General features: G+C 73.4%; 51 protein-coding genes and 1 tRNA gene (1 of these 52 cut by a window edge). 26 read left to right on the top strand and 26 right to left on the bottom strand.

The genetic code is table 11. From position 1 onward, the window contains the following. The 6 genes from tmk to ACFV4P_RS17360 all read left to right on the top strand — a co-directional run. Positions 1 to 1,390: the 3' end of a dTMP kinase gene (tmk, locus tag ACFV4P_RS17385; protein ID WP_380471916.1), read on the top strand. 1,730 nt of this gene lie to the left of the window's left edge; 1,390 of the gene's 3,120 nt are visible here — the last part of the coding sequence; its start codon lies off the left edge, out of view; it ends in the stop codon at positions 1,388 to 1,390. Between the two features lie 151 nt (positions 1,391 to 1,541). Next, complete coding sequence (locus ACFV4P_RS17380; protein WP_380471914.1) at positions 1,542 to 2,747, top strand: DNA polymerase III subunit delta'; 1,206 nt, start codon at positions 1,542 to 1,544, stop codon at positions 2,745 to 2,747. Positions 2,748 to 2,915: 168 nt separating this feature from the next. Then, positions 2,916 to 4,025, top strand: coding sequence for a hypothetical protein (locus tag ACFV4P_RS17375; protein ID WP_380471912.1), 1,110 nt, complete (start codon positions 2,916 to 2,918; stop codon positions 4,023 to 4,025). A 183-nt stretch (positions 4,026 to 4,208) separates the two neighbouring features. Then, positions 4,209 to 5,807, top strand: a complete 1,599-nt coding sequence (locus tag ACFV4P_RS17370) for an alpha/beta hydrolase (protein ID WP_380471911.1) — start codon at positions 4,209 to 4,211, stop codon at positions 5,805 to 5,807. Between the two features lie 183 nt (positions 5,808 to 5,990). After that, entirely contained in the window at positions 5,991 to 6,641 is a 651-nt protein-coding gene (gene leuE, locus ACFV4P_RS17365; RefSeq protein WP_073807503.1) for a leucine efflux protein LeuE, read from the top strand. A 97-nt stretch (positions 6,642 to 6,738) separates the two neighbouring features. Continuing rightward, positions 6,739 to 6,812 (top strand) — tRNA-Thr (locus ACFV4P_RS17360). Between the two features lie 158 nt (positions 6,813 to 6,970). Here the strand turns inward: ACFV4P_RS17360 and ACFV4P_RS17355 are convergent. Both ACFV4P_RS17355 and ACFV4P_RS17350 read right to left on the bottom strand, forming a co-directional pair. Next, positions 6,971 to 7,576 carry a PASTA domain-containing protein gene (locus tag ACFV4P_RS17355; protein WP_380471909.1) on the bottom strand — a complete coding sequence of 202 codons (606 nt, stop codon included), beginning with the start codon at positions 7,574 to 7,576 and terminating at the stop codon, positions 6,971 to 6,973. Beyond that, complete coding sequence (locus ACFV4P_RS17350) at positions 7,576 to 8,169, bottom strand: SigE family RNA polymerase sigma factor (protein WP_380471907.1); 594 nt, start codon at positions 8,167 to 8,169, stop codon at positions 7,576 to 7,578. Before ACFV4P_RS17350 ends, ACFV4P_RS17355 begins: the two co-directional genes overlap by 1 nt. Positions 8,170 to 8,433: 264 nt before the next feature. On the opposite strand from ACFV4P_RS17350, the gene ACFV4P_RS17345 reads away from it, so the two are divergent. The 6 genes from ACFV4P_RS17345 (at position 8,434) to ACFV4P_RS17320 (ending at position 15,480) form a co-directional block, all read left to right on the top strand. Next, positions 8,434 to 9,696, top strand: coding sequence for an ATP-grasp domain-containing protein (locus tag ACFV4P_RS17345; protein WP_380471905.1), 1,263 nt, complete (start codon positions 8,434 to 8,436; stop codon positions 9,694 to 9,696). After that, positions 9,693 to 10,700, top strand: coding sequence for a TauD/TfdA family dioxygenase (locus ACFV4P_RS17340; protein ID WP_380471903.1), 1,008 nt, complete (start codon positions 9,693 to 9,695; stop codon positions 10,698 to 10,700). Before ACFV4P_RS17345 ends, ACFV4P_RS17340 begins: the two co-directional genes overlap by 4 nt. An 89-nt stretch (positions 10,701 to 10,789) precedes the next feature. Next, positions 10,790 to 12,043: an ATP-grasp domain-containing protein gene (locus ACFV4P_RS17335; protein WP_380471901.1), complete on the top strand. Its 1,254-nt coding sequence runs from the start codon at positions 10,790 to 10,792 to the stop codon at positions 12,041 to 12,043. Positions 12,044 to 12,086: 43 nt separating this feature from the next. Next, on the top strand, positions 12,087 to 12,848 hold the full coding sequence (locus ACFV4P_RS17330) for an SDR family oxidoreductase (RefSeq protein WP_380471899.1): 762 nt from the start codon (positions 12,087 to 12,089) through the stop codon (positions 12,846 to 12,848). Further along, entirely contained in the window at positions 12,845 to 14,209 is a 1,365-nt protein-coding gene (locus ACFV4P_RS17325; protein ID WP_380471897.1) for a hypothetical protein, read from the top strand. Before ACFV4P_RS17330 ends, ACFV4P_RS17325 begins: the two co-directional genes overlap by 4 nt. Beyond that, positions 14,209 to 15,480, top strand: a complete 1,272-nt coding sequence (locus tag ACFV4P_RS17320) for an MFS transporter (protein WP_380471895.1) — start codon at positions 14,209 to 14,211, stop codon at positions 15,478 to 15,480. Before ACFV4P_RS17325 ends, ACFV4P_RS17320 begins: the two co-directional genes overlap by 1 nt. A 33-nt stretch (positions 15,481 to 15,513) precedes the next feature. Here the strand turns inward: ACFV4P_RS17320 and ACFV4P_RS17315 are convergent, their stop codons facing one another. The 12 genes from ACFV4P_RS17315 to ACFV4P_RS17260 all read right to left on the bottom strand — a co-directional run bounded on the left by ACFV4P_RS17315 (position 15,514) and on the right by ACFV4P_RS17260 (position 30,516). Continuing rightward, on the bottom strand, positions 15,514 to 16,416 hold the full coding sequence (locus ACFV4P_RS17315; protein WP_380471893.1) for a LysR family transcriptional regulator: 903 nt from the start codon (positions 16,414 to 16,416) through the stop codon (positions 15,514 to 15,516). A 136-nt stretch (positions 16,417 to 16,552) separates the two neighbouring features. Further along, positions 16,553 to 17,356, bottom strand: a complete 804-nt coding sequence (locus ACFV4P_RS17310) for an aldo/keto reductase (RefSeq protein WP_380472062.1) — start codon at positions 17,354 to 17,356, stop codon at positions 16,553 to 16,555. 54 nt (positions 17,357 to 17,410) lie between these two features. Further along, the gene (locus ACFV4P_RS17305; RefSeq protein WP_380471891.1) at positions 17,411 to 18,460 is read right to left on the bottom strand and encodes a quinone oxidoreductase family protein; all 1,050 of its coding nucleotides are present in this window, start codon (positions 18,458 to 18,460) and stop codon (positions 17,411 to 17,413) included. Further along, positions 18,453 to 19,448, bottom strand: a complete 996-nt coding sequence (locus ACFV4P_RS17300; RefSeq protein WP_380471889.1) for a branched-chain amino acid transaminase — start codon at positions 19,446 to 19,448, stop codon at positions 18,453 to 18,455. Before ACFV4P_RS17300 ends, ACFV4P_RS17305 begins: the two co-directional genes overlap by 8 nt. Beyond that, a complete protein-coding gene (locus ACFV4P_RS17295; protein WP_380471887.1) occupies positions 19,423 to 20,109 on the bottom strand; it encodes an HAD family hydrolase in 687 nt (228 codons plus the stop codon). The genes ACFV4P_RS17300 and ACFV4P_RS17295 overlap by 26 nt, the downstream gene beginning before the upstream one ends. Beyond that, positions 20,106 to 21,446 (bottom strand): D-arabinono-1,4-lactone oxidase, encoded by a 1,341-nt coding sequence (locus ACFV4P_RS17290; RefSeq protein ID WP_380471885.1) that lies wholly within the window; start codon positions 21,444 to 21,446, stop codon positions 20,106 to 20,108. Before ACFV4P_RS17290 ends, ACFV4P_RS17295 begins: the two co-directional genes overlap by 4 nt. Beyond that, the gene (locus tag ACFV4P_RS17285; protein WP_380471883.1) at positions 21,443 to 22,375 is read right to left on the bottom strand and encodes an SDR family oxidoreductase; all 933 of its coding nucleotides are present in this window, start codon (positions 22,373 to 22,375) and stop codon (positions 21,443 to 21,445) included. The genes ACFV4P_RS17290 and ACFV4P_RS17285 overlap by 4 nt, the downstream gene beginning before the upstream one ends. Continuing rightward, the gene (locus ACFV4P_RS17280) at positions 22,375 to 23,049 is read right to left on the bottom strand and encodes an RraA family protein (protein ID WP_073807533.1); all 675 of its coding nucleotides are present in this window, start codon (positions 23,047 to 23,049) and stop codon (positions 22,375 to 22,377) included. The genes ACFV4P_RS17285 and ACFV4P_RS17280 overlap by 1 nt, the downstream gene beginning before the upstream one ends. Beyond that, a complete protein-coding gene (locus tag ACFV4P_RS17275; RefSeq protein ID WP_380471881.1) occupies positions 23,049 to 25,043 on the bottom strand; it encodes a transketolase C-terminal domain-containing protein in 1,995 nt (664 codons plus the stop codon). The genes ACFV4P_RS17280 and ACFV4P_RS17275 overlap by 1 nt, the downstream gene beginning before the upstream one ends. A 22-nt stretch (positions 25,044 to 25,065) precedes the next feature. Continuing rightward, on the bottom strand, positions 25,066 to 25,863 hold the full coding sequence (locus ACFV4P_RS17270) for an SDR family oxidoreductase (protein WP_380471879.1): 798 nt from the start codon (positions 25,861 to 25,863) through the stop codon (positions 25,066 to 25,068). Continuing rightward, positions 25,853 to 26,953: an N-acetylneuraminate synthase family protein gene (locus tag ACFV4P_RS17265; RefSeq protein WP_380471877.1), complete on the bottom strand. Its 1,101-nt coding sequence runs from the start codon at positions 26,951 to 26,953 to the stop codon at positions 25,853 to 25,855. Before ACFV4P_RS17265 ends, ACFV4P_RS17270 begins: the two co-directional genes overlap by 11 nt. Positions 26,954 to 27,483: 530 nt before the next feature. After that, a complete protein-coding gene (locus tag ACFV4P_RS17260; protein WP_380471875.1) occupies positions 27,484 to 30,516 on the bottom strand; it encodes a BTAD domain-containing putative transcriptional regulator in 3,033 nt (1,010 codons plus the stop codon). A gap of 875 nt (positions 30,517 to 31,391) precedes the next feature. Between ACFV4P_RS17260 and ACFV4P_RS17255 the strand changes: the two genes are divergently transcribed. Together ACFV4P_RS17255 and ACFV4P_RS17250 are read left to right on the top strand one after the other, a co-directional pair. Then, positions 31,392 to 32,249 (top strand): helix-turn-helix transcriptional regulator, encoded by an 858-nt coding sequence (locus ACFV4P_RS17255; RefSeq protein WP_380471873.1) that lies wholly within the window; start codon positions 31,392 to 31,394, stop codon positions 32,247 to 32,249. A 215-nt stretch (positions 32,250 to 32,464) separates the two neighbouring features. Continuing rightward, complete coding sequence (locus tag ACFV4P_RS17250) at positions 32,465 to 32,830, top strand: nuclear transport factor 2 family protein (RefSeq protein WP_380471871.1); 366 nt, start codon at positions 32,465 to 32,467, stop codon at positions 32,828 to 32,830. Positions 32,831 to 32,910: 80 nt separating this feature from the next. On the opposite strand, the gene ACFV4P_RS17245 is transcribed toward ACFV4P_RS17250, so the two are convergent. Then, positions 32,911 to 33,513, bottom strand: coding sequence for a superoxide dismutase (locus ACFV4P_RS17245; protein ID WP_380471869.1), 603 nt, complete (start codon positions 33,511 to 33,513; stop codon positions 32,911 to 32,913). Between the two features lie 199 nt (positions 33,514 to 33,712). Further along, complete coding sequence (locus ACFV4P_RS17240; protein ID WP_380471867.1) at positions 33,713 to 34,768, bottom strand: ABC transporter substrate-binding protein; 1,056 nt, start codon at positions 34,766 to 34,768, stop codon at positions 33,713 to 33,715. A gap of 158 nt (positions 34,769 to 34,926) precedes the next feature. On the opposite strand from ACFV4P_RS17240, the gene ACFV4P_RS17235 reads away from it, so the two are divergent. From ACFV4P_RS17235 to ACFV4P_RS17225, 3 genes are all read left to right on the top strand, one after another. Beyond that, the gene (locus ACFV4P_RS17235; protein ID WP_380471865.1) at positions 34,927 to 35,958 is read left to right on the top strand and encodes a FecCD family ABC transporter permease; all 1,032 of its coding nucleotides are present in this window, start codon (positions 34,927 to 34,929) and stop codon (positions 35,956 to 35,958) included. 76 nt (positions 35,959 to 36,034) lie between these two features. Beyond that, on the top strand, positions 36,035 to 37,060 hold the full coding sequence (locus tag ACFV4P_RS17230; protein ID WP_380471863.1) for a FecCD family ABC transporter permease: 1,026 nt from the start codon (positions 36,035 to 36,037) through the stop codon (positions 37,058 to 37,060). Positions 37,061 to 37,171: 111 nt separating this feature from the next. Continuing rightward, a complete protein-coding gene (locus ACFV4P_RS17225) occupies positions 37,172 to 37,984 on the top strand; it encodes an ABC transporter ATP-binding protein (RefSeq protein WP_380471861.1) in 813 nt (270 codons plus the stop codon). 4 nt (positions 37,985 to 37,988) lie between these two features. Here ACFV4P_RS17225 and ACFV4P_RS17220 read toward each other — a convergent pair whose 3' ends face one another. Next, positions 37,989 to 39,533, bottom strand: a complete 1,545-nt coding sequence (locus tag ACFV4P_RS17220; protein ID WP_380471859.1) for an ATP-dependent DNA ligase — start codon at positions 39,531 to 39,533, stop codon at positions 37,989 to 37,991. 109 nt (positions 39,534 to 39,642) lie between these two features. Between ACFV4P_RS17220 and ACFV4P_RS17215 the strand changes: the two genes are divergently transcribed. Continuing rightward, positions 39,643 to 39,870, top strand: a complete 228-nt coding sequence (locus ACFV4P_RS17215) for a hypothetical protein (RefSeq protein ID WP_380471857.1) — start codon at positions 39,643 to 39,645, stop codon at positions 39,868 to 39,870. Positions 39,871 to 39,905: 35 nt separating this feature from the next. Here the strand turns inward: ACFV4P_RS17215 and ACFV4P_RS17210 are convergent, their stop codons facing one another. After that, the gene (locus ACFV4P_RS17210; protein WP_380471856.1) at positions 39,906 to 42,467 is read right to left on the bottom strand and encodes a YbhN family protein; all 2,562 of its coding nucleotides are present in this window, start codon (positions 42,465 to 42,467) and stop codon (positions 39,906 to 39,908) included. 118 nt (positions 42,468 to 42,585) lie between these two features. Here ACFV4P_RS17210 and ACFV4P_RS17205 point away from each other — a divergent pair, with 118 nt between their 5' ends. Both ACFV4P_RS17205 and ACFV4P_RS17200 read left to right on the top strand, forming a co-directional pair. Further along, positions 42,586 to 42,861 carry a hypothetical protein gene (locus tag ACFV4P_RS17205; protein WP_380471854.1) on the top strand — a complete coding sequence of 92 codons (276 nt, stop codon included), beginning with the start codon at positions 42,586 to 42,588 and terminating at the stop codon, positions 42,859 to 42,861. A 60-nt stretch (positions 42,862 to 42,921) separates the two neighbouring features. Beyond that, positions 42,922 to 43,416: an NUDIX domain-containing protein gene (locus ACFV4P_RS17200; RefSeq protein WP_380471852.1), complete on the top strand. Its 495-nt coding sequence runs from the start codon at positions 42,922 to 42,924 to the stop codon at positions 43,414 to 43,416. Between the two features lie 17 nt (positions 43,417 to 43,433). On the opposite strand, the gene ACFV4P_RS17195 is transcribed toward ACFV4P_RS17200, so the two are convergent. The 3 genes from ACFV4P_RS17195 to ACFV4P_RS17185 are packed head-to-tail and all read right to left on the bottom strand — an operon-like array spanning position 43,434 to position 45,671. Then, a complete protein-coding gene (locus tag ACFV4P_RS17195) occupies positions 43,434 to 44,129 on the bottom strand; it encodes a class I SAM-dependent DNA methyltransferase (RefSeq protein ID WP_380471850.1) in 696 nt (231 codons plus the stop codon). A 53-nt stretch (positions 44,130 to 44,182) separates the two neighbouring features. Further along, entirely contained in the window at positions 44,183 to 44,923 is a 741-nt protein-coding gene (locus ACFV4P_RS17190) for a tyrosine-protein phosphatase (RefSeq protein WP_380471848.1), read from the bottom strand. Positions 44,924 to 44,981: 58 nt separating this feature from the next. Beyond that, entirely contained in the window at positions 44,982 to 45,671 is a 690-nt protein-coding gene (locus ACFV4P_RS17185; RefSeq protein WP_380471847.1) for a hypothetical protein, read from the bottom strand. A gap of 310 nt (positions 45,672 to 45,981) precedes the next feature. Between ACFV4P_RS17185 and ACFV4P_RS17180 the strand changes: the two genes are divergently transcribed. From ACFV4P_RS17180 to ACFV4P_RS17165, 4 genes are all read left to right on the top strand, one after another. Further along, positions 45,982 to 46,716 (top strand): RNA polymerase sigma factor, encoded by a 735-nt coding sequence (locus tag ACFV4P_RS17180; protein WP_380471845.1) that lies wholly within the window; start codon positions 45,982 to 45,984, stop codon positions 46,714 to 46,716. Further along, positions 46,713 to 47,612, top strand: a complete 900-nt coding sequence (locus ACFV4P_RS17175; RefSeq protein ID WP_380471843.1) for a hypothetical protein — start codon at positions 46,713 to 46,715, stop codon at positions 47,610 to 47,612. Before ACFV4P_RS17180 ends, ACFV4P_RS17175 begins: the two co-directional genes overlap by 4 nt. Before the next feature lie 329 nt (positions 47,613 to 47,941). Further along, positions 47,942 to 48,079, top strand: a complete 138-nt coding sequence (locus ACFV4P_RS17170; RefSeq protein ID WP_380471842.1) for a hypothetical protein — start codon at positions 47,942 to 47,944, stop codon at positions 48,077 to 48,079. Between the two features lie 62 nt (positions 48,080 to 48,141). Continuing rightward, positions 48,142 to 49,674, top strand: a complete 1,533-nt coding sequence (locus ACFV4P_RS17165) for a protein kinase (RefSeq protein ID WP_380471840.1) — start codon at positions 48,142 to 48,144, stop codon at positions 49,672 to 49,674. Between the two features lie 25 nt (positions 49,675 to 49,699). Here ACFV4P_RS17165 and ACFV4P_RS17160 read toward each other — a convergent pair whose 3' ends face one another. The 4 genes from ACFV4P_RS17160 to ACFV4P_RS17145 all read right to left on the bottom strand — a co-directional run bounded on the left by ACFV4P_RS17160 (position 49,700) and on the right by ACFV4P_RS17145 (position 53,593). Beyond that, positions 49,700 to 50,203: a potassium channel family protein gene (locus ACFV4P_RS17160; protein WP_380471838.1), complete on the bottom strand. Its 504-nt coding sequence runs from the start codon at positions 50,201 to 50,203 to the stop codon at positions 49,700 to 49,702. Continuing rightward, entirely contained in the window at positions 50,200 to 51,489 is a 1,290-nt protein-coding gene (locus ACFV4P_RS17155) for a hypothetical protein (RefSeq protein ID WP_380471836.1), read from the bottom strand. Before ACFV4P_RS17155 ends, ACFV4P_RS17160 begins: the two co-directional genes overlap by 4 nt. Positions 51,490 to 51,642: 153 nt before the next feature. Continuing rightward, positions 51,643 to 51,921 carry a Sec-independent protein translocase subunit TatA gene (gene tatA, locus ACFV4P_RS17150; protein ID WP_073807568.1) on the bottom strand — a complete coding sequence of 93 codons (279 nt, stop codon included), beginning with the start codon at positions 51,919 to 51,921 and terminating at the stop codon, positions 51,643 to 51,645. 142 nt (positions 51,922 to 52,063) lie between these two features. After that, on the bottom strand, positions 52,064 to 53,593 hold the full coding sequence (locus tag ACFV4P_RS17145) for an MFS transporter (protein WP_380471834.1): 1,530 nt from the start codon (positions 53,591 to 53,593) through the stop codon (positions 52,064 to 52,066). Positions 53,594 to 53,702: 109 nt separating this feature from the next. Between ACFV4P_RS17145 and ACFV4P_RS17140 the strand changes: the two genes are divergently transcribed. After that, entirely contained in the window at positions 53,703 to 54,290 is a 588-nt protein-coding gene (locus tag ACFV4P_RS17140; protein ID WP_380471832.1) for a TetR/AcrR family transcriptional regulator, read from the top strand. Between the two features lie 45 nt (positions 54,291 to 54,335). On the opposite strand, the gene ACFV4P_RS17135 is transcribed toward ACFV4P_RS17140, so the two are convergent. Then, on the bottom strand, positions 54,336 to 54,671 hold the full coding sequence (locus ACFV4P_RS17135; RefSeq protein ID WP_380471830.1) for a cupin: 336 nt from the start codon (positions 54,669 to 54,671) through the stop codon (positions 54,336 to 54,338). 135 nt (positions 54,672 to 54,806) lie between these two features. Here ACFV4P_RS17135 and ACFV4P_RS17130 point away from each other — a divergent pair, with 135 nt between their 5' ends. Next, the gene (locus ACFV4P_RS17130; protein ID WP_073807575.1) at positions 54,807 to 55,064 is read left to right on the top strand and encodes a hypothetical protein; all 258 of its coding nucleotides are present in this window, start codon (positions 54,807 to 54,809) and stop codon (positions 55,062 to 55,064) included. Positions 55,065 to 55,149 lie beyond the last annotated feature (85 nt).

Raw genomic sequence — 55,149 nt, 5'->3', positions numbered from 1 at the left:
CGCCGAGGCGCTGATCTACGCCGCCGACCGCGCCGAGCACGTCGAGAACGTGATCCGGCCCGCCCTGGAGCGCGGAGCCGTCGTCATCACCGACCGCTACATGGACTCCTCCATCGCCTACCAGGGCGCCGGCCGCGACCTGGCGGCCACCGAGGTCGCCCGGATCTCCCGCTGGGCCACCGGCGGACTGGTGCCCGACCTGACCGTCGTCCTCGACGTCGACCCGACCGCCGCGCGGGATCGTTTCACCGAGGCCCTCGACCGGCTGGAGTCCGAGCCCACCGAGTTCCACCAGCGGGTCCGCTCCGGGTTCCTCGCGCTCGCCGCCGCCGACCCCGCCCGCTACCTGGTCGTCGACGGCAGCCAGGCGCCCGCCACCGTCACCACCGCCATCCGGCACCGGCTCGACCGCGAGCTGCCGCTCTCCGACCAGGAGAAGGTCGCCAAGGCCGAGCAGGAACGCAAGGCCCGCGAGGAGGCCGCCAGGCGCGCCGCCGAGGCCGAGGCCGCCCGCAAGGCCGCCGAGGAGGCCGAGCGCAAGCGGATCGCGCTGCTGGAGGAGCTCCGCGCCGAGCAGGCCGAGAAGGACCGCCTGGCCGCCGAGGAAGCCGCCCGCGCCAAGGCCGAGGCCGAGCGCAAGGCCGCCGAGGAAGCCCGGCGCGCCGCCGAGGCGGAAGCCGCCCGCAAGGCCGAGGAGGAGGCGAAGCGGCAGGCCGCCGAGCAGGCCCGCCTCGCCGCCGCGGCCGAGGCCGCCCGCAAGGCTGCCGCCGAGGAGGCCGCCCGCGCCGAGCTCCAGCGCCAGCGCGACCTGCAGCGCGAGGAGCAGCGCCGCCGCGCCGAGGAGGCCCTGCAGCGTGCGGAGGAGGCCCGCAAGGCCGCCGAGGCGAAGGCGGACGAGACCGCGGTGCTGCCCAGGATCGAGGACGCGAAGGCCGCCGAGTCCGAGAGCGAGACCACGCGGGAGCTGCCGAAGCCGGTGCTGGACCAGACCGCCGTGCTGCCCAAGATCGAGGACGCCGAGACCGCGGTGCTGCCCAAGGCCGAGCCGCAGCCCGCGCCGCAGCCCGCGCCCAAGCCTGCGTCCAAGCCCGCGCCCGCGCCCGTGCAGGAGCCGAAGCCGAAGCCGGAGCCGAAGCCGGAGCCGAAGCAGGGCCCCGAGGCCAAGCAGGTGCCGCCCGGGCTGTTCCGCGACGAGGAGGACGACTCCTCCCGCACCCGCGAGCTGCGGCCCCGGCCGGACTGGGCGGAGGAGACCCCGCTCGACGACCTGCCCAGCCTGACCGACAGTCTGCTCGGCTCCCGCGAGGAGTGGGCCCGCTGGGAGGCCGAGGCCCCCGAGCCGGCGCAGGACGAACAGCCGAAGCGGGGCTGGCTCCGCCGCAAGGACTGACGGCAGCAGCGGCATGCAGCAGTGAGGGGCGCGGGGAGCCGCGCGGCGCAGGACCGGCCGCGTCGCTCCCCGCGCCCCTCGGCGTTGGACAGGAGCTGTCCCCGGGCGGCGTTAGGCTCGTCGGGTCGGCGACGACGAGGAGGAGCGCGGCGTGAGTGTGTGGGACGACCTGGTCGGACAGGACCGGGTGGTCGAACAGTTGCAGGCGGCCGCGCGGGCAGCCCGGGCCGCCGTGCTGGCGGGCCGCGGGGAGGCTCCCGAGGGCAACGCCTCGCTGATGACGCACGCCTGGCTGTTCACCGGCCCGCCCGGCGCGGGGCAGGTGACGGCCGCCCGGGCCTTCGCGGCGGCGCTCCAGTGCACCAGCCCGGACCTGGACCTCGGCGGGACGCCCGGCTGCGGCTTCTGCGACGGCTGCCACACCGTGCTCGCCGGCAGCCATGCCGACGTCAAGCAGGTCCGCACCGACGGCCTGTCGATCGGCGTCGGCGACATGCGCGCCCTGGTGCTGCGGGCCTCCAGCTACCCGACCGGCGGCCGCTGGTCGGTGATCCTGGTGGACGCCGCGCACCGCCTCACCGAAGCGGCCGCGAACGCGCTGCTGAAGGGCGTCGAGGAGCCGTCGCCGCGCACCGTGTGGCTGCTGTGCGCGCCCTCGGTGCAGGACGTGCTGCCGACCATCCGTTCGCGCTGCCGGCTGCTGGTGCTGCGCACGCCCCCCGCGGAGGCGGTCGCCGACATGCTGGTCCGGCGCGACGGGGTGGAACCCGAGGCGGCCCGGCTGGCCGCGCTGGCCGGACAGGGCGACATCGACCGCTCCCGGCGGCTCGCGGTGGACGATCAGGCCCGGGCCCGCCGCGCGGAGGTGCTGCGGATCCCGCTGGAGGTCGCGGACCTCGGCGGCTGCCTGGCCGCCGCGCAGCGGCTGGTCGACACCGCGAAGGCGGACGCCGAGGCGCTCGCCGAGACCCAGGACGCCAAGGAGACCGACGACCTGCGGGCCGCGTACGGCGCGTCCGAGGGCAGCCGGGCGCCGCGCGGCATGGCCGGTGCGGTGAAGGAGATGGAGAAGCGGCAGAAGAGCCGGGCCACCCGGACCCGCCGGGAGACGCTGAACGTGGCGCTCGGCGACCTGCTGGGCTTCTACCGGGACGTGCTGGCCGTCCAACTGGGCGCGGGCGGGGCACTCGCCAACGAGGACCAGCGGCCGGCCGTGCAGCGGGTGGCCGGCGAGGGCGCGGCGGAGAACACGCTGCGCCGGATCGAGGCGGTGCTGGCCTGCCGGCGGGCGCTGGACCGGAACGTGGACCCGCTGCTGGCGGTCGAGGCGATGACGGTGGCGCTGCGGGCGGGCTGAGCCGCGGTCGGTCGACCGTCGGTGGACTCCGCTCGTCGTTAGCTCGTTCGAGTGAACGTGGGGAGACGCCCGTACCGCCCGGCGGCCGAGGGGCGTGCGGTCTTGCACCCTGTGCACTGGCCACGCGCTCGCGTTCGGCCGCTCCTTCCCCGAGGTGGTGCGTCCCCCATGGCCCGAACGCTGCTCGTCCTGTTGTTGCTGGTGGTGGCTGTGGTGGCGGGCGTCCGGCTGGCCCGGGCGGCGGTGTCGCGCTGGCGGGACCTGCGGGCCGCGCGGACGTACGGGCTGGCGGTGGAGTCGCATCCGGTGCTGGTCCGGGTCGGGGCGGCGGCGCTGTGCCTGACGTGCGTGGGCGCGCTCGGGGTGGTCGCGCTGATGGGCGAGCGGTCGTCCGGCCGGGTGGCGGTGCGGCACGCGGCGGCGCAGGTCGGCGCGGAGCGGCCCGCCCCCGTCCCTTCGCCGGTTCCCGCGCCGCCGCCGGTGGAGGTGCTGTTCAGCAATGTGAGCCGTCCGGCGGGCGGTGAGCTGCTGCAGGGCGAGGTGCCCGGTCCGGACGGGCGGCTGCGGGCGGTGCGGGTGTGGCTGCCCGCCGAGTACGGGCAGGAGCCGGCGGCCCGGTTCCCGGTGATCGTGGTGCACTCCGGGACGGCCGGGCGGACCGCCGACCAGGACCTGCCGGACGTGTTCGACGGGGTGGCCTCGGCCGTCGGGCTCGGCCGGGCCCGGCCGTTCGTGCTGGTCGCCCCCGAGGCGCCGAGCGGCACCGGCCACCCCTGCGAGCTGGTGGCCGCCGCCCCGCAGGCCGTCGCGGACGACGAGGCGCTGCGCGCGGCCGTCGGCGCGGTCTTCCGCACCCGCCCGGCCGGCCCCGACGGCTGGGCGGTGCTGGGCGTGGACGACGGCGCCCCCTGCGCGGCCGCGGCCGCCCTGGGCCGCCCCGACCTGTACGGGGTGGGCGCGGCGGTGTCCGGCCGGTACGACGGGCCTGCGCTGGCGGCTGCGGCGGGCGATGCGTTTGCGGGGTCTGCCGGGGCTGCGGGAGCTGCGGGGTCTGCCGGGGCTTTTGAGGTGCGGACGAGGCTGCTGCTGGCCGTGGCGAAGCAGGACGCGGACGGGCTGGCCTCCGCCCGGGCGGTGCAGGCGGCGCTGCGGGACGCCGGGGCGCGGGCGCAGGTGCGGATCTCCGACGTCGTCCAGGACTACTCGGCGGACCGGGAGCGGATGCGGCTGCTGCGGGTCGCGGTGCAGTACTTGACGGAGCAGCTGTCGAAGCCGTGAGCGCCCGCCTCGCGGTATGACGATCGGTCCGGTGGTGTGGGCGCGCCGCGATGCCCCCGGGGTGCGGCGGGCGGCCGGGTGGCCCGGGTACGGCCGTCACGGCCGCTAGGCTCGGCCTCCCGGCGACGTCCGGGGTGGTCGGCGTCCGGGCCGGCCCGTTCCCAGGGGAGAGGACCCACGTTCATGAGAGTCGCCCGGCCCCGCCGGCTCCTGTCCGCCGCCGCGCTGGCCGCCGCCGCGTCCCTGCTGCTGGCGGGCTGCACCTCGGGCCACCCGGCGCCCACGGCGGGCGGCTCGCCCGACAGCTCGACGGGCGGCCACGCGCCGGCCCCCACGAACGGCGCCACCCCGCTGGAGCCGCTGCCCACCGACCTCCCGGCCGGCCTCGCCCCGTACTACGCGCAGCAGTTGAGCTGGAAGCCGTGCACCACGGACTTCGAGTGCGCCACCTTCAAGGTGCCGCTGGACTACGCGCACCCCGGCGACGGCCACGACGTGGAACTGTCCGCGATCCGCAAGCCCGCCACCGACAAGACGCACCGGCTGGGCTCGCTGCTGCTCAACCCGGGCGGCCCCGGCGGCTCGGCGATCGAGTACGTGCAGAGCGTCGCGTCGCGCTACGACGGCAACGTGCGGGCCGGCTACGACCTGGTCGGCTTCGACCCGCGCGGCGTCGGCAAGTCCGCGCCGATCACCTGCCTGAGCGGCGACCGGATGGACGCCTACGCGGCCGCCGACATCACGCCCGACAGCCAGTCCGAGATCGACGCGCTGGTCGCCGTCGACAAGGAGTTCGCGGCGGGCTGCTCGGCCCGGGCCGGCGAACTGCTCGGGCACGTCTCCACCGTCGAGGCCGCCCGGGACATGGACATGCTGCGGGCGCTGGTCGGCGACCAGAAGCTCAACTACGTCGGCAAGTCGTACGGCACCTTCCTCGGCGCGACGTACGCCGGGCTGTTCCCGAGCAAGGTCGGCAAGGTCGTGCTGGACGGCGCGATGGACCCCTCGCTGGACGCCGTCACCGGCAACCTCACCCAGGCCGGCGGCTTCGAGACCGCCTGGACGGCGTTCGCGAAGGACTGCGTCAAGCGCGAGGACTGCCCCGTCGGCCACACCGAGCAGGAGGCTGGCGAGAAGCTCACCGCCCTGTTCAAGAAGCTCGACGCGGAGCCGATGCCCACCGGCACCAGCCGCCCGCTCACCGAGGCCCAGGCGCTCACCGGCGTCGCCGAGGCGATGTACACCGAGGCCCTCTGGCCGCACCTGCGCACCGCGCTGGCCGCGGCTCAGTCCGGCAACGGCAGCGGGCTGCTGCAGCTCGCCGACGAGTACTACAGCCGCTCCGAGGACGGCAGCTACGAGAACCTGATGTACGCCAACATGGCCGTCAACTGCCTCGACCTGCCGGCCTCGTTCGCCGACCCGGCGGCGGTCACCGCCGCGCTCCCGGACTTCCAGAAGGCCGCGCCGCACTTCGGCAGCGACATGGCCTGGATGGCGCTCAGCTGCGCGTACTGGCCGGTCAAGGCCAGCGGCGCCCCGCACACCGTCCGCGCGGCCGGCGCCGCCCCGATCGTCGTGGTCGGCACCACCCGCGACCCCGCCACCCCCTACGCCTGGGCCAAGTCCCTGGCCGGGCAGCTGGAGTCCGGACGACTGCTCACCTACGACGGCGACGGGCACACCGCGTACGGGCGGCACAACACCTGCGTCGACGACGCGGTGAACCGGTACCTGCTCGGCGGGGCGGCGCCCGACAACGGCAAGGTCTGCAAGGACTGACGGCGGCTGCTGACGGCGGCTGCTGAGCACGGTCGCTGAGTACGGCCGCTGTCCGGATGGCGGACGGTCATGTCAGGAGTGTTCAGGCACGAAGGGGCTGGCGCTAACATGGCGCAGCCCCTTCGGCGTTCTCGCCTCTCGAACGCTCGATCACTCGGACACTCGGACACCTTGGAGACCGTCGTGCTCGGAGTCCACGACCTGACCACCTACGTCCTCGGCGCGCTGGTCATCGTCCTGCTGCCCGGACCGAACTCCCTCTACGTGCTCTCCGTCGCCGCCCGCAAGGGCGTCCGCACCGGCTACCGCGCCGCCTGCGGCGTCTTCCTCGGCGACCTCACCCTGATCAGCCTCACCTCGCTCGGCGCGGCCTCCCTGCTGCGCGCCAACCCCGCCGTCTTCGCGGTGGTCAAGTTCGGCGGCGCGGCCTACCTGCTGTGGATAGGCCTCGGCATGATCAGGGCCGCCCGGCAGATGTGGCGCGAGCGGGCCGTCGTCGACACCGCCGCCACCGACGCCGTCGAGGCGGACGCCGAGCGGCCGTTCCGCCGCGCGCTGGTCATCAGCCTGCTCAACCCCAAGGCCATTCTCTTCCTCCTCTCCTTCTTCACCCAGTTCGTGGACACCTCCTACGGCGCCCCCGCCCTCTCCTTCGCCCTCCTCGGCGGCGTCCTGCAGACCTTCTCCTTCCTCTACCTCTCCCTGCTGATCTTCGCCGGCACCTCCCTCGCCAACGCCTTCCGCCGCCGCAAGCGCCTCTCCGCCGGCCTCACCTCCTCCGTCGCCGTCCTCTTCGCCGGCTTCGCCGCCAAACTCGCCGTCTCCTCCGCCTGATCACCGGCGCGTACGGACCACCCCCGGAACTGTGTAGACTGGCCCGCGTTGCCGATGCGACCCTGGGCTCACCAGCCCGGTTTCTTCGGGCAACGGTGCCGCCTTAGCTCAGTTGGCCAGAGCAACGCACTCGTAATGCGTAGGTCATGGGTTCGAATCCCATAGGCGGCTCTGTGAAAGCCCCAGGACTCACTCGCCGTGACCTGGGGCTTTTGCCTTTTGCATAAGACCCCGAACGCGTGTCCACTACCGCGGGCGAAGGCCCTACCTCGTGTCCAAGGGTTCTGCCCCGGAGCGGGGCAGAACCCGAAGGTTGATCACAGGAACACTCAGGGCTTCCCCTTCGAGATGAAGAGGGCGATGGGGGAGTCCGGGGCGACGGGGGTGCCGGGTAGGGGGTCGATGTTGATGACGGCTCCGGTCGGGGTGTTCCAGTCGGTGAAGGTTTGGATGTGTCCGATTTTCAGGCCGGCTTCTGTGAGGGTCTTTTCGGCCTGGTCCTGGGGCATGCCGAGCACGGGGGGGACGGTGATGGAGGCGTCGTGCGGGCCCGGTTCGGTGTGGATGCCGGGTGACGGGGTTCCGCTTCCCATCGTGGCGCCGGGGGATGCGGTGCCGGCGGTGGGTGACGGGGTGTTCGGGACGGCGGTCGCGGTGGCGGTCGCGGCGGCGGGGTGGTCGGTCGGGTGGTCGGTGGTGTGCAGGGCGAAGGCCGTGCCGGCGGTGAGCACGATGACGGCGGCCGATGCGGAGAGGGCGGCGAGGCCGCGCCGGCGGCGGGTGCGGGTGCGGTGCAGGATGGCGGTGCCGTCGAAGGCGGGGGGGCGTGCGTCGTTCGCGAAGTCGTCCATGGCCTGGATCAGTGCCTCTCTGAAGTCGGGGCCCGGCACGGTGCTGTGGTGACCGGTCCGGTCGTCGGGCGGGAACGGGGTCATCACGCACCTTCGAGCTGGGGCAGTGGGGCGGTCCGGCGGCCGTCCGGTGTGGGCGGGGGCTGTTCGGGCTGGGGCTGTTCGGGCCGGGGGACTGCGGTGCGCAGTCTGGCCAGCCCGCGGGCGAGTTGCGAGCGTACGGAGCCGGCGGAGATCCGGAGCGTCTCGGCGATCTCGCGGTCTCCCATGTCGTGGAGGTAGTGCAGCACCACGACGGTGCGCATCCCGATCGGCAGGGCGTGCAGTGCCTGCACCAGCTCGTCGCGGAGATCCACCAGCCGGTACGGGTCGCGGGGGTCGGCGCGCTCCACGTCGTGCGAACGCGTGCCCATCCGGCGGAGGTTGCGCCACCGGTCGTTGGCCAGGTTCACCACGATCCGGCGGACGTACGCCTCCGGCGAGTCCGCGACGGCGACCCGGTTCCAGTGGCGGCACGCCTTCTCCAGGGCCTCCTGCAGCAGGTCCTCCGCGCTCTCCTGACTTCCGGTCAGGACATAGGCGGTCCGGAACAGCGCTGCCGAACGCTGCTGGACGAACTCGACGAAGTCGATCCTCCGGGGGTCCTCGCCGCGCCTGTCCAGCCTCACCAGCCGCATGCCGATGCACTCATGTTCCGCTCCTTTGATGTTCCCGCCCCCATGACGGCCCCTCACCGCTCCTTGCTGCACGGGGCCCGCCCGAAGTGACGCACGTCACTGGCTCCGGCGCCCGGGTCGGCGGGAGCGGCGCGTCCACGCCGGGGCCGGTGGGCTGCCGCAAGGATTGCTTAAACCCCGGGTTCAAAACCTTTCGCTACCGCGAGCGAACCGTTCCGGCCACGATCGTGGCGATGGCCGTTTGACGGACGGGGAGCAAAACACGTGAGCATCCTGCTAGTTCACAAGAAGAACCTGAGCCGGCGTCTGCTTCTGGCGAAGGCCCGGGAGTACACGCAGCGGCACGGGGACCGGCTGCTGATGATCATGGCGGACCCGACGTGGGAGGCGGAGTACGTCGACCGGGTCGGCCTTGCGGACACCACGAGCATCGAAGAGACCCTCAAGGCGTGCAAGGCGCTGCTCGCGGACGAGACGGAGCCGGTCACGGCCGTCATCACGCTGAGCGAGTTCTGCGTGCCGACGGCTGCGGCGATCGCCGCGGAGTACGGTCTGCCCTCGGTGAGCGAGCAGACCGCGTACGCGGCGCGCGACAAGTTCGCGATGCGCAGTGCGTTCGCGGCGGCGGGGGACGTGCCGCAGCCGAAGTTCGCGCTGGTCACCGACGCGCGGCAGGCCGTCGAGCAGGCGGAGCAGCTCGGCTACCCGGTGATCATCAAGCCGGTGATCGGCGCGCACAGCATGTTCGTGCAGAAGATCGACAACGAGCAGGAGCTGGTCGAGGCGTTCCCGGAGATCCAGAAGGGCGCCTGGGAGGGCTTCGCGTTCGACCCGCTGTACGACCAGACGTACGAGCGGTACAACGGCGGCATCCTGATCGAGGAGTTCGTCGGCGGCACCGAGATCAGCGTGGAGTCGCTGATCGTCGACGGGGTGACGCACTCCATCGCGATCCACGACAAGCCGCTGCCGCAGGGCACGACCTTCGAGGAGGTCTACGCCTGCACCCCGACCCGGCTGCCCGCCGAGACGGTGGAGAAGATCTACGCCGCGACCGCCGCCTGCCACCGCGCGCTGGGCATCACCACCGGCGCCTCGCACGTCGAGTGGCGGCTGCGCGACGGCAAGGAGCCGGTCATCCTCGAAGCCGGCGCCCGGATGGGCGGCGGCCCGATCTACCGGTCGGTGCTGCTGAGCACGGGCGTCGACATGCTGGAGGCGATGCTCGACCTGTCGACCGGGCGGACGCCCACCATCGACCCCCGGCCGGAGCCGACCCCGATCGGCTTCCGCAACATCTTCCCCGAGAAGCCCGGCACGCTGACCGAGATCGTCGGCGCCGAGGAGACCGAGGCTTCCGACGACGTGCACGACCTGGAGATCCTCCGGGGGATCGGCGACACCCTCGACGTCCCGCCGAACACCTACGAGGGGTACGGCCACGTCATCTTCACCGCGCCGGACATCGAGCGTCTGGACGCGCGGTTCGCAGAACTTCTTCGAACACTGCGGCTGGAGACCCGATGAACGCACTGAGCGGAGCCCTGACAGCGTCGTCGACCATCGGTGACGGCGGTATCGCCCTCACCGACCTCCGCCTCGCGGACAGTGTCCGCGACGCCCTGGCCGAGCGGCTGCACGACGCCCTCGGCGACCCATTCCCGCCGCTCGACACCGATGTCGACGCCGCGATCCTCGCCCGGATCGGCGTGCACGCGCTGCGCCGGACGCTGCCGACCGCCGTGCTGGACGAACTGGCCGGCTTCACCCGCGACAGCAGCGACGTGCTGGTGCTGTCGAACCTGCCGCAGCAGGAGTTCCCGCCGACCCCGGTCAGCGGCTTCGGCGAGGAGACCGAGCTCTCCCTCGTCAACTCGCTGCAGCTCGGCCTGATCTCGCTGCTCGGGCTGACCCCGTACGCGGTCGACTACGAGAACAGCGGCAAGCTCATCCGCAACGTCGTCCCCAACCCCGAGGCGGCCGGCAAGACCAGCTCCTGGGGTGCGGACACCGAGTTCTTCTGGCACACCGACAACCCCCACCTGCCGTTCGGCCAGGCGGGGTTGGACCCGAGGCCGTTCCCGCCGCGGTTCCTCACCTTCTACGCGGTGCGCAACGTCGAGCAGGTGGCCACCGAGTTCGTCGGGGTGGACGTCGCGCTGGAGGGGCTGCCGGAGGACGTCCTGGAGCGGCTGTCCGCCAACGAGTTCCTGGTGGCGGCACCGGACTCCAACGACGTCAAGTCCGACGGGAGGCGGATCGCGCTGGAAGGCACCGCGGTGCTCCAGCGTGCCCCCGAGGGTGTCCTCATGCGCTACGACCGCGGCACCACGCGGGGCATGAACGCCGAGGCCGAGCGGGCCCTGGACATCCTGTCCGAGCAGCTGGCCCGGAAGCCCGCCTTCGCGCCCGTCCTGCAGCCGGGCCAGTTCCTGATCTTCGACAACTACCGGGCGCTGCACCGCCGCAAGGCCTTCGACCCGGCGCCGTCCGAGGTCGCCCGGTGGCTGCGTCGCTGCTACGCCAGCTGACCGCGACGCGGAACACCGCTGACAACCCGGCTCCACCGGCCAGTTCACGGCCGGAGCCGATTCACCGCACAGAACGAGGAGAACATCGGATGTATCGGGTCGCCGTGGTCGGTGGAAAGCCGGCCCCCATCAGCGGTGCGAAGGAACTCGGCATCGACGTCGTGCTGGTCCACGAGGAGGGCAAGTACGACATCGACGAGGCCGGGCCGCACTGCGAGCGGATCGTGCACGCCCCGGTCGACGACCGCGAGGCCATCCTCGCGGTGCTCAAGCCGCTGCACGAGGAACGCCCCTTCGACCTGCTGCTGACCACCACCGAGGACGCCGCTATCCCGGTCGGCTGGGTCAACGAGGCGCTGGGCCTGCCCGGCACCAGCGAGCGCACCTCGCGGATCATCAAGGACAAGGCCCTGACCCGGCAGGCGATGGCCGACGCCGGCCTGACCCCGGTTCAGTTCCGGTCGCTGACCGACGCCGAGGACGCGGCCGACTTCCAGACCGCGGTCGGCGACCGGATCGTGCTCAAGCCGATCGACGGCGTCGCCAGCCTGCACATCCACGTCGCGACCACCCCGGAAGAGGCGTCCGCCGCGTGGAACACGCTGCAGGAGGCCGGCTACCCGCGGGTCATCGCCGAGGAGTACCTCGACGGCCCCGTGGTGAGCGTCGACTCGTTCTCGTACCAGGGCCGCCACATCGTGGTCGGAATGTCCGAATACATCATGAACGAGACCTTCGTCGAGTGGCAGGTCGCGACGGTCAGCGAGACCGCCTGGCCGCACCGCGAGGCGCTGCGCACCGCCACCGCCGAGCTGCTGGACGCGGTCGGCCTGACCGACGGCCCCGCGCACAGCGAGTTCGTGCTGACCCCCAAGGGCCCCCGGGTGCTGGAGACCCACAACCGGCTCGCCGGCTCCGGCGCCCCCGACCTGGTGCGCCGGGCGACCGGCGTGGACCTGGCCCGGATGTTCCTGACCATTCCGCTCGGCATCGACAAGCTCCCCGAGACCCACCCGGAGCCGACCGGCGGCGCGGCGATCCGCTTCTTCGTCTTCCCCGAAGGCGGCCGGATCACCAAGATCACCGGCCTGGACGACCTCGACGTGCCGGTGCTGCGGGTGCCCGCGGGCGAGAAGCCGCCGCACATCATCCCGTACATGTACAAGCTCGCCGGGCACGAGGTCGGCGTCGTGATCTCCAAGGACGTGGGCGACACCGTCAACCCGCTGCGCGCGGTCATGGACTGCGACAGCGGCTACGTGCTGGCCCAGGGCCGCGACATGCAGGACGCGGTCGCCAAGGCCGCGGCGCTGACCGAGCGGATCCAGTTCCACGTCGAGTAGGCCGCCGGGCCGACTGCACACGACCGACCAGAGAGGAAAGACCATGGTGAAGACCGCAGTCGTGACCGGTGCGAGCAGCGGCATCGGAGCGGCCATCACAGCGCGGCTGGCCAAGGACGGCTACCGGGTGCTCGCCGTGGCCCGCCGGGCCGACCGGCTGGCCGAGGTGGCCGAGCGGACCGGGGCCACGCCGTACGTGCTCGACGTCACCGACAGCGAGGCGGTGGCCCGGTTCGCCGCCACCGTCGACCGGTGCGACGTGCTGGTGAACAACGCCGGCGGCGCGTTCGACGCGGCCACCCTCGAAGCCGCCGACCCGGAGGTCTGGCGACACAGCTTCGATGTGAACGTCCTCGGCACGCTGCACGTCACCCGGGCACTGCTGACCGCACTGCTGGCGGCCCGGGGCGCGACTGTGGTCACCATGAACTCGACCGCCGGGACCTCCGTCTACGAAGGCGGCGGCAGCTACACGGCGGCCAAGCACGCGGCGCACGCCCTCACCGGGACGCTGCGCCTGGAACTGGCCGGCAAGCCCGTCCGCGTCGTCGAGATCGCCCCGGGCATGGTGCGGACCGAGGAGTTCGCACTCAACCGGTTCGCCGGCGACGCGGGCAAGGCCGCGGCCGTCTACGCGGACGTCGACCGGCCGCTCACCGCCGAGGACATCGCCGAGTGCGTCGGCTTCACGGTCGGCCTGCCGATCCACGTCAACATCGACCAACTGGTCGTCAGGCCACTGGCCCAGGCCGCGCAGCACAAGCTGCACCGCGGCCCGCTCTTCGAGGGGGAGACTGCGCGATGACCGACGCGATCACCGAGGCGTACAACCAGGAGTGCCTGTCCCCGGACAGCCGGTTGCGCGACGTCACCAGCCGGCTGAAGCTGCCGGCCAAGCTCGCCGCCGCGCACGGCGCCGGCTCGCTGCCGCGCCCGCTGTTCCTCGCCGAGCGGGAGATCCGGGAGTTCACCGACGACCTGAAGGGCTTCTTCGACCTGCTGACGGCGCTGCCGGAGCGGCTGTTCGACGGCAACGTCGACCGGTACGCCGACGCGGTCGGCGTCAGCCCGCGGCGGGCCGCGCTGATGAAGCGGCTCGGCGTCGCTCCGATCCTGCACGGACGTGCCGACCTGCACCACGACGGGACGTCGTTCAAGCTGCTCGAGTTCAACGTGGGCACCCACCTGGGCGGCACCGACCGCGCGGAGGTGCTGCGGCTCCACCTGGAGGACGAGGCGTTCCGCTCCTTCGCCGAGGAGCACCGGCTCGACTACGCGCACACCGGCTCGCAGATCATCGACGTGCTGCGCAAGCTCGGCGAGCAGGTGACCGGCGGATCGGAGCCCGTCATCGCCTTCGTCGAGGCCGACGGGGGCCTGGCGCCCTACATGCACCTGGTGCTCTCGTTCCAGGAGATGGCCGCGCGGCTCGGCATGAAGATCCTGCTCGCCGAGGTCAGCCAGGTCACCAGCAAGGACGACAAGCTCTACCTGGACGACACCCCGATCGACGTCGTCCTGCGCTACTTCTCGACCAACCAGCTGTGCGCGGACGGCCGCGACGGCGCCGAGGCGGAGCCGTTCTTCCGCGCCCACGAGGCCGGCAAGACGCTGCTCTACACGCCGCTGGACGGCCTGCTCTTCGAGCAGAAGACCAGCCTGGCGCTGCTCTCCGACCCCGAGTGGCGCGGCGCGTACACCGCCGAGGAGACCGAGCTGATCGACCGGCTGCTGCCGTGGACCCGGCTGCTCACCGACGGCGAGACCACCGCCGACGGCGAGCGGGTGGACATGCTCGACTACTGCCACGCCAACCGCGCCGACCTGCTCCTGAAGCCCGGCGGCCAGGACGGCGGCCGCGGCATCGTCTCCGGCTGGACCGTCGACGACCGGACCTGGCGCGAGGCGCTGGCGTCCGGCAACGGCAAGGAGTGGCTGGTGCAGCGCCGGGTCGTTCCCCGGAACGAGCCGATGGTGGACCCGGAGACCCTGCAGATCCGCGACTGGCAGGCCACCTGGGGCATGTTCGTCACCCCGCACGGCTACGGCGGCTTCCACATCCGCGCCCTGCCGGCCGACCTCGACGGCATCCTCTGGCTCGGCAACGTGCCGCACGTGCGCAAGACCGGCGTCTTCCACTACGCGGCGCCCGACAAGGAGGCGTGATGACCGCCGACGTGTCGACGGCGGCGCCCGAGGAACGGCAGCGCTCGCTGCTGGCCCGCCACGCCGACTTCCGCCGGCTGTTCACCGCGTACAGCCTGAGCCAGGTGGGCACCCAGGTCAGCTACGTCGCGGTGCCGCTGGTGGCGATCGAGGCACTGCACGCCGGCTCCGCCCAGGTCAGCGCGCTGGCGTTCCTCGGCTCGCTGCCGTTCCTGCTGGTCGGCCTGCAGGCCGGCGCGTGGCTGGAGCGGATGCGGCGGCGGCCGGTCCTGATCGTCACCGACCTGGTGCGCGGCGGGCTGATCGCCTCGGTGCCGATCGCCTGGGCCTTCGACGCGCTGACCAGCGTCCACCTCTACCTGGCGGTGCTGCTGGTCGGCGTCGCGACGGTGTTCTTCGAGGTGGCGTCCGGGGCGTACATCCCGCACCTGGTCGGCCGGGACAACCTGCTGGAGGCGAACGCCAAGCTCGGCGGCATGTTCGCGGGCGCCGAGGTCGCGGGCCGGAGCATCGGCGGTTTCCTCGTGCAGGCGCTCACCGCGCCGTACGCGCTGGTGGTCAACGCCGTCACCTACCTGTGGTCGGCGCTCTGGCTGGGCGTCATCCGCAAGCAGGAACCGCAGGTGGAGAAGACCGGCGCCGCCAAGCCGCTGTGGCCGGACGTCAAGGCCGGCCTCGGGTACGTGTTCGGCAACGGGGTGCTGCGGACGATCTCGCTGGAGACGTCCTGGAGCAACTTCTGCCTGCGCATCGTCATCACGCTGGTGCCGGTGCTGTACGTCTCGGAGCTGCACCGCTCCGCCGCGCTGGTCGGCGCCTTCCTGACCGCGGGCGGCGCCGGGGTGTTCGTCGGCGCGGCGGTCGCCCGCCGGATCGGCAGCAAGGTCGGCTACGGCCGGGCGCTGTGGCTGTCGGGCGCCTGCTGCGGGCCGTTCGCGCTGGTGGTGCCGTTCGCGGTGCACGGCGCGGCGGTGTGGATCGGCATCGCCGCCTGGGGCCTGGCGACGGTCAAGGTCGGCTTCGACAACGTGCTGAAGGGTTCGATCCGTCAGCTCGTCACCGCGGACGACATGATGGCCCGGATGGGCGCGACCTACCGCTTCCTGATCACCGGCGTGCTGGCGATCGGCTCGGGCGCCGCCGGTGTGCTGGCGGGAACGGCCGGGGTGCGGACCGCGGTCCTGGTCGGCGCCGCCGGCCTGGCCGTGAGCTGGCTGATGCTGTTCTTCTCGCCGGTCCGCGCGATCCGGGAGCTGCCCGGCACCGCGTAAGCGCACGTCGCAGGCGACGCCCGGCCGTTCGGGTCAGAGCGTCGCCTGCGCCGTCTTCGACAGTGCGGCGATCGTCGCCCGGATCGCCGGGCGACGGTCGCCGCCGGCCCGCCAGACCGCGTAGACGTGCCGGCTCAGCAGCGGCTGCACCGGGACCACCCGGACGCCCTCCGGGATCGGCTCCCGGCCCAGCCGCGGGATCACCGCGATGCCGAACCCGGCCTGCACGAGCGCCAGTTGGGTGGCGTACTCGCCGGCCGTGTGGACGATCTGCGGCTCGATGCCGTACCCGCGCAGGGTGTAGAGCAGCCACTCGTAGCAGCCGGAGCCGGGCGTCCAGCTGATCCACCGGGCGCCGTGCAGCTCGGCCAGGTCGAGCGTCTCGCGGGACGCCAGCGGGTGGCTCGCCGGGAGCGCGATGTCGGCGACGTCGTCGAGGAGTTCGGTCCGGCTCAGCCCGGGCGGCAGGCTCAGCGGCGCGTTGAACCAGTCCTGCACCACCGCGACGTCCAGGTCGCCGCGGATCACCAGCGGCACCGACACGTCGGGCTCCAGCTCGGAGATCCTCGGGAACAGCGACGGGAACTCGGTCACCAGGCTGGTCAGGGTGCCGGTCAGCAGACCGCGGGCGGCCGTCGGGAAGCCGGCTATCGACACCTGCCCGACCACGGCGCCGCGGTGCCCCTCCAGCTCGGCCTCGGTCTCGTCGACCAGCGCCAGGATCTTGTCCGCCCGGTCGACCAGCAGCTTCGCCGCGTCGGTCAGCAGCACGCCCCGGCTGTGGCGCTCCAACAGCGTCTGCCCGACCTCGCGTTCGAGCTTCGCGAGCCGCTGCGACACCGCCGACGTGGTCAGGTGCAGCACGGCCGCGGCCGAGCTGATCGACCCGCTGGTCGACACCGCGTGCAGGGCCCGGATCCCGTTGAGCTCCAACATGTGCGTGTCCTTCCGCAGGTGGTCGGCGGCGTCGAAGCCGTCGGGTACGAGAAGCAGAACACGGCGGACTCCGGCCGGGCGGCTGTTCGGTGCCGCCGGCCGGAGTCCGCCGTGCGTATGGCCTGGAGCCGGCCGGTCAGCTCGCCGGGTAGGCGGCGTCGAGACGGGCGAACTGCTCGTCCGTCAGCTTGAGTTCGGCGGCCGCGACGTTCTCCCGCAGGTGCCCGGCCGAGCTGGTGCCCGGGATCGGGATCATCACGGGGGAGCGGTGCAGCAGCCAGGCCAGCGAGACCTGGGTGGTGGTGGCGCCGAGCTCGGCGGCCACCCCGGCCAGCACGCCGCGGTCGCGCGAGTGCTCACCGCGGGCGATCGGCAGCCACGGGACGAAGGCGATGCCCTCGCGCTCGCAGTACTCCAGCACGTCCTCGTCGACCCGGTCGCTGAGGCTGTAGCGGTTCTGCACGCTGACCACGTCGATCTCGGTCCGGGCCGCCTCCAGCTCGGCCACCGACACCTGCGACAGGCCGATGTGCCGGATCTTGCCCTCCTTCTGCAGCTGCGCCAGCGCGCCGAACTGCTCGGCGACCGGCACCTTCGGGTCGATCCGGTGCAGCTGGAACAGGTCGAGGGACTCCAGCCGCAGCCGGCGAAGGCTCAACTCGGCCTGCTGGCGCAGGTACTCGGGACGGCCCAGCGGCAGCCACTCGTCCCGCGAGGGACGCGACTGGCCCGCCTTGGTCCCGATGACCAGGCCGGCCGGGTAGGGGTACAGGGCCTCGGCGAGCATCTCCTCGCTGGTGCCGGGGCCGTACGAGTCCGCGGTGTCGATGAAGGTCACGCCGAGCTCGACGGCGAGCCGGGCGAGGTCGAGCGCGGCCGGAACATCGGCGGGCAGGCCCCACACCCCGGGCCCGGTCAGCCGCATCGCGCCGAATCCCATGCGCTGGACGGTCAGATCGCCACCGAGGACGAAGGTCTGGTTCACGGTTTCCTCTCAGTTGCTTGCAAATGCCTGACGCCGGTCGGAGCCGGCGGCAGGGACGAGCACGACCTTTCCGAGCACGCGACGCCCGGCGAGGTCCGCGTGGGCCTGTGCCGCTTCGTGGAGCGGACGGTCGCCCACTGCGTCCAGCCGCAGCATGCCCCGTGCCAGGCCGTCGAACACCGCCCTTGCCCGATCGAGGAGTTCGGACCGGTCGCGGATGTGATGGGTGAGGTCGGGGCGGGTCAGGAAGAGCGATCCGCCCGCCTGCAGCAGCGCCGGATCGACCGGGTCGACCGGGCCGCTCGCCGCGCCGTGCAGCACCAGGGTGCCGCGCGGGCGCAGTGACGCCAGGCTCTGGGCGAAGGTCGCGGCGCCGACCCCGTCGTAGACCGCGGCCACCCCCTCGCCCCCGGTCAGCGCCCGGACCTGCTCGGACAGCGGGACGTCGCCGGCGTCCGGGCCGTAGCGGACCACCTCGGCGGCGCCGGCCTTCCGCGCCAGCTGCTCCTTCTCGGCGGTGGAGACGGTCCCGATCACCCGGCCGCCGAGCAGCGTCACCCACTGCGTCAGCAGCAGCCCCAGGCCGCCCGCCGCGGCCTGGACCAGCACGTTCTGGCCCGGCCGCACCGGGTGGCTGTCGTGCACCAGGTAGTGCGCGGTCATGCCTTGCAGCAGCACCGCCGCCGCCGTCCGGTCGTCGATCGCGTCCGGCACCGGCACCAGCCGCTCGGCCGGGACGACGGCGAACTGCGCGTAGGCGCCGCGCACGTTCGCCCAGGCGACCCGGTCGCCGACCCGGAGGCCGTGCGGGTCCGTGTCGGGCCCGAACGCGCGCACGACGCCCGCGCCCTCCTGCCCGAGCACGGCCGGCATCGGCACCGGGTAGCGGCCCGAACGCAGGTACAGGTCGACGAAGTTGACGCCCGCCGCGGCGACCTCGACCAGCGCCTCGCCAGGGCCGGGCGTCGGCACCGGGAACTGCTCGAAGCGCAGTTGCTCGGGGCCGCCCGGCTCGTGCAGCACCACGGCGTCCATCACGCCCTGCCCGGCCTCAGCCATGAGCCTTGACCGGAACCGGGGTGAGCCAGCCGAGGTGCCGGCCCGAACGGCCGCGCACCAGCGAGAAGTACAGCTCGTACAGGTGCTCGGTGACCGGTCCGGCGACGCCCTTGCCGACCCGCAGGCCGTCCACCGTGGTGATCGGCAGCACCTCCCAGGCCGTGCCCAGGAAGAACAGCTCGTCGGCGAGGTACAGCTCGGTGCGGTCCACCGTGCGCTCCTCGACCTCGTAGCCCTCCTCGGCGAGCAGGGTCAGCGCGGTGGAGCGGGTGACGCTCTCCAGCACCCCGCTGGACAGCGCCGGGGTGACCACCACGCCGTCCCGGACCATCGCGATGCACGCGCCCGGGCCCTCGCTGACCTTGTGCTGGTCGTTGAGCAGGATCGGCCAGTCGTGCCCGTTCTCCCGCGCCTCCATCAGCGCCAGGCGGCCGTTGTGGTAGTTCGAGAACGCCTTGACCCGCGGCGGCGTGATCGCGTCGCTGATCCGCAGCCAGGAGCTGACCCCGGCCCGGCAGCCCTCCCGCTTGAACCCGGACTGGAACGGCCAGCTGTCGATGGCGACCTCGCAGCGCACCCCGGCCGGGACCATCTGCTCCCGGATCACGCCCTCGGGGAACGCCCACGGGCGGATGTAGGTGTCGTCCGAGGCCTTGTTCGCCGTCATCAGCTCGACGATCGCCGCGGTCAACTCGTCCCGCGTCCACGGGATCTCGACCCGGCAGATGCGCGCGGAGGCGTACAGCCGGTCCAGGTGGTCCTCCAACCGGAACAGCAGCAGGTTCTCGCCGTCCTCGGCCAGGTACGCCTTGATGCCCTCGAAGACCGCCGCCACCGAGGCGTGGCCCACGGCGTTGACGTGGATCGTGGCCTCGCCCCATGGCTGCAGCCGGCCGCTGCGCCAGATCCACTCGGCGCTGTCCACGCCGGGAGCGGCCAGGGAACCGAGGTGTGCGGCGGGCTCACGCCGCGGTGCTGCGGAACTCATCGTCGAAGAGCCTTTCGAGGGAGTCGAGGGACAGGGATTCGAGGGTGGGCACCACCGCCGACGCGCCGGCGAACGCGGACGGGTCCGCGGCGGCCGCGGCGCCGGGCACGGCGACGCAGCGCAGCGAGGCCGCGACGGCCGCGGTCACCCCGGGCACCGAGTCCTCGAAGGCCACCGCGGTGTGCGCGCGGACGCCGAGTTCGGCCAGGGCGTGGAGGTAGAGGTCGGGAGCCGGCTTGTTGGGCAGCGGCAGGTCGCCGGTGACGACGGCCCGGAAGTGCTCGCGCACGCCGAGCCGCCGCAGGTGCGCCTCCACCCACGAGCTCGCCGCGCTGGACACCAGCGCGATCCCGAGCCCGCGACCGTCGGCCTCGCCCAGCAGCTCGGCCACCCCGGGCAACAGCGGCTGGGCGTGCGCGAGTTCGGACTTGAGCGCACGCCGGTGATCGAGCTCCTGCGCCGTCATGGCCCGCCCCAGGCGTTCGCCGAGGTCGTCCGCCGCGAGGAGCTCGCCGTCGTGCCGGCCGCGCATCCGGGCCCACAGACCCGCCGGGAGTTCGAGACCGAACTCCCGGTAGGTCTGCTGCCAGGACTCGCGGGCGGCGTTCTCGGTGTCGCAGATCAGGCCGTCGAAGTCGAACAGCAGCGTGTCGAGGGTCATGCCACGACCGCTCGCTCCGGCGCGCCCACCGGGCCGAGCAGGCGCACCGCGTAGTCGCCGGCGAAGACGCCGTCGGGGTCGACGCGGGACCGCTCGCGCTGGAAGTCCGCCCAGCGCGGGTACCGGGGTGCGAGCACCTCGGCGGTCGCGGTGTGCGCCTTGCCCCAGTGCGGCCGTCCGCCGTGGGCGCGCATCACGTGCTCGATCACCCGCAGCAGCTCCACCTGGCCGGGGCTGCGCGACACGGTGAGGTTGACGTAGCCGGTGTCCCGGCCGTACGCGGGGCTGAGCGGCGAGTCGTCGCCGGCGCCCACCCGGACCAGCACCGAGTACGGCGAGTACTGCCCGGCGCGCTTCAGCGCACCCGTCAACTCGCGCAGTGCGTCCGGGGTCCGGTCCAGCGGCAGGGCGTGTTCGAGGGCGATCTGCTTCACCGGCTGCGGGAAGGTGAACACCTGGTCGGAGACGTCCACGTAGTCGGCCGGCCCCGGCAGGGGCCGGGCCAGCGCCCGGCTGAGCACCGGGACGGCCGTCGACGAGCCGCGGCCGGCCACGCCCGTCACGCCGCAGCACAGTTCCTGCACGGTGGTCGTGTAGCGGCGCAGCCGCGCCCGCGGGGTCGGCGGGGCGTCGGTGCGGTTCATCGTCCGGATGCCGACCTCGGGCTTCCACGGCAGCCAGGACATGCTGATGTGCTCGGCGCTCGCGGCCCAGCCGGAGAAGTCCTTCAGCACCGTGTCGAGCGGGGCCGAGCTCTCCCGGACCTCCAGGTTGAACGCCGGCACGCAGCGGAAGGTGATCGAGGAGACCAGGCCGAGCGCGCCGACCGAGGTGCGGGCGGCGTGGAACAGCGCGGGGTCGTGCTCGGCGTCCAGCGCGTGCACGGCGCCGTCGGCGGTGACCAGGCGCAGCGCCGTGACCAGGCCCGACAGCGGGCCGAAGGACAGCCCGGTGCCGTGGTTGCCGGTCGCGAGCGCCCCGCCGACGGTCTGCTCGGCCAGCGTGCCGATGTTCGGCAGGGCCAGGCCGATCCGGCGCAGGGCGGTGGCGAGGTCGCCCAGCCGGGTGCCGGAGCGCACCGTCACCGACGGCGCGGCGCGGTCCACGGACACGATGCCGGTGTGCCGGGTCAGGTCGACCAGCAGGCCGTCGGTGACGGCCAGCTGGTTGAACGAGTGGCCGGTGCCGGCCGCGCGGATGCCGACGCCGAACCGGCGGGCCATCAGCACGGCGTCCACCAGCGCGGCTTCGCCGACCGGGCGCAGGATGCGCTGCGGCGTGCACCGGGCGGTGCCGGACCAGTTGCGCCAGGAGGTGCGCGAGGCCGAGGCGCTCATGCGTTCCCCTTTCCGTCGGTCGTCGCCGTGCCGATGCCGAGCGTGCGCAGGTAGGTCCGGAGCGACTCCCGCCAGGTCGTCATGGAGTGCCCGAGCGAGCGGAGCCGGTCGGTGTTGAGGGTGGAGTCCACCGGCCGTGCGCCCACGAAGCCGCAGTCGGCCATCGGTATCGGGGTCGGCGCGAGCGCCGGGCCCTCGTCGTCCTTCAGCAGCGACTGGAGTTCGAGCCCGACGTCGAACCAGCTGGCCCGTCCGCCGTTGCCGATGTGGACGGTGCCGCCGGGAGGCTCCGGCAGGCACAGCAGGTGCACCAGCGCCTCGGCGAGGTCACGGGTGCCGGTCGGCAGGCTGTACTGGTCGCTCACCAGCGGGGCCGGCTCGCCGCGCTCGGCGGAGCGGACCGCGGCGAGAACGTTGTCCACCCGCTCGTCCGCGCCGCCGAACAGCCAGGACGTCCGCACGATCAGCGAGTCGGGCACCAGGGAGGTGATCCGCTCGCCGGCCACCTTGGTCAGGCCGTAGACGCTGACCGGGTTGGGCAGGTCCTGCTCGGTGTAGCCGTGTTCCGGGGTCGCGAGGCCGTCGAAGACGTAGTCGCTGGACAGGTACACCATCCGCGCGCCGGCCCGACGGCTCTCCTGGGCGACGTTCCGGGTGCCCTCGACGTTGACCCGCATCGCGAGGCGCGGGTCCGCCTCGCAGGTGTCCACGATCGCGCAGGCGGCGAGGTGCACCACGACCGTAGGCCGGAACTCGGCCACCGATCGGCTGAGCGCACGGCCGTCCGCGATGTCGAAGTCGACCAGCGAGACGCCGTGCACCGGCCAGTGCGCGGTGCGCGGGTCCTCGCCCAGAGCCCGGATCAGCGCCTGTCCGAGCATTCCGTCCGCGCCGGTGACGTAGATCCGCTCCGGCCGTGCGCCGCCCATTAGAGGTGCCCGAATTCGGTCAGGAGCTGCTGCAGGGTGGCACCGGAGTTGATCTTGTCCCGGATGAGCTTCTCCTTGGCGATCTGCCGGCCGGTGCCCTCCAGGACCTCCTCGGCGGCCTCGGCCGGGACGACGGCGATGCCGTTCTCGTCCGCGACCACGATGTCGCCGGGGTGGATGATCTGACCGTCGATCACCACCGGCACGTTGAACTGCACCGGCTCGGTGCGGTTGTGCTCGGCGCTGGGCGAGGGGCGCGGCACCGTGGAGCGGTACCAGACCGGGAACTCCAGGTCGCGGATCTCGTCCACGTCGCGGATGGCGCCGTCCACGATGCCGCCGGCGATGCCCGCCTTCAGCGACAGGGTCGACATCAGGCCGCCCCACATCGCGGTCCGGGTGGTCTCGTGACAGGCCACCACGATCACGTCGCCGGGCTGGGCCTTGGCGAGCAGCGGCATGCAGTCGACCAGGTTGTCGATCGACAGGCTGACGGTCAGCGCCGGACCGGCGATCTTGTGGTGCGGCTTGACCGGCAGCAGCCCGCCGATCGCGCCCATCCGACCCTGCGCGTCGGTCACCAGGCAGGAGGGGCTGTACTCGCGCAGCACGGCGCGGAACTCCTCGATCACCGCCTCGGACGGCCGCTTGACGTCGTTGTACACCGTTTCCATCAGATCTCTCCGTTCTCTTCGGGACGCCGCGTGCGGGCGGCGACAGCGAGGGGCAGGGCCGTGGCGGTTCCGCGGGACTCCGCGAGGACGGCGTCGGCCAGGTCCTCGAAGTGCAGTCCGTGGGCGCGCAGGATCTCCTCCGGGGTGCCGGACAGCGGCACCTCGGTCAGTCCCAGGCCGCGGAACGCCGGCGACTCCGGCAGGTTCAGCTCGGCCAGCGTGCGGGCGACGACGTCGCCCTGGCCGCCGCGCACGTAGTGGTTCTCCACCACGATCAGGCGGTCGGCGCCGGCGGCCAGTTCGGTCAGCCAGTCGGCGTCGACCCGGTTGAGCCAGGGCAGCTCGACGACCGTCGGGGCCTCGCCCTGCTCCGCCAACAGGTCGGCGGCCTGAAGGAGTTGGTCGAGCACGGTCGGACCGGCGCCGATCAGGACGGTACGGCCGCCCTCGCGCACCACCCGGCCGTGGCCGGTGCGCAGCTCCGCGGCGGGCAGCGCGGCCACCCGGGCGGGCACCTCCACGCTCTCCAGCCGCAGGTAGAAGCTCTCGTCGGTCGCGACGCAGTGCCGCACCGCCAGCCGCACGCCCTCGCAGTTGGCCGGCTGGATCACCGTCAGGCCCGGCAGGGCGCTGAACGCGGCGACGTCGCGGACCGCCTGGTGCGAGTGGCCCGGCGCGGCGGGCAGCAGACCGGCCAGCGCGCCCATGTAGACGATCCGGCGGCCCTCGGTGGCGTTGTTGTAGATCTGCTCGTACGGCCGCGAGTGCAGGAAGCAGGCGAAGGAGTTCACGAACGGCAGCAGGCCCTGGGAAGCCAGGCCGCTCGCCGCGGAGACCATGTCCTGCTCGGCGATGCCGAACTCGATGAAGCGGTCCGGGTGGGTCTGGGCGAACGGGATCAGGCCGGTGTCGAGCACCAGGTCCGCGTCCAGCGCGAGGATCCGCTCGTCCTGCGAGGCGAGCTCGGTGAGCTCCTTGCCGTACGCCTCGAAGAGCTTCTCGGTGCCGGGGTGCCGGTCCGGCGCCGGCTCCTCCGCCACCAGGTTCAGCGGGCCGAGGCCGTTGCGGTCGAGGATCTCCCGGGCCGAGTCGACGAGCTGCGCGTGCGCGGCCTCGTAGTGCTCGGGCGCCGGGGCGCCGCTGTGGAACAGGTAGCGCCAGAACGTCCCCGAGTCGTCGTCGGTGAACGCCGCCGGCATCGAGGTCGCGGCGAAGGCCTCGCAGCCGCCGCCCTTGACGGTGTCCGCGACGACCACCGCGGGCAGCTCCGGGAAGGACTCCCAGCGCTTGCGGAACGCGGCCTCCAGCGCCTCCTGGTCGTGGCCGTCGCAACGGACCACGCCCCAGCCGAAGCCGGCGAAGCGCGCCTCCAGGTCGCCCAGGCTGTTGACGTCCTCGACCCAGGTGTCCGACTGGATCTTGTTGTGGTCGACGACGACGGTCAGCTCGTTCATGCCGCGCTGGACGGCGCCGGCCAGCGCCTCGTAGTTCTGGCCCTCCTGCAGCTCGCCGTCACCGGTGACCACGTAGACCCGGCGCGAACGGCCGGCCAGGCGGTCGGCCAGGATCACGCCCTTGGCCTTCGAGATGCCCATGCCGAGCGAGCCGGTGTTGAAGGGCATGTGCGGGGTGTGCACGTCGGGGTGCCCGGGCAGGCCGCCGAGGCGGCGCAGCCGGTGCAGCTTCCCCTCGGGCAGCCCGCCGAGGCCGATCAGCGCGGCGTACAGGCCCGGCGCGTCGTGGCCCTTGGAGGAGAAGTAGAGGTCCCCGTCCTCGGCCAGCGGCTCGCGCATCTCGTGCAGGTACAGGTGGCTGACCAGGTCCGCGGCGCTGAAGCTGGAGCCGAGGTGGCCCGAGCCGGCGCGCATCACCATGTACAGCGTGTTGATCCGGGTGAGTGCCGAGAAGGCACGGCAGCGCTCCAGGGGGTCTGCCACCCCGTCGAGGACGCGGGTGATCTCCGCGACCTCCACCCGGTGCAGGGCGACGGGCATTGTCTCTCCTTCGGGGGTTCGGTCACCAGCTGACATAGCCGCCGTCCAACAGCAGTTCCTGTCCGGTGACGTAGCCGCTGAGCTCGGAGGCGAGGAACAGCAGCGGACCGGTCAGGTCGCCGTCCACCGCCATCCGGCCCATCGGGACCCGCTCGGCGAACTTCCGCCGGAACTCCGGGTCCTGGCCGCCGAGCACGCCGCCGGGGGACAGGGTGTTGACGCGCACGCCGTCCGCCCCCCAGTACGCGGCCAGGTACCGGGTCAGGTTGTGCACCGCGCCCTTGGACATGCCGTAGGCCGGGTGCTTGAGGAACGGCGGGTCGAGCGGGATGTGGTCGTAGAGCGGCGGGTAGGGGGCCACGTTCCCGTACAGCGATCCGATGTTGATCACCGAGCCGCGGCCCTGCTCGGCCATGTGGACGCCGAAGACCTGACACATCAGCAGCACGCCGCGGACGTTGACGTCCAGGATGCTGCCGACGGACTCCTCCGGGACGTCGGCGAAGGTCCAGCCGCCCCGCTCGGCGCTGGGCGGGTGGTCGATGCCCGCGTTGTTCACCAGAATGGTCGGGCTGCCCAGCTCGTCCAGGCAGGTCGCGAGGGCCTCCTGGAGCGAGCCGCGCGAGGTGACGTCGGCGGCCAGGGGCAGGTAGCGCCCCGAGCCGGCGGGCAGGTCGGCCAGGGCGTCCGGGACGGACGCCCTGAGGTCGAGTCCGAGGACGTCGGCCCCGGCGGAGAGCAGCGCGCCGCTCCACACCGTGCCGAGCCGACCTGCCGCGCCGGTGACCACGGCCACCCGGCCGGTCAGGTCAATCGGCATGCGTGCCGGCCTCGGATTCGATCAGCGCGGTCAGCGCGTCGCCGGCGGCCAGGTGGTCCGGCAGGATCGCGTCGTCCTCGGTCAGCGCGACCGAGAGGGTCATGCCGATGACCTGCTCCAGCTGGTACGGCTTGAGGCCGTCGCCCGGCGACTTGCAGGCGATGTCCTCGGCGGTGAGCTTGTGGCCGGCCGGCAGCTCGCGCGCGGCGACGAGCTTCTTGCCCATCTTGCGCACCGCGGGGGCCTCGGTCTCGCTGCAGCGCTTGATCGGCGAGCCCAGGGCGGCCTTGGCGCGGCGGAGACCGGCGGTCAGCTCGGCCAGCTCCACCGGGTTGAGCGAGAACGCGTGGTCGGTGCCCGGCAGCGTCTGGTCGAGGGTGATGTGCTTCTCGACGACGCGCGCGCCGAGGGCGTAGGCCAGCAGGCTCGCCTCGGGGCCGAGGTCGTGACCGGAGAAGCCGACGACGACCTCCGGGAACTCCTCGCGGAAGGTCTGGATCACCGAGAGGTTCAGGTCCTCGGGGGTGGCCGGGTAGATGGCCGTGCACTGGAGCAGGGCCAGGTTGGTGTTGATCGGCAGGATGGCCTCGCAGGCGCGCCGGACCTCCGCCATGGTGGCGCCGCCGGTGCTCACCACCAGGGCCTTGCCGGTCTGCGCGGCGTAGCGCAGCAGCGGGGTGTTGGTCAGGTCCGCCGAGGCGATCTTGATCGCGGCCAGGTCGAGCTCGGCCAGGAAGTCGACGCTCGGCAGGTCGAAGGCGGTGGAGAAGAAGTCGATGCCGAGCTCCGCAGCCACGCCGGAGAGGTGCTTGTACTCGTCGAGGCCGAACTCCAGCGCCTCGCGGTGCGCGCCGTAGGTGGGGCCGTAGGAGTTGCGCCCGGTGTAGGGCTGGTCGTACATGGCCCGCGTGAACAGGGACTTGTTGTCGCGCTTCTGGAGCTTCGCGGCACTCGCGCCGGCCTCGGCCGCCATCCGGAACAGGGCCTCGGCCTGTTCGAGGCTGCCACCGTGGTTGTGGCCGATCTCGGCGATCACATAGGCGTCGGTGTCATCGGCAATCCGGTGGCCACCGATATGGAATTCCCGCATCTGTGTCACGTTCCTTTGCTCTTGCTCTACTCGATTCGCCTTCTGAGCGCGCCAACCGTCGCAAGGCGGTGTCCCGCGGCCGTACCAGTCCGCTCCCGGGGGCGGAGCCCGCACCGGGATCGAGCGGCGCTCGAACAGGACTCGATCGGTACCTCTCTGTGCGAGCGTGGTCACGCACGTCACACACACCACGGAAAGGGAGCTTCCAGCCATGCGTCGCGTCACCCACCGAGTGCCTTCCCTCGCGGCCGCAACTCCCCTTCCCGTCACCGGGATCGGGGCCGCTTCGACGGGCCGGGAGCAGGCGTTCGGCGGAGGGCCCACCACGGACAACCCGAGTCCGAACCTCGTCCCCGCCGGCTCCGGCCACTGACCGCGGCGGGCCGGCCGCCTTACCCCGCGGATCCCCCGTGCGCGGCGGAAACGGCCGGCCCGCCGCCACCTGCTCGGTGACGACGGGCCGGGAACGGCGCACCGGGAAACGGTGCGCCGGGAGAACGGAGTGCCGGGAACGGGATGCCGGGAAGCGGCTATTCGGTCTGCCGGCGGCAGCACACCGGCGTGCCGATCCGGGCGAAGAGCGCCTCCGCCTCCTTGGCGTAGGACGCGGCGGCCGCGCCGGGCCGGCCGCTCCGCAGCGCGACCGCGGCCAGGCCGTCGAGCGCGAGGGCGAGTTCGAAGATGTTCTCGACCGCCCCGGCGTCCCGGCGGGCCGACTCGTGCTGGTCCTCGGCGCGCTGCTCGTACCCCTCGCCCAGCAGAACGGCGCCGAGCAGGTTGGCGATGGCGGCGCGGCGCATCGGCGAGCCGATCTCCACCGCGAGCACCCGCTCGGCCAGGTCCATCGCCTGCTTCGCGTGCCCGGCGCGCCGGAGCGCGTACGCCCGCCAGGCGTCCACCACGCAGACCATCGTCGTGTTGCGCAGCTGGGCGTAGGTGTCGGCCGCCTGCTGGAACCGGTGGATCGCCATCTCCCACTCGGCCAGGCCGAGTTGGGCCTCCGCGATGTTGAGCAGGGCGAGCGCCTCGTCGCTGAGGTTGCTCATCCGCCGGCCCAGCTTCAACGCCATGAAGGCGGCCTTCTCGGCCTCCTTGTGCTGGCACAGCACGTTGAGGGCGGAGCTGATCGCATTGAGGGCGTTGGCCTCCTCGCGGTGGTCGGACAGGCTGCGCAGGATCGGCAGCGCCCGGCGCAGGTAGTGCAGCGCCTCCTGCGACCGGCCCAGCGAGTTGTGGAACGAGCCGAGGCGGCTGAGGCAGGCGGCCTGGCCGTGCCGGTCCCCGATCTCGATCGCCAGCTCCAGTGCCTCCTCCAGGTACTTGATCCCCTTGCCGCACAGCCCGGACAGCCAGTGGCCCAGGCCGGCGTTGGTCAGGCTCAGCCGCAGCAGCAGCTTGTCGCCCAGGCGCCGGGCGGCCGCGACGGAGATCTCGTTGACCTCCAGGAGCTCCTGCGGGTGCTCCTGGAGGGTCAGGTACGCGCCGAGGTTGCGCGGCAGGCCCGCGGCCTGCCGGTGCAGCCCGGCGTCGGAGGCCGCCCGCAGCAGGGCGATCAGGTTGCGGCGCTCCCGGTCGAACCACTTCAGCGCGAGCTGCGGGGTCCAGGCCGGCAGCACGTACGGCTCGGCCGGGACCGGCTCGGCGAGATAGCGCAGCCGCCCGGGGAACAGCACGTCGGCGGCGGCCTCGGCGGCCGCCACGTAGTAGTCCACCAGGGCGGCGAATCGCGCCGCGTCCTCCTGGGGTTCGGCACTGGAGGCGGCGAGGCTGCGGGCGAAGTCCCGCACCAGGTCGTGGAAGCTGAACCGGCCGAACTCGGGCTGCTCCAGCAGGTGCACGTCGATCAGCGACTCAAGGATCCGCTCGGCCTCCTCGAACGCCGTCCCGAACAGCGCCGCCGCCGCGCCGACCTCGATGTCGGAACCCGGGTTGAGGCCCAGCAGCCGGAACGCCCGCTGCTGCTCCGGGCGGAGCACCAGGAAGGACAGCTTCAGGCTCTCCACCACGTCGCGGTCGCCGGTGCTCAACTCGTCCAGACCGGTCGGGCGCACGCTCAGCCGCATGACCAGATGCCCGAACGTCCAGTGCCGGCGGTGCCGCAGCCGGGCCGCGGCGATCCGCAGCGCCAGCGGCAACCCGCCGCAGAGGCTGACCAGTTGGGCCACGGCCTCCGGCTCCGCCGCGCACCGCTCGACGCCGACGATCCGCTCCACCAGGGCCACGCCCTCCTCCGGCGGCAGCTGCCCGATGGAGAGCTGGGCGGCGCCGTCGAGGTTCACCAGCCGGCGGCGACTGGTGACGATCGCCAGGCAGTTCGGCGACGACGGGATCAGCGGCAGGATCTGCGTCTCGTCGAGCACGTTGTCCAGGACGAGGAGGAGCCTGCGGTTCGCGCAGGCCGTGCGCCAGGCCGCGGTGCGTTCCGCCAGGCCCTCGGGCACCTGGTCGCCGTTGACGCCGAAGCTGCGCAGGAGCACGTCCAGCACCGCCTCCGGCCGCAGCGGCTCGCAGCCCGGGGTGAAGCCGTGCAGGTCGACGAAGACCTGCCCGTCCGGGAACTTGTCCGCGATGCGGTGCGCCAGGTGCACGGCGAGCGAGGTCTTCCCGCTCCCGCCCATCCCGTCGACGGCGATCAGTCGCGGCGCGGGGCCCGGGGCCTTCAACAGGTCGGCGAACCAGTCGAGTTCCTCCTGCCGGCCGGTGAAGTCGTCGATGTCGTAGGGCAGGGTGCTGGGGGGAGGGGTGCCGGGGTTCTGCCGCGGCCAGGCCGTGGGCGCGAGGGGGACGACGGAGGACGGGGCGGCCGGGGCCGGGAGGGCGGCCGGGGGCCGGAGGGCCGCCGCCGCACCCGGTGCGGCGGGATCGGCGGGCGACGGCGCGGGCAACGGCGCGGGCTCCGCGGTGGCCAGCAGCGCGGGGTCGGCGGAGAGGATCGCCGCGTGCAGGTTGTTGAGCGCGGCGCCGGGGTCGATCCCGAGTTCGTCGGCCAGCAGCTCCCGCGCCCGGTTGTACTCCGCGAGCGCCTCGGCCTGCCGGCCGCTGCGGTACAGGGAGAGCATCAGCGCGTGCCGCAGCGACTCGCGGAGCGGATGCCGGTCGACCAGTTCGCGCAGCTCGGAGACGGTGGTGGCGGCCTCGTCGGGATTGACCTGGACGTTGCACAGCCACTCGTAGGCGGCCAGCCGGCTGTCCTCCAGAGCGGTCGCCGCAGCCTCGATGATCCGGCCGCTGATCCCGGCCAGGGCCTCGCCCCGCCACAGCGCGAGGGCGGACCGCAGATGGCCCGCCACCGCGGCGGAGTTCAACGGGTCGGCCTGCCGGGCCAGTTCGAGCTCCCGCTTGAACTCGTGCAGGTCGACCCGGGCCGACTCCAGCTGGAGCCGGTAGCCGGGCCCCTCGGTGCAGATCCTCGCCACGTTCTTCGGTATGCGGAGCCGGAGTTCGCCGATCGCCTTGCGGACCTGGTGGGTCGCGGTGCGCGGCGGGAATTCCTCCCACAGTGCCGCCGTCAGGCGGGTGGTGGGAACGACTCGTCCCGACTCCAGTAACAGGATGGCGAGCACTTTCTCGTTCTTCGAGCCACCCAATTGCTTTCGCTGGTGCGTGTCCGAGGTGACTTCCAGCGACCCGAGGAGTCCGAAGCGCCAATAACCCGTGGCACTGTCATTTTCGGTCGCTGTTCCCGTTGTGGTGGAATTTCCCTGCAAGTGCTCCATGTGAGACTCACACCCCCTGTTCGCCCGTGGCACATGCCAGGAGCCAAGCCAGCATACACGGGCGTATGCATGCCAAACTTAAGTCCGTTTAAATGCAGTTCGGGCCTTATGCGTCCGGTGACGCTTTCGGAGCTTTTCGTGGTGTTCGTCGGGATGATCGGCGGGACGGCGGACGGCCCGCGCCCGGACAGAGCCAGTGCTCGACGCCCCTGTCCCGGCCTGCGGGCTCCCCGGCGGAGTCGGTGCCCCGCAGCGGCCGGGCGGGGCGCCGGCCGCTGCGGCCCGTCGGATTTCGCAGGTTGCTTGCGTATTCTCGGCAGTCGCCGGCATGGCCCGTCCCGCTCCCCCTCGAAGTGCGGTCGGGCGTCTATGGGCGAGGTAATGCGGGGCGGTCCGGGGCGGCGCTGTCGCAGGTGCTGTGATCAGGCAGGACGGTGTTTCCACGGTCATTGTAAAGCGTAATGCGCGGGTTGTGGGGTCAAATCCTGCGGGCGGTTCGGTGGGGGTGTGGGGCGGGGATCGTGCAGCGTTGGTTGAATTCCGTTCCGGCGGAATGGATTCCGGAAAGGCGCAGTGGGCGAGATCGTTTGTCCAGCCTTTTGGCGTGTTTGAGTCATCTTTGAATTGGTCCGCGCCAAGCGCCCCATCGGCCCGGGTTCCCGCTCCCGGCCGCGACCAGACTGCTGGTCCGGGGAATTGGTTCGAACACCGAGGAGGGCGGAATGACACAGGATCTCCAGGCGGCCCGGACCTGCCTGGCACAGCAGGCAGGTCTGCGGATCACCGAGCTCGCGTGCTGCCAGGACCACCGCTCGTTCAGGACGGCCGCGACCGGGCAGCCGGACGGGGCGGTGCTCGTCGTCTCGCTGATCCGCTCGGGGTGCCTGGTGCTGCGCAGCGGCGACCGCGAGGACCTCGTCGACCCGACCACGGGCTTCCTGCTGCGCTGCGGGGACGACGCGGCCGTCGCCCGCCTGGCCCGGGCGCCCGACCTGAGCACGGTGCTCCAGTTCCACCAGGACGTGCACGGCGAGTGCCCGGGCGCGGCCGCCTCGCGGGTGCTGCCGGTGGACGCGCGCCAAGACCTCGCCCACCGCCGCCTCGTCGCCGCCTGCCGGGCCGGCGCGGAGCCGTTCGAGGTGGCGGAGCGGGCCAACCGCCTGGTCGCCGGACTGACCTGCGCCGTCCGCGAGCCCGCCCGCGCGGCGACTGCCGTCGCGCATCGGAGACTCGCCCACCGGGCCTGTGCCGCGCTGATCGACGGGCCGCCGAACCTGGGACTGGAGGAACTCGGCCGGCAGCTCGGCTGCTCCCCGTTCCACCTCAGCCGGGTCTTCCGGGCGGTCACCGGGCGCACCCTCACCGGCTACCGCAATCAGCTGCGGGTGCGCGCGGTGGTGGAGGAACTCGGCGGCGGCCGGCCGCTGCGCGAACTGGCCGCGACGCACGGCTTCGCCGACCAGGCCCACCTGACCCGGGTGTTCCGCCAGTACGCCGGCGAGCTCCCCAAGGTCGTCCGGGCCACGCTGCGACGGGCGGACTCCCCGGCGGGAACCGAGCAAGAATCTTCAACGCCCTGACCGCCGCCGCCGAGAGAATGGCCGCGAACCGGGCCGGGCCGGGCATCGGCGCAGACGCCGGGAGGCCCGTGGGAGCGACCGGGCGCCGGCACCGGGAAATCCCCGGGAGGGACCGGGCCGTCGCCGGCAGGCAGGTGCCGCCGGGGCGGGTGAGCGGCGGGTTCGGGCGACACGACGCCGGCCCCACATCGAGGAAGCTACGGAGAAGGACGGCCATGACTGATCCGAACGAGTTCGCGCGGCGCTACGTCCGGCTGTGGCACGAGCCGGATCCGGGGGTGCGGCGGGAGGGGATCGCGGCGATGTTCGCGCCGGATGCCCGGCACTTCACGCCCTGGCAAGTGGTGTGCGGGCACGAGGAGTTGGAGGCACGGATCGGCAGTGCGTACGAGAAGTGGGTGGCGCCGGGGGAGTACCTGTTCCGGGCCGCGCCGCATGCGGACGGGCACCACGGGACGGTGCGGTTCGGCTGGGAGATGGTGGAGCGCGCTTCGGGGGCGGTGGTGTCCGTCGGATTCGACTTCGTGGTGTTCACCGAGGAAGGACTGATCAGGAGCGACCACCAGTTCCTCGACTTCTGAGCGGGGCCGCACGCGAAGTGGCGTGCGGCCCCGGGAAGTTCAGGGCCGTCGGGTGCCGTCGGTCGTCTGCGGGGCAGGCGTCAGGCGGACGTGGCGGCGGTGAAACGGGTGGTGACGTCCTGCCAGTTCACGACGTCCCACAGGCGGGTGACGTAGTCGGGGCGGACGTTCTTGTACTGCAGGTAGTAGGCGTGCTCCCAGGCGTCGAAGGCGAGCAGCGGGACGGTGCCCTGGCCCACGTTGCCGTGGTGGTCGTAGACCTGCTCGACGATCAGGCGCTTGCCGAGCGGCTCCCAGGAGAGGATGCCCCAGCCGGAGCCCTGGACGCCGACGGTGGCGGTGGTGAGCTGCTGCTTGAACGCCTCGAAGGTGCCGAAGTGCTCGGTGATGGCGTCGGCCAGCGCGCCCTCCGGGCGGTCGCCGCCCTCGGGGGAGAGGTTCTGCCAGAACAGCGAGTGCAGGACGTGGCCGGACAGGTTGAAGGCCAGGGTCTTCTGCAGGCCGACCAGCGGGCCGAACTGCTCCTTGTCGCGGGCTTCGGCGAGCTGCTCCAGCGTCAGGTTGGCGCCGTTGACGTACGCCTGGTGGTGCTTGGAGTGGTGGAGCTCCAGGATTTCGGCGGACATCGCCCGCTCCAGGGCGGAGTAGTCGTAGGGCAGGTCAGGCAGCGTGTAGGCACCCATGGTTGAGCAGCCCCTCTCGGTCGACGGATGATCCGTTGCGAGGGCCACCTTATTGCAACTCTTTTGCAGGAGCACTGATGGGGCATTAAGGGCTGGTGGCGTCGGGTGTCGCCGGATGTCCTCGGGCGGTGCCTGGCCGGCCTGCGGACGCGCGGGCGGCGGGCCGGCCCGATGGCCCGCCACCCGGCGCGGAGCGGTCTCAGCCCAGCTTGCGGGACTTCTGGATCGCGGCGGTCAGGCGCTCCAGCAGCGGAGCGAAACCGGCGTACGAGAACCGCGGCACCGCGTCCCACGGGGTGACCTGCTCGGCCTTCACGGCGGGCAGCTGGCCCCAGGCGGGCTTGGCGGCCAGGTCCTTGGGCTGGAGGGCGGTGGAACGCTGGTCGAGCAGCAGGATGTCCGCCGCGTACTTGCCGGCGTTCTCCCAGCTCAGGCCCTCGTAGTAGTCGCCGCCGTCGGTCTTCTCCGGCTGGATGAACTCCACGCCCAGCTCGGCGAAGTAGAGCAGGTCGCAGGAGATCTTCGGGTTGGAGACGTAGAACAGGTCGGCGCTGCCCGAGCAGGCCATCACCTTGATCCCGCCGGCCGCCTTGACGGCCTGCCGCAGCGCCTCGGAGGCCTGCTCGAAACGCGCCTTGGCGTCGACGACCTCGGTCGCCTTCAGGTCCGCGCCGAGCGACTCGGCCAGCTTGGCGTAGTGCTCGATCGGCTGACGGATCGACACCCGGCCGGTGGAGGTCAGCACCGACGGGGCGAGCTGCAGGATCTTGTCCTTGGACTCGTCCGGCACGTACCAGTACGCGTCCGGGTCGTACATGTGGGTCACCAGCAACTCGGGGCGCAGCGCCGCGTACTTCTCGATGGAGAACTCGCCCCAGGCGTTGCCGATGATCTCGACCTGATCGACGTTCAGGCTGCCGGCCTGCGGGTCGGCCTTGCCGTCGGCGGTCTTCGTCTCGCCGAAGACGCCGACCAGCTGCTTGTCCAGGCCGAAGTCGGCGAGGGCGGCGGCCGCACCGGTGAAGGCCACCACCCGGGTCGGTACGGACTTGGCGGTGACGGTCTTGCCGCGGTCGTCGGTGTAGCTCCACGGACCCTTGCCCGCACCGGAGTTCGCGCCGCCGGAGGCCTGGTCGCCGCCCTTGCCGGAGCCCTTGTCGCCGGAGGATCCGCAGGCGGCGAGCAGCGCGCCGAGGGCGGTGGCGCCGCCTGCGGCGAGCAGGCCGCGACGGGTCGGGCGGAAGGAGAACGGCATGGCGGGACCTCGGTTCGGAGCAGGGGATGTGGGGGCCTGGCCGCAGCGGTGGGCGCTGCTGCCTGCCGCGGCGCTAGATAGGTTAACCTAACCTAAGTTCCGGCGCGTTGAGCCCTACCCGGTCCGCGCCGGCAGTCCCCGACCGATCCGGAGCACCCGTGAGCATCACCCGCTCCCTCCCGACACCCGGCACCGCCACCGCCCGCCGCGGCCTCCCGCCCGCCCTCGGCCTGGCCGCCGGGCTGCTCGTGCTGCTCGCCGTCCTGGTGCTCAGCCTCGGCCTCGGCGCACGGCAGTTGAGCCCCGCCGAGGTCTGGCACGGACTGACCGACCCGACCGCCCCCGGCTGGACCGCCGTCCACGAGATGCGCCTGCCGCGCACCCTGCTCGGCCTGCTCGCCGGCACCGCGCTCGGCCTGGCCGGCGGCGTCATGCAGGCCCTCACCCGCAACCCGCTCGCCGACCCCGGACTGCTCGGCATCAACGCCGGCGCGTCCGCCGCGGTCGCCACCGCCGTCGCCTTCCTCGGCGTCAGCTCCTTCACCGGCTACATCTGGTGGGCGCTGGCGGGCGCGGCCGTCGTCTCGGCCCTGGTCTACGCCGTCGGCGGCGGACGCGGCGCCACCCCCGCCCGGCTCGCGCTGGCCGGCTCCGCGCTCAACGCCACGCTGTACTCGTACGTCAGCGCCGTGATGCTGCTGGACACCGCCTCGCTCGACAGGATGCGCTTCTGGACGGTCGGTTCACTCGCCAGCGCGCAGCCGTCGACCGTGCTCGGCGTCCTGCCGTTCGTCGCCGTCGGCGCCGTCCTCGCCCTCGCGCTGGCCCGCCCGCTGAACGCGCTCGCCCTCGGCGACGACGCGGCCCGCGCGCTCGGCGCCCGGCCCGGCGCGATCCGGGCCGCCGCGATCCTCGCCGTCACCCTGCTGTGCGGCGCGGCCACCGCGGCCTGCGGGCCCATCGTCTTCGTCGGCCTGATGATCCCTCACCTGGTCCGCGCCCTCACCGGCCCCGACCTGCGCCGCCTGCTCCCGTACTGCGCGGTGCTCGCCCCCGTCCTGCTCCTCGGCGCGGACGTCCTCGGCCGGGTCCTGGGCCGGCCCGGCGAACTCCAGGTCGGCATCGTCACGGCGGTCCTCGGCGGGCCGTTCTTCCTGTACTTCGCACGACGGGGGAAGGCACGCGCATGAGGGCGACGACGATTCATCGGCCGACGGCGGCCGACAGGTGCCGCGGTCGCGCGAGGCGACGAGGGAGGGGTGTGGCATGAGGACGTTGCGAGTCGCCCGGTTCTCGATGCGGTACCGGCCGCGGGCGCTGGCCGCCTGCGCCGGGGCGTTGCTGGTCGCGGCGGTGGCCGGGGTGTTCGCGCTCGGGCACGGCGACTACCCGCTCGCGCCCGGGGACGTGGTGCGCACCCTGCTCGGGGACGGCAGCCCCGCCGAGGACTTCATCGTCAACCAGCTGCGGCTGCCGAGGGTCGCCACCGCACTGCTGGTCGGCGCCGCGCTGGCACTGGCCGGCGCACTGTTCCAGACCCTGGTGCGCAACCCGCTCGGCAGCCCCGACATCCTCGGCTTCACCCAGGGCGCGTCCACCGGCGCGCTGCTGGTCGTGGTCGCCGGCGGCAGCAGCCAGGCGCTGGCCGGCGGGGCGGTCGCGGGCGGACTGCTCACCGGCGCCGCGATCTACGCCCTGGCGTGGCGCGGCGGCGTGCACGGTGCCCGCCTGGTACTCGTCGGCATCGGCACCGCCGCGATCCTCACCGGCATCAACGGCTACCTGCTGACCCGCACCCACCTCATGGACGCCGCCCGCGCGGTGCTCTGGCTCACCGGCAGCCTCGACGGCCGCGGCTGGGAACAGGCCCGCCCGCTCGCGATCGCCCTCGCCGTGCTGCTCCCGCTGCTGCTGCTCGGCTGCGGCCCCGCGCTGCGCGCCCTCGAACTCGGCGACGACGCCGCCAGCGGCCTCGGGGTGCGCCCCGAACGCCTGCGGCTCGCCCTGCTGAGCGCGGCCGTCCTGCTCGCCGCCCTCGCCGCGGCCGCCGCCGGGCCGGTCAACTTCGTCGCGTTGACGGCCCCCCAGCTCGCCCGCCGGCTCACCGGCGCCCCCGGCCCCAACCTGGCCGCCTCCGCCTGCACCGGCGCCGCGCTGCTGGTCACCGCCGACTTCGCCGCGCAGCACCTGTTCGCCGACCACCAACTGCCGGTCGGCGTGGTCACCGGCGTCCTCGGCGGCGGCTACCTGGTCTGGCTGCTGGCCGGCCAGCGCCGCGCGGGCCGGCTGTGAACGAGCACGGCAAGCGCTTTCCCACTGCCTGCGGCAAGCGCTTTCCCGTTGCTTCCCGTTGCTTCCCGTCCCCCGCCCCCCGTCCGTCCTCGTCCTGAACGGAGCCCTCCCATGGCCCAGTCCGAGCCCCGCCTGGCCGGTCGTGAGCTGACCCTCGCGTACGAGAAGCGCGTCATCGCGGAGGGCCTGAGCGTCGACATCCCCGACCACTCGTTCACCGTGGTGGTCGGCCCGAACGCCTGCGGCAAGTCCACCCTGCTGCGGGCGCTGTCGCGGACGTTGAAGCCGACGGCGGGCCAGGTGCTGCTGGACGGGCAGTCGATCGCCACGCTGCCCGCCAAGCAGGTCGCCCGGACCCTCGGCCTGCTGCCGCAGTCGTCGATCGCGCCGGACGGCATCACCGTGGCCGAACTGGTCTCGCGCGGTCGGTACCCGCACCAGGGCGTGCTGCGCCAGTGGTCGACGGAGGACGAGCGGGTGGTGGCGGAGGCGATGGCGGACACCGGCGTCGCCGACCTCGCGGACCGGCCGGTGGACGAACTCTCCGGCGGCCAGCGGCAGCGGGTCTGGATCGCCATGGCCCTGGCCCAGCAGACCCCGCTGCTGCTGCTCGACGAGCCCACCACTTACCTGGACATCGCGCACCAGATCGAGGTCCTCGACCTGTGCGCCCGCCTGCACCGGGAACAGGGACGCACCCTGGTCGCCGTACTGCACGACCTCAACCAGGCCGCCCGCTACGCCACCCACCTGATCGCCCTGCGGGACGGCCGGCTGGTCGCCGCGGGGCCCCCGCAGGACGTGGTCACCGCCGATCTGGTCGAGGAGGTGTTCCGGCTGCCGTGCCGGGTGATCCCGGACCCGGAGACCGGCACCCCGCTGGTCGTCCCCGCCGCCAACCGCCGCGTCACCACGGGGAGTTGACCCGTCAGGGCAGCAGCGCCGCCACGGACTCCACGGTGTCCGCCTCGGCGGCGCGCTTGTCCTCCCGGTAGCGCAGCACCCGGGCGAAGCGCAGCGTCACCCCCTCCGGGTACCGACTGGAGCGCTGGACCCCGTCGAAGGCGATCTCCACCACCAGCTCGGGCCGCACCACCACACCCCACCGCTCCTCGCGGACCGCCAACTCCCGCAGCCGGACGGTCTGCCACTCCAGCAGGCTGTCCGTGAGGCCCTTGAACGTCTTGCCCAGCATCGCGAAACCGCCGTCCGCCCGCCGGGCCCCCAGGTGCAGGTTGGACAGCCGTCCGGTGCGCCGCCCGTGCCCCCATTCGGCGGCCAGCACCACCAGGTCGAGCGTGTGGACGGGCTTCACCTTCAGCCAGGACGAGCCGCGCCGCCCCGCGCTGTACGGCGCGTCCAGCGACTTCACCACCACCCCCTCGTGCCGGTGCTCGGCGGTCGCAGCGCGGGTGAACTCCCGGGCCAGCAGCCTCTGTTCGGGATCGGACGGATCGTCCACCCGGAGCCGCCGCACCCGGGCGCGCTCCGGTACCAGGGCGGCCAGTGCGGCGCGCCGCTCGGCGGCGGGGGCGTCCAGCAGGTCCCGGTCGCCGGCCAGCAGCAGGTCGAAGAAGACGGCGGACAGCGGGAGTTCGCGGTGTTCGCGGTGTTCGCGGTGTTCGCGGTGCGAGCCGACCCGGCCGGAGGTCTGCTGGAACGGCCGCGGCAGGCCCTCCTCGTCCAGCACCAGCACCTCGCCGTCCAGCACCAGCCGCTCCTGCGGCAACTCCCGTACCAGCGCGACCACTTCGGGCAGCCGGGCGGTGATCTCGGCGAGCGTGCGGGTGAACAGGCGCACTTCGTCGCCGTCCCGGTGGGCCTGGATGCGGACCCCGTCGAGCTTCTCCTCCACCGCGCACGGGCCGAGCCGGTCCAGGGCCTCGTCGACGTCCTTCGCGCTCTGCGCCAGCATCGGCTGCACCGGACGGCCGACGGTCAGCCGGAAGGCGTCCAGTGCGGCCGGCCCCCGGGCGACCAACTGCCCGGCCAGTGGCCCGAGTTCGCCCGACAGCATGAGCGCTCGCCGGACTGCCTCGGCCGGCGCCCCGACCGCCGCCGCCAGGGCCTCCACGGCCACCGCGTCCAGCGCGCCCTGCCGCAGCTCGCCGGAGAGCAGGCCGAGCAGGAAGTGCTGCTCCGGCTCGGTGGCCAGCGCCATCAACTCGCCCACCTGCCGCCGACGTTCGCCCTGCGAGCCGGGCCCGGCGAGGGCCGCCAGCGCGGACAGCCGGCGGTCCAGCTCCAGCACCTCCAGGGTCGCCCGGCCGGCGGGCGCGGGCCGCTCCCGCAGCGTCTGCCACCCCACTCCCGCCTTCCGCTGCGGCAGCCGCCCCGCCAGGTACGCCACCACCACCGGCGCCTCCTGCGCCGAGACCCGCCCGAACAGCTCCGCCAGCACCCGCACCTTCTCCGACCGCGCCGCCGTCCCCGCCAACCGCCCCGACGCCCCGGCCACCTCCGCCACCAACATCCCGACCACCCTCCACCGCACGGCCCCACCCACCACCGTAGGAGCCGCGAGGGGAGACCCGCCGCTCCAAAGGTGTGGGTTCCGGGGGTTTGCGCCGGATACTGGCGGTATGCGCCTGAATGCGGAGAACCCTGAGTATCCCGAGGACGACGACGAGCGGACCCCGACCGTGGTGGAGGGGGTCGAGGAGGACCGGGAGGCGGTGGAGCCGGAGGTGGACGACCTGGAGGTGCTGCGGCGGCAGCGCGCGCTGGGGGCCGAGCCCGCCGACGAGGGGGACGCGGTGGAGCAGGTCCGGGAGGTCACGATGGGCGACGAGGACCACCGGGCGGACTGACCGGCGCGGTCAGGTCGCGCCGTCAGATCGCGCCGTCAGATCGCGCGGCGGCGCTGCAGCCAGACGAACGCCGCCCAGCCCGGCAGCACCGGCAGGACGAAGGTGAGCAGCCGGAACAGCAGCACCGCGGCGAACGCGGTGCCCCGGTCCATGCCCGCGGTCCAGGCCAGCGCCCCCGCGAGCAGCCCCTCCACCGCGCCGACCGCGCCCGGCGTGGGAGCGACGTTGCCGACCGCGTTGCCGGCCAGGAAGCTGACCGCGACGGGATTGAACCCCGGGTGCTGGCCGACCGCCCGGGTGCAGCAGTACAGGCTCAGCACGAAGCACATCGACACCAGCAGCTGCCCGGCCACCCCGACGGCGAGCTTGCCGGGCTGCTGGGCCAGGTCGAGCAGCCGCGGCAGCACCTCGGCCCGCAGCGGCCGCAGCAGCGTCTGGGCGCGCCGCCGCAGCGACGGCACCGCCACCACCGACACCGTGACGACGGCCCCGGCCACCGCGGCCAGCACCAGCACCAGGTCGGTCGGGAACGCCGGACCCTCCTCCACCGGCCCCTTGCCGACGGCGGTGCCGACCAGCGCGCTGAACACGGCGAGCTGCAGCATGTGCAGCACCAGGCCGAACAGCTGCGTCGCACCGATGCTGGACAGCGCCTGCGCGGTCGGGATGCCCGCGCACTGCAGGTAGCGGGTGTTCAGCGCGATGCCGCCGATGCCGCCGGGGGAGACCAGCTTGACGAACGAACCGGCGGTCTGGGCGGCCAGCGTGGCCCGGAACGACAGCTTCTCCGGGACGAAACCGCTGAACGCGAAGGTCGCGATCGGGTAGCTGACGGCCGCGAACAGGGCCGCGGCGGTCAGCCACAGCGGGTCCGCGTCGGCGACCAGCGAGATCGGGTTCCGGTCCATGCCGAACAGGAACTGGAGCAGCCCGAACCCGGCCACGATCCCGCCGACCACGGTCAGCACGGTGCGCGGACGCAGCCGCTCCAGCCGGACCGGCTCGGTGGCGGCCTGCGGCATCTGCCGCTGCACCTCGGCGCGCAGCTCGCCCGCCAGCTGCTTGTGCCGGGCCAGCGCCGCCCGGGTGTCGCGGGCCAGCGCGATCGGCTGCAGCAGCGGCAGCGCCGCGCCGACCGCCCCCCGGCCGAGCACGTCGATCGCGGCCCGCACCGCCCGTTCCGGCCCGGCGTGCACCGCGAGGACGGCCAGCATCCCGGCGACGTCCAGCCGCAGCAGCAGGTCGCCGGCCGCGATCTCGCCGCGCGCCAGCCCGACCAGGTGGACCTTGCCCTCCGCGTCCAGCAGCACCGTCTGCGGGGAGATCGAACGGTGCGCGATCCGGCGGCGCTGCAGCAGCGCCAACTGCTGCCAGGCGTCGCGCAGTTCCGCGTCGGTCGGGCTGCTGTCGGGGTCGGCGACCGAGGGGCTGCCGGCGACCGAGGCGCTGCCGGCGACCGAGGGGCTGCCGGCGACCGAGGCGCTGCCGGCGACCGAGGGGCTGTCGGTGACCGAGGCGCTGCCGGAGTCCGCCGAAGCGGCCGGGACGCACTCGGTGAACAGGTCGGCGAACGGCCGGGCGTCGATCCGGTGGTAGGCGACCAGCGCGGCGTCCGGGCCCAGCTCGACGGCGGCGACGGGCGTCCGGGTGCGCGCGCCTGCGGCGGACGCGGCGTGGCCGAGCAGCGCCTGATGCTCCAACCCGGCGCGCAGGGGGCGCAGGCCGAGCGGGCGGGGCGCGGTGCGCAGCCGGAGCGCCAGCCACAGGTGGCCGAGCAGCCCGCTGGCCTGGACGTGCCGGTCGAGCAGATGGACGTCCAGGTCGGGGCGGCCGTCGCGCTGGGTTACCAGGTAGCGGCTGGGCCCGATCGCGAGCACCGTGTCGGTGCGCACCCCGCTGGCGGCCAGCGCCGCGCCGATCTGCCCCTCGGTGGGCGTGCCGACCGGCTCGCCGACGGCGTACCGGGTGGCGTGCGCGGTGGTCCAGCCGAGCAGCAGCGACAGCACCAGGGACAGCGGGGTGGCGTACCCGGTGACCAGCCCCGACAGGCCGGAGAGCGTCAGCGTGACCGCCAGCGCGGTGCGCCAGCGGCGTCGGCCGGCGGTGCCGATCGCCGTCATGAAGGCCAGCACCGGCGCGAGGTGCCCGTACACCGGGTCGGTGCGGCCGCCGCTGCCGGGCAGCGCGTGGGTGAGCGTGGTGAGGTCGCCGGCCAGCAGATCCAGGCCGAGCGAGAGGCCGTACGCGAGGACGGCCGCCAGGACGCCGTCCGCGACCCGCCGGCCGTCGGCGCACACCACCCGGTCCACGGCGTACCCCAGCGGCACCAGCAGCAGCGCGCCGCCGCAGAGCGCCGCCGCGAGCTTCACGGGCGGCCAGGGCAGCAGATCGGCGGCGCGCGAGACGTCGGTGTCCAGGCCGAGCGCGGAGGAGCGGGCGTAGCCCGCGAGCAGCAGTACCAGGGCGATCCAGCACAGCCCGGACACCAGCCGGATCAGGGCGGCCGGGTGCCGGACCCGGTCCGCGTGACCGCCGCGCGGGGCGGACTGTGCGCTGCGCTGTTCCTGGGATTCGTCGGCTTGTATCACCGTGGCCACGCGGCATGGTCCCACACCGCGAGGGTCCTGAGCTGGCCTTTCGGTCAAGGGAATTCGGAGCGGCGTGCCGCATACGGGCTGATAATGGTCATATCGGTCCGATGGAGGGAGGTCGGCGATGACCACGCGCTCGACCGACAAGATGATCAGGCTCCGCGAGGGCACCGAACTGGTCCTGCGGGACCGCACCATGGAAGCCGACCCGGCGCCACTCGCACCCCAGTTGCACACCGACACCGAACGCGCCACTCGCAGCGGCTATCCCGGCGACACCGAGTTCAGCCACGGCGGCCGCCGGATGCCGGCGATGGCCGGCCCGGCCGACGGGCCCGCCGCCCACACCGACCTGCCCGGCCACCGGCACCGCGGCGCGGAACGGCACTCGGAGCACTGAACCCCCGGCGGGGGTGAGAGAGTTGGCGCCGCCCGCACCCACCCCCGCCGAAGGAGCCCCATGGCCGACGCCCCGCAGTTCGCCTCCCGCGAGGACTGGCTCGCCTCCCTGCCCCGGGTCTACGCCGCCGCAGGCTGCCTGATCACCGACCCCGACGGGCGCGTCCTGATCGTCAAGGCCGGCTACCGGGACGCCTGGCAGTTCGTCGGCGGCACCGTCGACCTCGGCGAGAACGCGCAGCAGTGCGCCACCCGCGAACTCCACGAGGAGACCGGCCTCCACCGCGAGGCGGGCGACCTGCTGGCCGTCGCCTGGACCCACCCCAGCGGCGAACTCGGCCACCCCGCCTGCCACTTCCTCTTCGACCTCGGCGTCCTCCCGACCGACACCCTGATCACGCTCCCGGCGGGCGAGCTCGACGCCTACCGGTGGGCGACCGTCCCCGAGGCGCTCTCCCTGCTGGGCCCCGCCCGCGCCCTCCGCCTCGAAGCGGGCCTCGCCGCGCGCGCGGACGGACGGACGCGCGTGGTGACGGCGCCCAACTCCGGCTTCTGAGCCCGATCAAACAGGCCCTAACCCCTGCGCCAGACGTACGCCGCCGAGACCGGCTGCCCGCGGTGGCGGGACCACTTGGGCTTGAGGGCGATCCATTCGTCGCCGACGGTCTGTTCGCGCATCTCGGCGAGCTGCCAGCCCGCCGCGAGGCCCGCCGTGAGGTGGTCGCTGACGAGGTGGACGTGGGTGGTGATGGCGACCGGGCCGTCGGGGCCGTCGTAGTGGGTGGGCATGCCGGCGGACATGATGAACGCCGGGTGGAGGCCGACCAGGACGAAGAGACCGCCGGGGCGGACCAGGCGGTGGGCCTCGCGGTAGAGCGGTCCGAGGTCGGCGAGGTGTTCGTCGACCAGGGAGCAGGCCGCCAGGTCGTACGCCCCGGAGGACAGCCCGGTCGCGGCCAGGTCGGCCTCGGTGAGGCTGCGGTGGGCGCCGCGTTCGCGGGCGCGTCCGAGCATCTCGGGGGTGAGGTCGACGCCGTCGATCGCGCCGACGCCGCGCCCGCGCAGCCACGCGCCGGTGCGGCCGGTGCCGCAGCCGAGGTCGACGGCGGCGCGGGCCTCGGACCAGGCGGGGACGGCGAGTCGGGCCAGGACGTCGACGTCCATCGCGTCCTGGACGGTCTGTTCGTAGCTGTCGACCCACCCGGCGTAGCCGGTGCGGACGTCGACGGTCGGGTAGCCGCGGGTGTCGAAAAGGGCGAAATCCACCATGCGGCGAAGTATGGTTCGCCCGCAGTCCGGCGCGCGAACCAATTGACGGACCGTCAGTTCCCTTCGAGGAAGCGGTGTCGGAGCGCGGCGACGTCGGCGGCGGGCAGCCACTGCGCGGCGTCGAACTCGGCGAGCACCTGGTGCAGCGCCCCGTCGGCGGTGGTGCCGGCGTCGGCGAGGGTGCGGGCGATGCCGGCCTCCTCGTCGGGCAGGTCGAGGAGGGTCCACAGCGGCCGCAGGTTGGGGGCGGAGAGCAGGTAGTCCTCGGCGATCGCGGCGGGTTCGACGTCGGCGAGGGCGAGCAGGACGAGCGCGGCCAGGCCGGTGCGGTCGCGGCCGGCGCCGCAGTGCACCACGACACCGCCGTCCCGGGCGTGGGCGACGGCGGAGACCAGCCGGGCGACGGCGTCGCGGCAGTGGTCGAGGTAGGGGCGGAAGGACAGCGGGGTGCCGTCGAGGGCGCCGAAGCGGGCCCACCAGTCGGGGCCGGCCAGCGCGTCGAGCGGGATGCGGACCAGGTCGACGGTGTCGGGGGTGGGCAGCAGCGGCCGGTACTCGGTCTGGTCGCGCAGGTCGATCACGGTGCGCACGCCGTGCGCGAGCATCGCGTTCTGGCCCTCGGCGGTGAGCCGGTCGAGGTTGTCGGCGCGGACGATCGCGCCGGTGCGGGTGCGCCGGCCGTCGCGGGTGGGCAGGCCGCCGAGGTCGCGGACGTTCAGGCAGCCGTCCCAGTCGAGTCGGCGGGCCTCGTGCAACTCGGCCGTGATGCCGGCCGTGGTGGCGGTCCCTGTCATGTGCTTCCCCCCGGATGCGTCGGTACCGGCGCGCTCCCGCCCCGGTACTGACTGGGACTCAGCGGGCCTCGTCGTGGTTCCCGTCGGGGAACTCCCACAGCGGGCGGCCGAGCGTGTCGAGCGCCCTGACCAGCCGGAAGCGCCGGTCGCGGGCGGACAGGAAGCCGCGGGCGGCGCCGGCCAGGACCTGCCGGGCGGCCGGGTCGTGGCGGCTCCACGCGCCGTGCAACTCAAGCGTGCCGTCGGTGAGTTCGGCGCGTTGGATGCGCGCGACACCGGCGATCGCGAGGGCGTTGTTGACGCCGTCGAGGGCGGCCGGGAGCAGGTAGGGGCCGTGGTCGTCGGGACGCAGCCGGCGGCGCAGTTCGGGCAGCGCGTAACCGCGGACGGCGGCCACCGAGTCCTCGACGGCCACCAGCCAGCGCGGGCCGGGCGCGATCTCCCACCACACCTCGCCGCCGACCGGCATCACCTCGCCGATCGGGGCGCGCCAACGTTCCAGCCCGGTGGGCGTGTTGGCGTCCGGCCGGACGCTGCGCCGGTCCCAGACGGCCTTGTCGGTGACGGAGAGGTTGACGGTGTAGCGCACCCGCCCGTCCGCATGGACGACCTGCACGCCGAGCACCGCCCACCGGTCGTGGTCCGGCAGCGAGAACGAGTGCCGCCAGCCGTGCAGGCCGAGGGCGCGCAGGGCGGGCGCGAAGTGCTCGCGGATTCCCGTCGCGTACAGCTCCTGGGCGGTGCTCATGGCGTCTCCCGTGTCTCTGCCTCGGTGCAGGGGGCGGAGGCGCACGGCTGGCCGTCGCGCTCCGGATCGGGGACGGAATGTCCCTCTTTTGTACGGTATGGCGGAGGAGTGGGGGGAAACCGCGGGCGAACGACAGCGCCCGACAGGACGAAAGTCGGCCCGGTCCGGGTCCTTGGTCCCGAAACTGACGGAGCCTCGGTCTGCACCGGGCGCACACCGTGCAGCACCCGCCCCCACACCCTGCGGCCACCGCTCCGCCACGGCGGGGGCCCTGCCCCGCGGGTGGGCCGGGGCATCCGGATGGCGCATCATGTGGCGGGTGCACAGTGCTGAACACCACGGGGCGGACGACGGCGACCGACGCGGCCGTCCGGGCCAGCCGGACCGCCCGGCGGGCCGGCGGGCCGATCTCGCCGAGGCCGTCCGGGCCGCGCAGGACGGCGACGAAGAGGCGTTCCGGGTCCTGTTCAGAGCCGTCCAGCCCGGGCTGCTGCGCTACCTGCGGGTGCTGGTCGGAGGCAAGGCCGAGGACGCCGAGGACATCGCGTCCGAGGCGTGGCTGCAGATCGCCCGTGACCTGCCGGGCTTCCGCGGCGACGCGGACGGGTTCCGCGGCTGGGCCGCCACCATCGCCCGCAACCGGGCCATGGACCACCTGCGCCGGGTGCGCCGCCGTCCGGTCGCCGACCTGCCGGTCGAGTACCTGGCCGAGCTGGCCGCCGTCGAGGACACCGCCGGCCAGGCGATGGCCACCGTCGCCACCTCCGACGCGCTCGCGCTGATCGCCTCGCTGCCGCCCGACCAGGCCGAGGCGGTGCTGCTGCGGGTGGTGCTCGGGCTGGACGCGGAGAGTGCCGCGAAGGTCCTGGGCAAACGGGCCGGCAGCGTCCGGATGGCCGCGCACCGGGGGCTGCGGCGGCTTGCCAAGGCCCTCGACCAGACCGGGGGAGCGGCCGACGGGGTACCCCGTCGGGCGGCCGGCAAAAAGATCTCCGCGCAGGGTGTGACACCGGCGCAGGTGCCGACGCTGAGGGATATGAGATGAGCACCAACCGATCCCGCCGGATCGATCGCGCCGCCGCCGAGCAGCTGCTCGGCGGTACGACGGTCGACCCGGAGGCCGGTCAGGACCCCTCCGCCGGGCAGCAGTCCGTGCCAGGACGGCCCGAGCTCGCCGACCTGCTCGCCGCCGCTGCGGCGACCGGGCCGGAGGACGGCGGCCCGCTGCCCGGCGAAGAGGGAGCCCTGACCGCGTTCCGGCAGGCTCGTCGCCAGCCGGCCCCCAGTCAGCACCGGAGACGAAAGATGGCGGACACCGCGCTCGCGCGGGCCCTCAGCGCGAAGGCCATGGCCGTCGCGCTGGGCGTGACCGCCGTCGGCGGGGTCGCCGTCGCCGCCGGGGCGGGCCGGCTGCCCGAGGTCCTGGGCGGTCCGGCCCCGACCCCGCCGGCCGCCGCCGCGTCCGTGCCGTCCTCGGGCACGCCCGACGCGTCGTCGCCGGGCACCGCCCCGGGCCGCACCGCCAAGCCGTCCGGCACCGCCGGCCGCCCGAGCGGCGGATCCGGCCGGCCCGCCGACCCGGCGTCCACCGACCCGGGGCAGGCGCCCGACCTGGTCGTGCTCTGCCGCGGTTTCGCGGCCCGGGTCTCGGGCGGCGCCAAGCCGAAGGAGGCCGCCGTCGATCCGGCGCTGGCCGAACTGCTGCGCGCCGCCGGCGGCCCGGAGAAGGTCAACGGGTACTGCGCGCAGCTCGTCCGCGGCGGCGGCCACAACGACGACGACCGGAACGACGACCGCAACGGCAAGGGCAGCGGCAACGGCCACGGCCGCCCGTCGGCAGGTCCGTCCCCGTCCGCGTCCGCGTCTGCCGCACCGTCGTCCTCGGCCCGGCCGGGCCGGGGCGGCGACCAGTCCAGGGGCGGGGGCAACAGCCAGGACTGACACCGACTCCGGTCGGGCGGTGGACACTCCCCCCGGGTCCACCGCCCGGCCGGTCCCGACTCCGGACGGCCGGCGGGTTCCCCTGTGCCCGCCGGCCGGCCCGGACCGACTTCCGGACGGGCGAACGGCTCCCCCGGGCCCCGCCCGTCCGGAAACCGCTCCGGTCGGCCCCTCGGACTCCCCCGGGTCCACGGCCGGCCGGAACCGCTCCGGACGGACGGCTGGACTCCCCCGGGTCCACCGTCCGTCCGGAGCCCACCCCGGCGTCCCGCCCGAAAACCTCTGGAGTCCCCGGTGACCGACCCGACGCACCGCCAGGCGAGTCGGCGATGAGCTTCCCGCGCACCTCGCCGCACGTCGAACGCGCAGCCAGGCGGGCCGTCCACGGCTCGCCGCGCATCCCGCGTGCCCTGCTCACCGCCGCCCTGGCCGCCCTGCTCGCCGCCCTGCTGGTGCAGCGGCCGTAAAGCCCTGCCGCACCGCACCGCTATGGTTCACGGGTGCCCGACCGAGGTGAGGGGAGTATCCGATGATCGGACGCGCGCTGAACGGGCGCTACGAGCTCGGCGAGATACTCGGCGTCGGCGGAATGGCCACCGTCTACCGGGCCGTGGACCACCAGTTGGGCCGCCCGGTCGCGGTCAAGGTGCTCAACGGCGGCCTCGCCGACGACCCCCGGTTCGCCGAACGCTTCGCCCGCGAGGCCCGGATGGCCGCGCTGCTGGTGCACCCGCGGATCGTCACGGTCTTCGACTCCGGCATCGACCAGGGCTCCCCGTACCTGGTGATGGAACTCGTCCACGGCGACACCCTGGGCCGGCTGATCGCCGACCACGGCACCCTCCCGGTGGAACGCGCCGTCGGCATCGCCGCCGCCGTCCTCGACGCGCTGGCCGCCGCCCACGCCCAGGGCCTGGTGCACCGCGACATCAAGCCCGGCAACATCATGATCACCCACGACGGCGGGGTGAAGGTGGTGGACTTCGGCATCGCCCGGGCCGGCTCCTCCTCCGGGCAGCAGCTCACCCAGACCGCCTCCGTCATCGGCACCGCCGCCTACCTCTCCCCGGAACAGGCCACCGCCGGCGCCGTCGACGCCCGCGCCGACCTGTACGCCGTCGGCTGCGTGCTGGTCGAAATGCTCACCGGCGCACCGCCGTTCACCGCCGACACGCCCGTCGCGATCGCCTTCAAGCACGTCACCGAGTACCCGGTGTCGCCCGCCGCGCTCCGCCCCGACGTGCCGCCCGCGCTGGACGCCGCGATCCTGCGGCTGCTCGCCAAGCACCCCGACCAGCGCCCCGCCGACGCCAACGCGGCCGCCGCCGAACTGCTCGCCGCCGTCCCGGCCGCACCCACCGACCGCACCGCCGAACTGCTCGGCGCCGCCACCCAGGTCCTGCCGCCGGTCCCCACGACCATGCCGTCGCCGCCCCCGCCGCAGCGACAGCCCTGGACCGAGCAGCAGCGCACCTCGGTGCTCCCGCCGATGCCGATGGCAATGCCGGTCCGCCACCGGGACGACGAGGCGCCCGAGCCCCGGCGCGGCCGCAACCCGCTGGTGTACGCGGGCGTCGGCGCCGCCGTGTTCGCCTGCGTGGCCGGCATCGCCGCGTTCTCGCTCAGCGGCGGCGACTCCACCCCGAAGGCCCAGCCGTCCGCCGGTGCTCCTTCCGCCACGGCCGAGAGCAGCGCCCCCGTCGCGCCCCCGTCCCCGTCGCCCAGCGCCTCGGCCCGCCCCAGCACCTCGCCCAAGCCGTCCACGAGCGCCAAGCCCACCGTGCTCGCCCAGCTCACCCAGCTGCGCGCCGACGTCGCCCAGGCCTCCTTCGCCCGCGACCACGACCGCCAGGACGACCTGACCGCGCTCCTCGACCAGGCCACCCAGGACGTCAACGACCACCGCTCCGACGACGCCGAGAGCGCTCTCAAGGACGCCCAGCGCCTGGTCAAGGACATCCAGAAGCACAAGGCCGTCGAGCCCGCCCTCGCCAACGGCTGGCAGGTCCGGATCTCCGGCCTGATCACCGCCGTGCACATGCAGGCCCAGCGCGAGGACTAGGCCCGGACAGGCCCTGGCGCAGGCTCTACTCGTCGCCGCGCGCCCGCCGGATCGTCCGGGTCTTCACCTGGCGGCTCAACGCCGTCACACCGGTGGTCAGGAACACCACGGTGTACAGCAGTTGGAGCATCACCACGACCCGCGCCACCTGCCCGGCCGGGTGGATGTCGCCGTAGCCGACGGTCGCCATGGTGATCACCGTGAAGTACAGCGCGTCGATCTTGGTGTTCAGGCCCTCCAGCTCGCCCGGCTGCTTGGACATCGCCAGGTACGCGCCCGCGAACACCACCAGCGCCCCGCACAGCAGCATCACGATCACCGGGACGGGCCGCCCCGGCCGGCCCAGCACCTGACGTCGTGCCTCGCGCAGCAGGCCCGTGCCGAGCAGCGCCAGCAGGGTGCCGAACAGCAACCAGCTGACCACCGGGTGGCGAGGTCCGAGCCAGTCCAGCGGCACCGCGAAGTACGCCGTCAGCAGCAGCACCGGACCGCCCAGCAGGGCCAGGTACACCCGCGCCAGCTCCTTCACGCCGACGGGGCCTTCCGGTCCGCGGGCTCCTCGGGCCGGGCGTCCAGGAACTCCAGCACCGCCAGCACCGCCAGCAGCACCACCGCGATCCAGAGCACCACCACCGCCGTCGGATAACCCCAGGTCAGCACCACGATCGCGGCCACCACGACGGCGCCCCAGCCCAGCCACGCCTTCCACCGGTGCACGAACCGGCCGACCGGGCCCAGCCGCAGGCCGATCCCCTCGGCGGCCCGCCGCACCGCGCCCAGGCCCGCCTGCCACAGCTGCCGCACCCAGCCCGCCCGCCGGCCCGACCCGGTCAGCCAGGCGGCCAGCGCGATCACGATGCCCAGCGCCAGCAGCATCCGCACCGCCGCCCGCAGGTACCGCACCAGGGTGTCGTAGACCGCCGCCGCGGCGGCCTGGTCGACGTCGGCGGGCAGCTTGTCCAGATACAGCGCCCGGAACACGGTCAGCCCGATGCCCAGCAGGCCCGCCGCGACGGCCATCGCGAGCGCCGTGGTGACGGTGGCCCGGCGGTGGCGCACCGCCAGCAGGATGCCGCCGACCGCGCACACCACCGCCAGCACCGGCACCCAGAACCCGGCCAGGTCGAGCAGCCGCAGCCCGGTCTGCGCCTTCTTCACCGCGTCCGACTGCACCAGCACGAAGTCGGTGTGCACCTCGGGGATGTTCGCGGCCAGGCCCAGCCCGTTCGCCACCAGCCGGTCCTTCACCTGGGTGATCACCGGCGCCAGGTCCAGGGTCACGGTGTCGCCCTTCACCTGCACCGCGCCGCCGCCCTCCCCGGTCAGCACCTTGGTGAACGCGGCGTGCGCGTTGCGCAGGATGCCCTCCCAGATGGCGGGGAACGCGTCCGACCGGACGACGTTCAGCACCTGGTCGTGGACGAAGCCGGTCAGCCCGTCGGTCAGCGCCGACCCCACCTTGCCCAGCACCGCGTTCAGGGCCGGCCGGTCGGTCGGCGCGACCTCGTTCAGCAGGTCGGAGATCGGCAACTGCTGCATGATCGCGTCCGTCGCCCGGTTGGCGACCGCGCCCTGCACGGCCGGGTCGGACGCCAGCGGGGCCATCGTCGACACGAACCGGCCGGTGTCGGTGACCTGCGCCCGGCTCCAGGAGGAGACCACGGCCAACGGGGTGAGCACCGCGGCCAGCACGATCAGCACCGCGGCGAAGAACGACCGCACCCGGTGGTGGCGGCGGGGCTCCTGCGACTCCAGGGAGGCGACCCGGGCGCGCAGGGCGGCGAGCTCGCGCTCGTCCGGGGACTCGTCCGTCATCGCTACCGTCCAGGTGATCCGCCGTCAGGTGGCTACCAGCAGATACCAGGACGGAGCGGTCAGCCACTCGGGTACGACGAAGGAGCCCCGGACCGCGAGGGGCGGTCCGGGGCTCCGGAAGACCTTGCTGCGCCGGCCGGGGCCTGGCGGGTGTCAGGCCGTGGTCGACTTCGACGTCTCGGCGGCCTTGGTGATCACGGTCGGCTCGACGGCCTGGCGGGGCTGCTCGGCGGCCTGCGAGGCGGCGGTGCCGTTCTGCGCCTCGGCGGCGGGGGCGTCCTCCTCGCGCAGGGCCTTGGTCTCGGCCTTCAGGATGCGCATCGACTTGCCGAGGCCGCGGGCCATCTCGGGCAGCTTCTTCGAGCCGAACAGCAGGACCAGCACCACCACCATGATGAGGATGTGCCAGGGCTCAAGACCGTTACGGAACATCCCTGACCACCGGTCCTTTCGTGGAAGTTCTCGCTGTGACGTCTGGGCCGGGCGGAAGGCCCGACCCGGCCAGTATGCCTGTCCTCATCGGCGAACGTATACACCCGTCGGCAAACAGCGGCCGAAATGCAGGTGATACCAGTCATGTGGTCTGTACCACTGGGGAGTTCGCGGCGGGCTGCCCGGCCGGGCGCAGGTGGCGCATCAGCAGGTGGGCGGCGAGTGCGGCGCCCAGCATCACCACCACCCCGACCAGCGCGGCGACGTGCAGGCCGGCGGTGAAGGCGTCGCGGGCGGTGGCGAGCAACTGCTCGGCGGCGTCGGCGGGCAGGTGAGCGGCGGTGGTGACGGCCCCGCCGAGGGTGTCGCGGGCGGCGGCGGGGGCGGCGTCGTCCATCCGGGTCCGGTAGATCGCGGCGCCGGCCGCGCCGAGCATCGCGATGCCGAGCGAGCTGCCGAGTTCCTGGGCGGTCTCGGAGGTGGCCCCGGCGGCGCCGGCCCGTTCGGCGGGGGCGGCGGAGAGCACCATCTCGCCGGTGATGCTGACGGTGCCGACCGCGCCGGCGGAGATGATCCCGGCGGCGGTGAGCGGCAGCGCCAGCGAGGAGTCGGGGGCGACGAAGGCCATCGCGGCGAAGCCCGCCGCACTGGCCAGGAAGCCGGCCGTGAGCAGCACCGCGGGCCGCACCCGGCCGGCCAGCGCACCGAAGCCGCCGACCGCCGCGCCGACGCCGACGCTGGGCAGCAGCGCCCAGAGCGAGGCGGCGAGCGGGCCGTATCCCTTGACCAGCTGGAGGTACTGCGAGGTGAAGAGGCAGAAGCCCATCATCGCGAACATCGCGATGGTGTTGACGGTGATCGCCCCGCTGTAGGTGCGGATTCGGAACAGCGAGAGGTCGATCAGCGGGTGCGCCGCGGTGCGCAGCCGCAGGGCGAGGCCGACGCCGACCAGCAGTCCGGCGAGCAGCACCAGCGAGGGGCGCAGGCTCCAGCCGTCCACCGCGAGGGTCTTGATGCCGTAGACGACCGGCAGCACGGTGGCGACGGACAGCACGGCGCCGGCGAGGTCGAAGCGGCCCTGCTGCGGGGCGCGGTACTCGGGGAGCAGGAACGGTGCGGCGGCCATCGCCAGCAGCATCACGGGGACGGCGATCAGGAAGGCCGAGCCCCACCAGAAGTGCTCCATCAGCAGCCCGCCGACCACCGGCCCGAGGGTGGCGCCGGCCATCATGACGCCGCTCCACGCGCCGATCGCGGCCTGCCGCTGCTTCGGGTCGGGGAACATGTTGCGCACCAGGGCCAGCGTGGAGGGCCCGAAGACCGCCCCGGCGACGCCCAGCAGGGCCCGGGCGGCGATCAGCTGGTTCGCCCCGTCCGCCCAGGCGGCCACCAGCGAGGCCGCGGCGAACGCGGCGGTGCCGCCGATCAGCAGCCGGCGCCGGCCGATCCGGTCGCCCAGGGCGCCCATCGGGATCAGCAGCCCGGCCAGCAGGAACGAGTACACGTCCATGATCCACAGCTGCTGGGTGCCGCTGGGTCGCAGGTCGGTGGCGATGAACGGGACGGCGAAGAACAGCACCCCCATGTCCATGGCGAGGACGAGGGTCGGCAGCAGGAGGAGGGCGAGGCCCAGCCATTCGCGTCGGCCGGCGCGGCCGTGGTCGGTGGTCATGCCGAGGACTGTACGGACGTCTTGCACGCCTGTCTAGTACAAGCGTCTCAATCGAATGTGCCAGACATTCGAGCAAGACAAGCGTCTTGGACTGCCGTAGCATCGGCGCATGGGAAATCGCGAGGACCTGCTGGCCAGCGCCAAGCACTGCCTGTACGAGAAGGGCTACGGGCGCACCACCGCCCGGGACATCGCCAGCGGAGCGGGCGTCAGCCTGGCCGCGATCGGCTACCACTACGGCTCCAAGGACGCGCTGCTGATCCAGGCGCTGGTGGAGGCCATGGGGGAGTGGGGCACCGCGATCGGCACGGCGCTGGCCTCCTCGGCGGACATCGCCGACCCGAAGGAGCGGTTCGTCCGCTCCTGGGACGCGATGCGGGACAGCTTCGCCACGCACCGGGGGCTGTGGACGGTGCAGTTCGAGATCCTCGGGCAGCTGGAGAGCCTCCCGAAGCTGCGCGAACAGCTGGCCGAGGCGCAGAAGCTCGGCCGGCTCGGCCTGGCCGCGCTGTTCCAGGGCAAGGCCGAGCACGAGGACACCCCGGACGAGCTCGCCAGGGGCGTCTTCTACCAGTCGCTGCTGCTCGGCCAGGCCGCGCACTGGCTGATCGACCCGGACGGGGTGCCCGGCGGCGAGGAGTACCTGCGCGCGATGGCGCTGGTCAGCGGCGAGGTGCTGGGCGCGCCCGCCGCCTGAGCCGCCCGACCGCAGGCCGGGCAGGCGAGCGGGCGGGCGGGCGGCTCAGGCGGTGACGGCGGTGAGCAGCACCACCGCGTCGGTGTGGGCGAGCAGGCCGTGCCGCTCCTGCGGGATCGAGTGCAGCTCGCCCGCCGTCGCGTCCTGCTGCCGGCCGGCCACCGTCAGCGCGACCCGGCCGCGCAGCACCTGGAGGCTGGCGGCGACCGGGGCGTTGTGCTCGTCCAGCGCCGCGCCGGCGCGCAGCGCGATCACGGTCTGCCGCAGCACGCCGTCGTGCAGCAGCAGGTGGGCGCTGCGGCCGTGCGGGCTGGCGGCGGCCTTGGCGGCGTGCTCCTCGGCCAGCGCGTTCAGGTCGATCCGGGCCGGCTGCTCGGTCATCGCGTTCTCCGTCCGTCGGCCCCCCGGACCGACCCTAGGCAGGCTTCGCGGGCGCCGCGCGCCGGGCCACGCGCAGGGGTCAACGGGGGGCCCGTTCGGCGTGCGGGGGCCGGGGAGCGGCCCGATGGTGGTCCTATGGCGACCAATCAGAAATTCATCGGCGGTTTCCAGGTGAACCGCGGCATGCTCACCGTCGGCGTGGCCCTCACGGGGATCGGCGCCGTCGTCGGACTGACCGGCACGGCGCTGGTCTGCGTCGCCCTGGCGAACGCGGGCCGGGGCTGGTTCCAGCAGCTGGAGACCCACCCGGCTGCGCTCGCGCAGCGCACCGTGCACCAGGCGAAGGCCGCGTCGGCGGCCGGACTGGAGGCCTGGCGCGCGAGCGCGAACTGACCGCGGACACGACGGAGGCGGGCGCCCCCCCCGCGGCGCACCCCCCCCCAGCGATCTTGAAAAAAAAACACGACCACCAAAACCA

Source organism: Kitasatospora sp. NPDC059795 (genome assembly GCF_042732175.1).
Lineage (GTDB): Bacteria > Actinomycetota > Actinomycetes > Streptomycetales > Streptomycetaceae > Kitasatospora.
The sequence above is the reverse complement of the archived record's forward strand: the minus strand, read 5'-3'. Positions and strand labels throughout refer to the sequence as shown.

Coding starts and splice junctions, on each gene's coding strand:
- ACFV4P_RS17320 (WP_380471895.1), top strand. CDS start 14,209: ATGACCGCCGACGTGTCGACGGCGGCGCCCGAGGAACGGCAGCGCTCG.
- ACFV4P_RS17185 (WP_380471847.1), bottom strand. CDS start 45,671: ATGAGCACCGCCCAGGAGCTGTACGCGACGGGAATCCGCGAGCACTTC.
- ACFV4P_RS17355 (WP_380471909.1), bottom strand. CDS start 7,576: ATGACCCCGTTCCCGCCCGACGACCGGACCGGTCACCACAGCACCGTG.
- ACFV4P_RS17335 (WP_380471901.1), top strand. CDS start 10,790: ATGTATCGGGTCGCCGTGGTCGGTGGAAAGCCGGCCCCCATCAGCGGT.
- ACFV4P_RS17370 (WP_380471911.1), top strand. CDS start 4,209: ATGAGAGTCGCCCGGCCCCGCCGGCTCCTGTCCGCCGCCGCGCTGGCC.
- ACFV4P_RS17250 (WP_380471871.1), top strand. CDS start 32,465: ATGACTGATCCGAACGAGTTCGCGCGGCGCTACGTCCGGCTGTGGCAC.
- ACFV4P_RS17165 (WP_380471840.1), top strand. CDS start 48,142: ATGATCGGACGCGCGCTGAACGGGCGCTACGAGCTCGGCGAGATACTC.
- ACFV4P_RS17140 (WP_380471832.1), top strand. CDS start 53,703: ATGGGAAATCGCGAGGACCTGCTGGCCAGCGCCAAGCACTGCCTGTAC.
- ACFV4P_RS17220 (WP_380471859.1), bottom strand. CDS start 39,533: ATGTTGGTGGCGGAGGTGGCCGGGGCGTCGGGGCGGTTGGCGGGGACG.
- ACFV4P_RS17180 (WP_380471845.1), top strand. CDS start 45,982: ATGTGGCGGGTGCACAGTGCTGAACACCACGGGGCGGACGACGGCGAC.
- ACFV4P_RS17170 (WP_380471842.1), top strand. CDS start 47,942: ATGAGCTTCCCGCGCACCTCGCCGCACGTCGAACGCGCAGCCAGGCGG.
- ACFV4P_RS17305 (WP_380471891.1), bottom strand. CDS start 18,460: ATGGCTGAGGCCGGGCAGGGCGTGATGGACGCCGTGGTGCTGCACGAG.
- ACFV4P_RS17350 (WP_380471907.1), bottom strand. CDS start 8,169: ATGCGGCTGGTGAGGCTGGACAGGCGCGGCGAGGACCCCCGGAGGATC.
- ACFV4P_RS17325 (WP_380471897.1), top strand. CDS start 12,845: ATGACCGACGCGATCACCGAGGCGTACAACCAGGAGTGCCTGTCCCCG.
- ACFV4P_RS17295 (WP_380471887.1), bottom strand. CDS start 20,109: ATGACCCTCGACACGCTGCTGTTCGACTTCGACGGCCTGATCTGCGAC.
- ACFV4P_RS17315 (WP_380471893.1), bottom strand. CDS start 16,416: ATGTTGGAGCTCAACGGGATCCGGGCCCTGCACGCGGTGTCGACCAGC.
- ACFV4P_RS17375 (WP_380471912.1), top strand. CDS start 2,916: ATGGCCCGAACGCTGCTCGTCCTGTTGTTGCTGGTGGTGGCTGTGGTG.
- ACFV4P_RS17195 (WP_380471850.1), bottom strand. CDS start 44,129: ATGGTGGATTTCGCCCTTTTCGACACCCGCGGCTACCCGACCGTCGAC.
- ACFV4P_RS17200 (WP_380471852.1), top strand. CDS start 42,922: ATGGCCGACGCCCCGCAGTTCGCCTCCCGCGAGGACTGGCTCGCCTCC.
- ACFV4P_RS17240 (WP_380471867.1), bottom strand. CDS start 34,768: ATGCCGTTCTCCTTCCGCCCGACCCGTCGCGGCCTGCTCGCCGCAGGC.
- ACFV4P_RS17290 (WP_380471885.1), bottom strand. CDS start 21,446: ATGAGCGCCTCGGCCTCGCGCACCTCCTGGCGCAACTGGTCCGGCACC.
- ACFV4P_RS17155 (WP_380471836.1), bottom strand. CDS start 51,489: ATGACGGACGAGTCCCCGGACGAGCGCGAGCTCGCCGCCCTGCGCGCC.
- tatA (WP_073807568.1), bottom strand. CDS start 51,921: ATGTTCCGTAACGGTCTTGAGCCCTGGCACATCCTCATCATGGTGGTG.
- ACFV4P_RS17230 (WP_380471863.1), top strand. CDS start 36,035: ATGAGGACGTTGCGAGTCGCCCGGTTCTCGATGCGGTACCGGCCGCGG.
- ACFV4P_RS17190 (WP_380471848.1), bottom strand. CDS start 44,923: ATGACAGGGACCGCCACCACGGCCGGCATCACGGCCGAGTTGCACGAG.
- ACFV4P_RS17205 (WP_380471854.1), top strand. CDS start 42,586: ATGACCACGCGCTCGACCGACAAGATGATCAGGCTCCGCGAGGGCACC.
- ACFV4P_RS17300 (WP_380471889.1), bottom strand. CDS start 19,448: ATGAGTTCCGCAGCACCGCGGCGTGAGCCCGCCGCACACCTCGGTTCC.
- ACFV4P_RS17310 (WP_380472062.1), bottom strand. CDS start 17,356: ATGGGATTCGGCGCGATGCGGCTGACCGGGCCCGGGGTGTGGGGCCTG.
- ACFV4P_RS17145 (WP_380471834.1), bottom strand. CDS start 53,593: ATGACCACCGACCACGGCCGCGCCGGCCGACGCGAATGGCTGGGCCTC.
- ACFV4P_RS17215 (WP_380471857.1), top strand. CDS start 39,643: ATGCGCCTGAATGCGGAGAACCCTGAGTATCCCGAGGACGACGACGAG.
- ACFV4P_RS17285 (WP_380471883.1), bottom strand. CDS start 22,375: ATGGGCGGCGCACGGCCGGAGCGGATCTACGTCACCGGCGCGGACGGA.
- ACFV4P_RS17135 (WP_380471830.1), bottom strand. CDS start 54,671: ATGACCGAGCAGCCGGCCCGGATCGACCTGAACGCGCTGGCCGAGGAG.
- ACFV4P_RS17175 (WP_380471843.1), top strand. CDS start 46,713: ATGAGCACCAACCGATCCCGCCGGATCGATCGCGCCGCCGCCGAGCAG.
- ACFV4P_RS17245 (WP_380471869.1), bottom strand. CDS start 33,513: ATGGGTGCCTACACGCTGCCTGACCTGCCCTACGACTACTCCGCCCTG.
- ACFV4P_RS17270 (WP_380471879.1), bottom strand. CDS start 25,863: ATGCCGATTGACCTGACCGGCCGGGTGGCCGTGGTCACCGGCGCGGCA.
- ACFV4P_RS17130 (WP_073807575.1), top strand. CDS start 54,807: ATGGCGACCAATCAGAAATTCATCGGCGGTTTCCAGGTGAACCGCGGC.
- ACFV4P_RS17275 (WP_380471881.1), bottom strand. CDS start 25,043: ATGCCCGTCGCCCTGCACCGGGTGGAGGTCGCGGAGATCACCCGCGTC.
- ACFV4P_RS17265 (WP_380471877.1), bottom strand. CDS start 26,953: ATGCGGGAATTCCATATCGGTGGCCACCGGATTGCCGATGACACCGAC.
- ACFV4P_RS17340 (WP_380471903.1), top strand. CDS start 9,693: ATGAACGCACTGAGCGGAGCCCTGACAGCGTCGTCGACCATCGGTGAC.
- ACFV4P_RS17330 (WP_380471899.1), top strand. CDS start 12,087: ATGGTGAAGACCGCAGTCGTGACCGGTGCGAGCAGCGGCATCGGAGCG.
- ACFV4P_RS17225 (WP_380471861.1), top strand. CDS start 37,172: ATGGCCCAGTCCGAGCCCCGCCTGGCCGGTCGTGAGCTGACCCTCGCG.
- ACFV4P_RS17255 (WP_380471873.1), top strand. CDS start 31,392: ATGACACAGGATCTCCAGGCGGCCCGGACCTGCCTGGCACAGCAGGCA.
- ACFV4P_RS17280 (WP_073807533.1), bottom strand. CDS start 23,049: ATGGAAACGGTGTACAACGACGTCAAGCGGCCGTCCGAGGCGGTGATC.